Below are 57,671 nucleotides of genomic sequence, written 5' to 3'. Positions count from 1 at the left end.
TTAATGTCTCCACCCCGCCACTCGGTACATAAAACGTAAATAGAACTTTCATGCACAAGCCTCCTGACTTTTGCGGAGTAATACCGACTTGTTGAGATATGGCTTACTGTTTATAAGATACGCCGATCTGCACTCGCGGGTGACGGTCAAAGCGGCATAGTTCCAAATCCTTTCAGGATAGCTTGTTCTTCAGAAGGTCATCCTAACGATCGTACACTGCACACATACAACATTAGAGATGGAGGATGAATTCATGTTGCGATCCAAGATCAGTATGTCAGTCTCAGCTGCATTGCTTCTCGGCTTGGTGAGTATTACGGGGTGTGGAACCAATACGGCAGAAAAATCGAATGTGCAAACCAATAGTGTCCGGGGAGTAAATGATGGGCGTATTGGTGTGAATTCCGTACGCGGTGGCACGCATAACATCACTAAGATGGAAGTTAGTCAGGAGCTTGCAGACCGGATTGCTGCAATGCCTGAAGTCCGCTCAGCGAATGTAATGCTTGCAGGAAAAAGCGCGTATGTAGCAGTAACTTTAAATGATGCAACTGCTGGCCTGCGTGCCAAAGGGACTCCATCGTATCGGGCAAAATCCTCAACCACTCCTCACAATTATGGACCGACTGGCGTAATGTCTGGTACAGGAAGAGTGAAAATTGGCCGTGATGGAATGAATGATACTGGAGCCGTAACCAATGGTATGAACGGAGCCTTAAAAGGTACTGTAAATACAATTCCTGGTACAACAAGTACTGGACCGGCAACCAAAAATGGAATCAATGGCATGGGTAATTTGGGAGCGGGTATGTTGGGAACAGGAACAGGAACAGGTACAGGTACTATGGGAACAGGTACGACAAGAAACCATACTTATAATAATGGTCCTCTGCTGAACAGCAATGGCTCGAAACATGATGTAGATATGGGGATGGGAAAAGGTATGGGAACTGGAATGGGAATGGGCATGCGCAGTACCACTCCTAGTACCCATGATGCGAATTACAGAAGTAATTCGACGCATATGTACAACACCAATAGCACGAATAACACCATAAATACAAGAGAAACAGAAACAGTTACCAAAGCAATTAAAGATAAAATTGCTGCGGAAGTTAAAAAACATGATGCGAGAATTAAGGATGTATACGTATCAGCAAATCCTGACTTCGTGGAACGCGCCAATGTTTATGCTGAAGAGGCTCGTGCCGGTCATCCGATAAAAGGATTTGTGGATGAATTCCGTACCATGGTTGAACGAATTTTCCCAACTCGTAATTATTAATGATTTTGTGATCTAAATAAAAAGGCAACAATCTCACCATCTGGAGAGAATTGTTGCTTTTTTGTTTGGAGCTAATTTTATTAAGTGGTGATTGGACGTCCGCCGATCCATACGCCGCGAATATTAAATTCAGCATCAAGGCGTAGGATATCGCCGCGTTTTCCAGCCTCCAAGGAGCCAATGCTTCGTTCCATTCCAATGGACGCCGCTGGCGTAAGGCTTGCAGCGCGGGAGGCTTCTTCCAAGGTGAGTCCTACCTCTTGGATCAGATAACGGAAGCCGCGAATCATCGTTAGTGTGCTTCCAGCTAGAGCAGCAGGATTATCTTTAAGGGTGGCGATGCCATCTTGAACGAGTACAGGTAAATCACCGATTGTATATTCACCATCACTAAGTCCAGTTGCAGACATGGCGTCAGTAATCAGTAATAAATTGTTCTCTTTCTTGAGACGGGTCAATATAGAAATGGCTGCGGGATGAACATGAATCCCGTCGGCTATAATCTCTGCGCGAATGCGTTTATCGAACAAAATAGCTCCAGCCGCTCCAGGTTTACGGTGATGTAGGGGTGTCATCGCATTGAACATATGCACAGCTTGGTTAAGTCCAGCATCTGCTGCGGCAATAACCTCTTCAAAGGAGGCATCCGTATGCCCGAGCGCTGCAGTTATACCGTGCTTGCGCAGCCAGAGAATAGCTTCGAGGGTACCTTCACGTTCCGGAGCAAGCGTGACTTGCCGGATCATTCCTGGATAATCGTTCTCCCATTGTGCTAGCCACTCAATATTGGCAGGAACAATATGCTCTGGATTTTGTGCGCCGGACCATTTCGGGCTGATGAAAGGTCCTTCCAAATGCATGCCTGCGATTTGTGTGTAAGGCATTTCAGCAGCGCGATAAGCGCTGACTTCGGAGAATACTTGGTCAATAGCAGACTTGGAAGCGGTCATGGTTGTAGCCAGCATTGTTGTTGTTCCTTGGGAACTATGGAACTTAGTGATGGCATTCAGCGATTCAGTATCACTGTACATAAAGTCGTGGCCAGCTCCACCATGAACATGTACATCTACAAATCCGGGGATCAGGAGATCCGTTGCTTGACCACTGGCAGGCCAATGCGCGTAACGCTCTGGAAGCCAAGCCGCATCGCCAGCATAGTGGATCTGCTCTCCAGATACGGCAATCACACCGTGCTCAATTAAACCTTGGGGAGTCAGTACCTTACCGAACAGCAACTGTTCTAGTTCTTTATTTATTTCAGCCATTTGCCTGCTCCTTCATCTACGAGAACGATTACATTTGGATGACTCTGCAGCAAGGATGCAGGGCATTGGGTTGTAATCGGGCCTTCCACAGCATTGCGGATAGCTTCAGCTTTGCCGGCACCACGAACCAATAAGAGGATTTGGCGTGCTTTTAGGATGCCTCCAATGCCCATTGTGATCGCTTGCCGAGGGACCTCATCCAAACTGTCAAAGAATCTAGCATTTGCTTCCCGGGTATCTTCAAGCAGGTCGACGACATGGGTTTTGCTGCTGAGGTTAGCATCGGGTTCGTTGAATCCAATGTGGCCGTTGCTGCCAATACCGAGAATCTGCAAGTCAACGGGTCCGTTTTCTTCCAGCATTTTATCGTATGCAAGGCATTCTGCTTCCATATCCGCTGCGTTTCCGTTAGGGATATGTGTCTGTCCTGGATCAATATCTATATGGTTAAATAATTGCTCGTTCATGAAACTGCGATAGCTTTGTGGATGGTCGACAGGCAAGCCGATATACTCATCCAGATTAAAGGAAGTTGCTTTAGAGAAACTCACAAGTCCTTTTTGGTGCATTTCAACCAATTTGGCATAAACCCCAACTGGGGAGCTTCCGGTCGCAAGACCGAGCACGGCTTTAGGATTGCTTTGCAGCAGGCTGGCAATAAGATTCGCACCCGTTTGTACGAAATCTTCATCACTATGGAACTTTAGAATATTCATTAGGATTGTCCTCCTCGTTTGTTTCGGTATTGTTGGACATTGAGATAAGATTGCTCCAGTCTAGGAATAAAATCCCCAAAACGGGTGCTGACCATTCCAGTGAACAAAATATCAATGATGTGAAGCTGAGCTATGCGTGAGGCCATGTCTCCCCGTCGCATGCCTTTCTCCAAAGATGAGGAGAATAGGGGGATATCCGCCAGAGTAGCCAAGGTGCTGCTGCCATAAGAGGTTAGTGCGATAGTGCTTGCTCCGCTAGCCTTCGCACACATCAAGGCATCAATGGTCTCGGGAGTCTCTCCCGAATAGGATACTGCGAACACGACATCACCTTCGGAGAGTGATGAAGCAGAGGTAATCTGCATATGGGAATCAGCAAAAGCAGTACAATTTACGCCTATGCGGATCAGCTTCTGATAGAAATCCTGAGCGACAATGGAAGAGGTCGCCATCCCGTACAGATCAACGCGGCGTGCTTGGCACAATAAATGAACTGCTGCCTGCAATCGCTCCAGATCTAACAGTGAGGTAGTATCCCGGATGGAGGTCAGATGGTTCGTCTGCATCGCTTCCACAATCACGGAGAGTGGGTTGCCGGCTACAATATCTTGATAAGAAGAGCCACCATCCTGCGGCGAGGCATCACTATGAGCAATTTCTGCTGCCAGCTTCACCTTGAAATCCGGAAAGCCTTTAAAATGAAGCACCTTACAGAAACGTGTGATCGTTGCCGGGCTTATTCCGCATTGTTCTGCTAATTCTGTAATGCCCATATGAACGATTTCGCCTGGTGAGGAGAGAATTCGTTCAGCCAGCTTTCGTTCCATTTGAGAGAGCTTGGCCTTCTCATGCTCGAGTGCATGCAGTATTGGGGACATCCATTCATCCACCTCGTTTCAATGGGGTATTGAAATTATTTTTATGATTATTAACTAAATGCAGAAAATTATTTTCATATTTAGGATAAAACAAATTCCATTCGGAAGCAAGGGATAAAAATGAATACTAAAGGGGAATATGCAAAAATAAAAAACGGTCTACTCGCAGAAGGCTGCAAAGTGGACCGTTAAAATGATGTAATTACTGAGATATAAGATGAAAAGGATACTATACTGTATTGCGTTCTATAATACGGTACTCAAGCTTGCGATGAACGGGTTGTCCATCATTTCGCTGGATCTGATCATAGATAATCCGAAAAGCGGATATGCCCATTTCAGTTAACTGATTATCTACAGTGGTCAGACCTAACGTTCGGCCGATAGGCTGATCATCAAATCCAATGACGGCCAAATCTTCAGGAATGCGGATACCCTTTTTCCAAGCTTCGATGATTAAACCAGCCGCTATATGATCGCCTGCTGAAATAATCAGGGCATCAGGACGATTCTTCATCTGCAGCAGTTGGTGAAGTACGCGGGCACCGTCCTCTTCGGTCAGACAGTTATAGATCATCCATTCATCATTGTAAGGCTGATCTGTAGCTTCTAGAAAGTCTCTAAAGGCAATTTGGCGGATAGAGCTGCTGCTGCCGTGTGGTCTTCCTTCACAGTAGCCAATATGGCGGTAACCTTTATCATTCAAATATTGAAGGCCACTGCGAAAAGCAGAATAATGCTCAATATATACAGAAGAAAATTGGCGTTCTCCCCTATCCTGACATACCACAATAGGACCATAAGCTGTATATTCTTCAATAGCTTCTGAGCTCATTGTTGAAGAGACCATAACTACACCGTCAATTTCTTTGTTCCGCAGCATCTCAAGCACCTTAATTTCTTCTTCCGTACGATAATCGGTTTGGCAGAGAACGAGCCGGTATTGAGCCAGCAGTGCTTCTTGAGCCAAGCCTGCAATAATGACTGAGAAATAAAATAAGTTGGTATACGGAATAATAACAGCTATAGCTTGAGTCCGCCCAGTGATCAGATGCACGGCGTTCATATTACGCGTGTAGTTTAATTTTTCAATAGTATTTAGGACTGCGGTTCGTTTGACTTCACTTACATAAGGGTGATTATTGAGCACCCGCGAGACTGTTGTCACAGAAACACCAGCCATACGGGCAATTTCTTTAATATTAGCCATTAGAGTACAACAGCCTCCCTTTTGTGCTTGTGTATAGTCATTTTATTTTATCATATTGTCCGCAAATTACCTCCCAAATAAAAAGCTTGCTATGGAATCCATTTCATAAATTAGACTGTAAATGCAAGAGATTACCGGACTAAACCGGCGTAACCACAAGGGCGTGACGGACCGGTATATCTATTGTATTAATAAAACTAAGCTGTTCGTGAAGCCTTTGGCGATCTGTTCCGAAACAGCTCCCACACAATAAACAGCAGGACAAGCAGCTGTGGAAGCAAGGTTTCCCAAGTGGGATACATGCCAAGCCAGTTAATTGAAGGCAAGCCCTCTTGTACATGTGCAGGAAGTTTGCCGGCGACCTGAAGCGAGTGAATGCTCTCCCCAAGAAAGCGGAATACTAGGTAATAAATCAGAATTGTAGCTGTACGGAAGAAGGCGGCAATCGGCAATTTTGCACTCAAGGCAATAATTGCATAACCTACAATACCAAGAATAATCAGAGCACATCCAATCCCAAGCAGTAATTGAGACAGCTTGATGGATGGAGCCATGCCCACATAAAAGATTGTAGTCTCTGCACCTTCACGTAAAATCGCAAGCGCTGCAACGGAGGACAGCGACCAAAGATTTCCTTTGGCCAGCGCGCCATCAACTTGCCTACCCACGTAGTTGTTCCAATTTGCAGTGTTTGATTTGCTATGCAACCAGCGTCCGATTGTGAGCATCATAACTACCGCGACAAGACCAGTAATCCCTTCAATCATCTCCCGTGCTCCCCCGGAAGCTGCCCGAGAAATGGTATAAGTGAGCACAACAGCCAATCCGATACTTGCGATGAGGCCGACAGCTGCACCGGACCAGATCCATTTTTGCGCTTTGGCGTTGCCATCACGTTTCAGGTAAGCAAGAAGAGCTGACAAGACGAGAATAGCCTCAAGTCCTTCGCGCAACAGAATCAAAGCGGCATCCCAAGCATTATAAGTGGTTTCACCAGCCAAAGGCGTTAGTTCGCTAAGCATATTGTCCATGATGGTTAAAGCTTGATCCAGTTTAGGCGGATTTGAGAGCAGGTAACCTGTGACAGCCGCACTCTCATTTTCGATATTGTTGTAGACTGTTGGTGAGGCGATCTGGACTTGCCCTTCGGCAGAAGGCCAGGCTACGATGAATTGCTCCATGATGTTAGCGGCCTCTGTGCTGTTATTGTCTTTGGCAGCGGAGGATGCTTTGTTCAGGTAGCTGATTAATCCCTCTATAGAAGCTGGTTCACTGGAAGTATCCCCAGCGTCAATGGTTTTGCCTTCACTGTAATCAGCCAGCAGTTGATACAGAGCTTCTGCTTCCGATTTCGCCGATGCCTCGCGAAGCGGTTCAGCCTGCAGCGCAATCCGCAGCAGGCTTATTCGCGTCTCCAGCAGGCTGTAGACGGCGGAATCGTCCGCCCGGATGTTGCGCTCCGCCGGCTTCCATCCGCTGACGATGTCGCGGTACGCTGCCGCTGCCGCGCTCCAGTCGGCGCTGCGCGCCGCATCCCGCGTGCGTTCCGCCGCGGGCAAAAGCTTCGCCGCCGTCTCGCGTCCGGCGGCTCCAGTGTCACCGCCGACCGTGCCGGAGGCGGCGGTGACGTACGCGTCCACGCTTCTCGCGAGCGTGGACAGTGCGGTTTTGGCGGGCTCGCCGCCGCCCGCCGCAAGGGCTTTCGCCGCGTCTGCAAGCGCGGCGTCAACGGCAGCAGCCGGACCGGTGAGTGCCGGGTCCGGCGTGCCTGTGTTCGCGGTGCGCCACAGCGCAGCGAACACTTCTACATCGGCCGCGGCCGCGTCCCAGCGGCTCTGGCCGGCTTCGACGAGCGCGCTGCCGACCGGCGGCAGGAGCTCGTCGACCGTGCCATCGCCCTCCGCCCCCGCGGGGCTGGAGAGCAAAAGCATACACAAAAAGCCAAACAGAATCAGCAAGGCAACCTTTGGCATTTGCCGTTTAGGATGCGTAAGAGATAACATCGGGATAATCCCCCTTCAATAATGGACAGCCATAAATTTAGCTTAGTAGTGATTCCCCGATAAAGCCGCCACTGCGGACACCGGGGAAGCAGGCAAATACCGCGCTGCCGGTGTGAGTCATATATTCGTTCAGGAGATCAGTCTTAGAGAGGCGCTGCTGAATGGCAACGAATTGTTTCATTAAATCACGTTGAAAGCTAATGAATAACAAACCTGCATCAAGCTGTCCCGTGGTGACGTCCAAACCGCTGGAAAAAGAGTAGGAGCGGCGCAGCATTTTGACTGTACCGTCACCATGCGCCAATGCGGAATGTGAATTCGCCGGAATGACAGGTTTCCCGGAAGCGTCCGCTGCTGAAAGATCCAGATCATCAAATTCATCCTTAGCTCCGAGTGGAGCTCCGGTGTGACGATAACGCCCGAAGGTAGCCTCCTGATCACTTAGCGAAGACCGATCCCAGACTTCAATACGCAGACGCACCCGGCGTACCGCCATATAAGTGCCACCGCTCATCCAAGAAGGACCGTCACTGCTGCTGTTCCAGACCACTTTGTTCATTTCAGAGTTATCAGTTGTATCGGGATTGCCCGTGCCGTCTTTGAAACCCAAAAGATTGCGTGGCGTAGCCCCCTTGGGATCCGCTGCTCCAGTGCGTTGAAAACCTTCCTGTGTCCAGCGCAGTACAGCAGTCCCCCGGGCGATACGCGCCAGATTGCGGATCGCATGGAATGCGACCTGCAGATCATCCGCACAGGCTTGCACACAAATATCCCCGCCACACCATTTCGGATCAAGATTGTCACCCGCAAATGCCGGAAGATCGGTCAATAGGGCTGGGCGTTTCGAAGCTAAGCCGAATCTTTCATCAAAAAAGGAAGGACCAACACCAAAGGTCAGCGTACACCGTGCAGGGTTTAGCCCGTCCGCTTCCCCGGTGTCTGAGGGTGGAAGATTGGGGTTGTCATTTACGTCACCAATAAGCTCGCCAGTAGTAAGAGCGGCAGCGGCAGTGGTCCATGCTTGCATTATTTTTTTCACATCGGCCAGTTTGGTTGTGGTGAAATCAAAGGCAGCAAAATAAATAAAGTTCTGTGCAGGTGTCAAAATCCCCGCCTGATGGCTCCCATAAAAAGGAATGGAACTGGAATCACCTTCTGCGGATTTCGTTGGCTCAGCTACAGCATTACGCGCAGCCATAATTCCACCGACACCTCCGCCCCCTAACAAAAGACCAAGGCCAGTGGCGCCAGTAAGCCGCAGCATATCGCGGCGGCTTAATTTTTTACCAAATATAGGCTCATTCTTCGATTGATCATTAAGAGGGGGACTTTCAGGATTACCTGGTACTCCAGTGAACTTGTTATGTTTATTCATGAGGGTCACACTCCTAGAATAGTTCCCATATTGGACAATGGCTCAGCCAAGGCGTCCAAATTCTGACTCAGTTTACGTACTTCATCTTCTTTCAGCTCTTCATAGGAAACATATCCATCTCCGGATTTGAAAGGGGCAAGCTCAGCTTGCAAGGCAGCGAATCGTTCACCAATGGTTTTTTCAAGATCGGCATCTTTTTTAGCTAGTTCTGGTTTTAACAGCTCGTATATCTTTTGCGCACCCTCAACGTTTGCGACGAAATCATACAGGTCTGTGTGCGAGTAACGTTCTTCCTCTCCGGTTACTTTTGAGGAGGAGACCTCATTTAAAAGCTCAACAGCACCAGTTACGAGCAGATTCGCGTTGATCTCAACGGTCTCAACTTTCGCACGCAGCAGCTGTGCATCCTTCAGCAATTGGTCAGCAACTTCTGTCATGTCTTTAGTTGTATTGTCCTGCCAGAGTGCTTTCTCAAGCTTGTGGAAACCGCGCCATTCTGCCGCATCTACATCATTTTCCCGGGCATCGATATTTGGGTCCAAGTCACCAAGTGCTTCTGCAATAGGCTCAATCCGTTCGTAGTACATGCGGGCAGGAGCGTAGAGCGCCTTAGCCTCATCAATCTTGTCCTCTTTTACAGCGTTGGTGAAACTCTCTGTTTGCTTCACAAATTCATCACATTGCTGGATGACGTATGTGCGATATTGATCTATAGCTGACGTGAAGTCAGCGGTGGCAGTCTCCGGTGTGTTGGTAGCCGCATCAGTCGTCGGTGCGTTGGTGGCTGTAGTGCTGTTGGCAACAGTATTTGTAGAATGGTTGTTATTGGCACATCCAGTGAACAGTATGGAGGCCGCAAGTAGACTTGCAGGCACAGCATAAGCAAATTTCATTAAAAAAACACCCCTTTTTTTATATCTAAATGATAATCGTTATCAATTATGCTGGACTTATCATAAGTCCGTATACAATTACTGTCAATATAAAAATGTGATGTATCTCATTGTAATAATTGCACGACAAAAAACTCCCAGGGTTGGGAGTATAGTTTGTAGCAATGTATCCGATTACAATTGAAAAAGCAGAATAGTAACCGACCCGGCGAACTTTTGTGCATACGTAGTAACTAAAGGACCCAGATGACACTAAATGCAGCATTATTTGATATTTGAGTCGCTATCGGACCGCATAGTCGCTATTGGCTTAGAAAGTACCCTATATGAGCCTGTTTCTAAGGAATAGCGTCACTGGAGTCCGAAACTTCGCTCAAAAGGCGATAAATTTGTTAATAACGCCATCTGGGTCCGAAAGCCTCAGTAGGGGCGGTGAATACACTATTGAAGCGGGTAGCCGACCTGGCGAACCATTGCGTGCACGCAGTAGTAACCGCCCCAGCAAACTTTTGCGCATACGCAGTAACTAAAGGACTCAGATGACACTACATGCAGCATTATTTGATATTTGAGTCGCTATCGGACCGCATAGTCGCTATTGGCTTGAAAAGTACCCTATATGAGCCTGTTTCTAAGGAATAGCGTCACTGGAGTCCGAAACTTCGCTCAAAAGGCGATAAATTTGTTAATAACGCCATCTGGGTCCGAAAGCCTCAGTAGGGGCTGATGAATACACTATTGGAGCGGGCAGCCGAACCGGCGAACCATTACGCGCACGCAGCAGTAACCTACCTAGCGAACCAGTGTGTTTATGCAGCAGTAAAGCCCCAGCGAACCAGTGTGTGTATGCAGCAGTAAAGCCCCAGCGAATCTTTGCGCGTACGCAGTAGTAACGGCCCCAGCGAACTTTTGCGCATAAGCAGTAACTAAAGGACCCAGATGACACTAAATGCAGTATTATGCGATATTTGAGTCGCTATCGGACCGCATAGTCGCTGTTGGTTTGAAAAGTACCCTATATGAGCCTGTTTCTAAGGAATAGCGTCACTGGAGTCCGAAACTTCGCTCAAAAGGCGATAAATTTGTTAATAACGCCATCTGGGTCCGAAAGCCTCAGTTGGGGCTGGTGAATACACTATTGGAGCGGGCAGCCAACAGCCTACAACATAAAGCAGCGATTCCCATTAATGGCGAATCGCTGCTCTAAGTCGTTTACGATGTTTAAATGAAGGGAACCGTCTCATTTATAGTTAATTAAGCTGTTAATGTGACAGTTCCATTCTTTGAAGGTTTGATCTGCTTAAGAATAAGATCAAGGCGTCATCCGCTTTTTATCGTTCATTATGGGATTCATGATCTGCAGAGGGTTGGTTTTCGAACACTTCTGCAGCTTCCTCTGCAGAAAATTCAGGTTCGAATTTACCTACGAGTGGTAATTTGTTTAATTTCGTTGTTTGTACTTCTGCTTTGGTAGGTTGATTGTTTTTTGAATGGCTCATACATACACCTCCTTTAATAAGAAACAACAAACCGTAGTTTGCCCTGAAAAAAGATGTTCTTATTCATGAAAATTTCAGGATTTTGCATTTGAATGAACTAAGCCCATTTTATAATTGTGACAGCACCATTAACATCAACACTACATAATATGTTTTGACTGTATCCCTTTACCTTGTTATACCAAACAAACCCAGGGCAAGGAGGGGTGACACCATTGAAGGGGAACGAACACCACAGCAAATTTCTGTTGACTCATCGTGAGCGCGAAGTTTTTGAGCTTCTCGTGCAGGACAAAACGACTCGTGATATCGCTGGCTTATTATTTATCAGCGAAAAAACAGTTCGAAACCACATTTCCAATGTAATGCAAAAACTAAACGTTAAAGGCCGTTCACAAGCGGTTGTCGAGCTGATCAAGCTTGGGGAGCTGAAAATATAGCTGGCCATGTCTTCGGAAGTGACGCGTTTAAGCCTTCTTTTGCCCTTCGGGGCAAAGGGAGGTTTTTTGTTTACTCACCAAAACAACTGAAGAGTGAGTTAGATCACCGTATGATTTTTATGGCATGATAAATTAGAGCTATTAAGGTAGTTCAGGAGGATCTGTTATGACCAGATATGAACAACAAAGAAATTTTCTGAAATCCAATTTTCATGAATTCAAACATATCAAAACAGATAAGATCAAGGGAATTGCACAACCGCCAATTGTTAAGCCATTTGTTTCAGATTCACTAATTATTGATTTGCCCAAGGTCAGCAAAGACGTTGTGAGTAAAGAAAATATTTTTGATTGTATAGATCAAAGAAGAAGTACACGGTTCTATTCTGAGGATACTGTGAGTCTGGAGGAGTTATCCTATTTATTATGGGCTACCCAAGGGATTAGCGGTATGAATAAGAACGGACTTACGCTGCGGACTGTACCCTGCAGTGGGGCGACGCACACCTTTGAAACCTATTTAATGATTATGCGTGTAGAGGGCATTGGGCAAGGGATCTACAGATATCTGCCTGTGGAACATAAGCTCTTATTTATGTTTGAATTAGATCAACTTGAACAAAAGATTGATGCTATTACTTTGGATCAGCCCTTTGTCCCTAACTTTGCCAAAAAGGCTTCTGTATTGTTTGCCTGGAGTACCACACCCTACCGCTCCGAATGGAAGTATGATATTTCTGCTCACAAAAAAATCCTCATCGATGTTGGACATGTCTGCCAGAACCTTTATTTAGCCAGCGAATCCATCGGTGCAGGTGCTTGCGCAATTGGAATCTATGATCAAAAGTTGATAGATGAGATTTTAGAATTAGACGGTGATGAAGAGTTTGTTATCTATCTTGGGGCAGTTGGGAAGAAACGAGAGTAGCTATGAAGGCTAGATACGGCTTCGGAAGTGAGACATATAAGCCTTTTTCACCCTTCGGGGTGGGAAAGGTTTTTTTGATTATAATCCAGTGTATTTGCCCAACTGCTCAGTCTGAACGAAGAGGAAATCGTAATGTTTAATTGATAATCATTCTCATTGCATATATAATTAACCCAAAGTAAGAGGAAGCAGGGATGAGCATGGAGCGAAGCAATGGACTGAAAGAAGCAGAAACGATTGATGCCCATAAGACGCTTACATGTGAAGGGGTAGATTATAATTATCGTTTTGATGGGGCTCATTTTGAGATTAAACCTCCAGTCGAAATAGGGGAAGGCAGTTGCCGCAGCCTGCTTAGCCATGGGTATATCCAGATGACAGATTTTAATCTCTGTTTTAATCGGGATATCGAAGCGAAGGGCAATTTTAGCACTCCGCGTACAGAGCTGGCATTCTGCATGGGGCATGGCATTGAGTGGGGGACCTCGCTGAAATCGGACTATTTTGTTATAGATACAGGAGAAATCGCGCTGTTTCATGGCGGAGTAAGAAGTGAAAACTGCACATACCTGAGTGGAGCGGGGTACCGATTCATCAGCATAGATATGAGCCCTGCACAATTTGAGCGGATGACCAGTGGTCTGACTGAGGATACACGGCTTCGCATCGGAGCTGGTGCGGGTTTGTTTTTTGGAAAAAATAACATCACACCATCCATCCGCTTCATTCTATCGCAGATTGCGGATTGTTCCTATAGCCATGGCATGCGTGAACTTTATCTGGAGGGCAAAATGCTGGAGCTTATGGCGGTCTATCTCAATGAATCTTTATATGAAGCAGACCGGATTCCACGCTCGGTCAAGCTGTCCAGAGAGGATATGGAGAGCCTGCGGCTCGCTAAGGAGATTTTACAGCGTGATTATTTGCACCCGCCGACGCTTGCAGGCCTTTCTCGCATTATATGCCTCAATGAGTTCAAGCTGAAAAAGGGCTTTAAGGAAATGTTTGGTTATACCGTGCATGCCTTCGTTATCGAACAACGGATGCAGAGAGCGCAGCAGCTGCTGGAACAAGGGAGTATGACTGTAAGTGAAGCAGCTTCCAGGGTTGGATACGGTAATGTGAGTCATTTCTCGGCAGCCTTCCGCAAAAAGTTCGGTGTGCGTCCAGGAGAATATCTGATCAGCGGCAGGCAGCGTCTCTTCGGTATTAAGTTGTAAGTCCGTATCCTGCACAGATGCTCCTGATTTGGTTAATTATAATCCCTTAAACGGTAGCAATGGTGAACAACGTTCCTATACACTAGTGCACAGAGAATCATTCTCAGTGCACTTTTTTTGCGCGTAATTACCAAGAGTGGGGGAACAGCTGTGAGTAAAACCAAAACCGGCATGCCAAGGCTGCTGGAGATCGCCGGAGAGAAGCGAGGTTTGCTGCTCTTGTCCGGAATATTGTCATCTGTCAGCGCCGTATTAATGCTGATTCCGTTTTTGTCTGTTTATTTCATTTTGGCAGAGCTGCTGCGCCATGCTTCATTGCCCGGACAGGTAGACGGTGCGTATATGATCCGCTGGGGGTGGATTGCACTTGGAGGGTTAATCGGAGGGCTGGTGACTTCGTATTGTGGTATTATGTGCTCGCATATTGCGGCTTTTCGAATTCAATATAATTTGCGTGTGCGAATGACCGAGCATTTGGGCAGATTGCCGCTCGGATTCCTGAACGGGACTTCAACAGGCGTGGTCAAGAAGACGCTAGAGCAGAATGTCGACAAGGTGGAAAATTTCGTAGCGCATCAGCTTCCCGATTTAGTCAGCGTGCTGGCTTCTACGGTGCTGATGATCGTGGCGATGTTTTGGCTTAGTCCGCCGTTAGCGGTAGCTTGCCTGCTGCCGATAATTATAGGATTAGGTGTGCAGTCAGCGCTTATGATGAGCAGCAGAGGCAAGGCCAGTGTGAAGCAGTATCATGATTCGTTGGAGCAGATCAATACTTCGGCGGTGCAGTATGTACGGGGGATGCCCGCGGTTAAGGTGTTCGGGCAGACGGTGCATTCTTTCAGAAAGTTCTACAGTGATATGACCAGCTACCGCGATTATTGTCTGGAGTATACGGACCGTTATCAAACAGGTTATATCTTATTCAAAACATTGCTTGCGTCACCGTTTACCTTTATTTTGCCGGTGGGCGTCTTCATGCTAAGCGGTCGGCCGGATTCCATGTCCTTTGCGCTTGTGCTGTTGTTCTTTCTGATTATGGCACCCGGCGTTTCATCTCCGCTCTACAAGCTACTTCTGCTGGCTTCAAGCACTCGGGATATTGGCGAAGGCGTGGAGCGGATGGACCGTCTCTTGGCACAGCAGCCTGTACCGGAAATAGCAGAACCGCTATCCCCGCATACTTTTGATGTTGAATTTGTGGATGTAACTTTCTCCTACAGTGAAGATGCAGGGACTGCAGCGGCGCTCAGCGAAGTCTCATTCCGTGCGGAACAAGGGAAGGTTACAGCACTGGTAGGCCCGTCAGGTTCGGGAAAATCGACGGTGGCCAGCTTGGTGCCGCGGTTCTGGGACCCGCAAGTGGGTGCGATCCGTATCGGTGGAGTCGATATTCGCCATATGGCGATCCATGAATTAATGAATACTGTTGCTTTTGTATTTCAAGAAACCTTCCTGTTCTATGACACTTTGTATGAGAATATTGCTGTCGGCAAACCGGGAGCGACTTTGGAGGAAGTCCAGGCTGCAGCCAGAGCGGCACAATGCGACGAGTTCATTACTCGGCTGCCGCAGGGATACGATACGTTAATTGGTGAAGGCGGTGTCTATCTCTCGGGTGGTGAGGAGCAGCGCATTGCGGTAGCTCGGGCTATTCTCAAAAATGCACCAGTGCTCGTGCTCGACGAAGCGACCGCTTTTGCCGACCCGGAAAATGAGTTTCATATGCAGTTAGCACTTACGGAGCTTATGCGCGGCAAGACGGTTATTGTCATTGCTCACCGACTCTCCTCTATACGTGAAGCTGCACAAATTCTGGTGCTACGGGATGGAGAAATCGTGGAACGTGGAGAGCACGCAGGTTTGATTGAGGCGGACGGGCTTTACACAAAAATGTGGCATGCCTACACTGACGCCGGAGATTGGCATATGGAAAAAGGAGGGGATCAGCTATGAAGGTATTGCATAATATTACTGCCGGTAAACCGCAGCAGTTGCTGAAGCCTGTGCTTTTTTCCTTGTTGGCTAATCTAGTTAGTGTGCTGCCGTTCGCGCTTGTAATTGAGGCGGTGCGGTTGATTTTTGCTCCTTATATTACTGTAGGCGCAGAACTTCAGACAGAACGCCTTTGGTGGATCTGCGCAGGGCTTGTCGCCGTCATGGTGCTGATGTTCCTGAGTGAGATTCCCGCCTATCGCACCGCTTACCGCGGGGCATACAATGTTGCTGCACAGGGACGTGCGGAATTAGCAGAACATCTGCGGAAGCTTCCGCTGGGTTACCTGACTCGCCGGGACCCAGGGGATTTAGCCAATATGATGATGGGCGATTTCACGCTCGTTGAGACGGGCATATCACATCTGCTGCCACAGCTTGCGGGAGCTTTTGTACTGCCGATATTTGCACTTGCTGGTTTACTGTTTCTGGACTGGCGGATGGCGCTTTCTATGTTCGTAGCGCTGCCGGTTGCTCTCCTGATCATGTATATATCGGGCAAGCTGCGGCGGAGACTCGGAGCGGATCATATGAAGGCCAAGCTGAACGCTGCGAACCGCTTGCAAGAATACTTGAACGGTATACGGGTGATGAAGGCCTATAACCTGACGGGAGAACGATTTGTCCGTCTGGATAACTCTTTTAAAACTTTGATGAAGGAAAGTGTGAAGCTGGAAGGGATGTTCGGTCCGGTTATTCTAACCGCTATGGCTCTTCTTCGTGCGGGACTGACCTTAATGGTATACGTAGGTGTTCATCTATTATTAGGGGGGGAGCTCGGTATTTTGCAGTTGGCAGTATTCCTTATTGTCGGCACACGTATCTATGATCCATTGACCACAGCGCTAGCCAATTATGCCGAATTCCGCTATAACGAACAAGCGGGTGAACGTATAGTAGACCTGCTACGCCAGCCGGTAATGACAGGTAATACGAGTCCTCTTCCTAAAAGCAGCACCATTCGGTTTGACAATGTAACCTTCAGCTATGGAGGAGAGCCTGTTCTCAAAAATTTAAGTCTGGAAATGCCGCAAGGTTCACTAACTGCAATTGTGGGCCCGTCAGGCAGCGGCAAGAGTACAGTGCTGCGCCTGATCTCACGTTTCTATGATCCTGAAGAAGGGAGCGTTCTGCTAGGTGGGCGCAACATCAAGGATATTGATCCAGAACATCTGCTAGGATCCGTATCGGTGGTGTTTCAGGATGTGTACCTGTTCCAAGATACCATCGGGAACAACATTGCTTTTGGGCGGCCGGGGGCGTCGCGTCGGGATATTCAGCAGGCAGCGCAAATGGCTCACTGCCATGATTTCATCATGAAATTACCGCTTGGTTATGATACGCCGGTAGGCGAAGGCGGCAGTACGCTCTCCGGAGGGGAGAAGCAGCGAATTTCCATTGCCCGTGCGATTCTCAAGAATGCTCCAATTGTGCTGTTGGATGAAGCTACTGCATCGCTTGACCCGCAGAATGAGGCCGAAATCCAGAAAGGAATTGATGCGTTGATTACGGGCAGAACCGTCATTGTTATCGCCCACCGGCTGAAAACCATACGCGGTGCGGACAACATTATCGTACTGGAAGACGGTCGGCTGGTCGAGCAGGGACGACATGAAGCCTTACTGTTGCGCGGCGGACTGTACGACCGGCTCTGGAAGCTGCAACAGCAATCCGTTGGATTCCGCATCACATCTTAGGCAATGCTCGGCACATTTTAGGAGGGAAACGTATGGCTATAACAAAGGATGAATCCGCTTGGCCGATCATAAGCCTTAGTTTGGGGGAGGCGTTTGATCAGGAGACAGTAGAAGAATATATCGCTTATTGGGAAGAACTGCTCGCGCGCCGATCTGCCTTCGGCCTGCTGATGGTGCATTCTGCTGAGAAAAACACACGTCCAGAGCGTGCGGTCACACAGCTGTATATGAACTGGTGCAAGATGAACAAGCGGGAAATCGCCCAATATTGTTCAGGCATCGCGGTCGTAATGCAGAATGCAAAGTTGCTTGCTGTCTACAAGCCAGTTACAGCGTTGTCCACTAAAAGAACCTACGGCTGCCGGAGGCGCTTTCTCCGGAGAGGCTGAGGCGATAAGGTGGCTGGAGGAGCAGTTGACTAAGGCACCCTCGGGTACGAAAACCTAATATAGCTGCCCATAATTTGGGGATACACATTTAAGCTTTCTTCACCCTTTTGGGTGGGGAAGGTTTTTTTGTCTAGAAAGATAAGAATCCGCCAACCCCTTACAACCAACGTGTCAGAGTAAGCTTTTTGAAATATAAATGGGGTGTGTTAGATGAAGATAAATAATAATTATTTGAAAGAAGAATTAAACCAAGAAGTTTGTAGAGGAATTAGGTTTTCAAACATTAGAGGATGATCTCTAGCCAATGGTTATTTCAAGTGGTCGAAGAGATGATGGACTTCTTTATTATTGACTTGCTGAAGTTACCTGATGACCTACCAATCCTAATAGATTTAGGAATAATGCCTGAATTTATATTACCGTTTATCCCGGAAGAGAGAATGATATGTTTTTATACATCCGATGCGGAGATTGAGAAACACAGTAATAAATCCATGATTAAGTTCTCCAATGAAATAAAGAACGCTTGCACTAAGCTGGGCATCAAAACCATAGAAAGAACACCAAACATGAGCGTAGAAGAACAATTTAGGTTAGTTCGTGAACATTTTAAAATGTAGGGATGACCGAAAGGTATACCTACTCAAAGAAACCATTCCTTTGTCAGGGATGGTTTCTTCATAACTAGAAAAGTACACAGGTGTGCCCGTATAATAAATAGGAGCAAGTAATTGGCAGTAGACTGATGATGAGGGGAGAGAAGACATGTTTTTCTTTAAGAAAAATAAAGGCATCACAAAAGAGGAACTGCAGGCCCTGGTTGAAGGCTTGGAGCAGGCTTATATGGATAAGGATGAAGAAGGTTTGAGCAAAAGATTTCATCCAGATAAGAGGGGAATGTCCTTTTTAAATCATTTTCAATTAATGATGACATTTCAAATCTATAATATAAAATCTGAAATTCTCGAATTTGAATTGCTGTCAATGGATGCCACTAAAGCAGTCTTTACATACACTCGGAAGCACATTCATACCTGTATCAACCCCGCCGATGAACGTGAGGAAAAAAGAAATCAAATTATCAGTTATTACGTTGAGGCTGTGAAGGAAAATGGTTCAATTTGGATTACGAGGTACAGCCCGTATAGCACGATTTATGTAGATAAGAAGGGTGATTTCCTTAGTGGTGTGGATGCGGTCATTCCTCCTGGAGAAGAGATCAATTCAGGCATTGCGCGATTCATCCCGTATTTTCAACTTGATAGCTATGTACCTGCAACCTTCCATGTCTACAGTAACAGTCAATTTATCGGATATTATCCGCTGGGAGAATACCATCGGTACGAACCTTCGCATACGTTCACGATTAATTATTTTGATAAGATAGAGGCATCTTCTGTAGAGAAGCATACAGCGGATTATATCTCCCAAGAGACCTTGTTGACCGCTCAAGTACTGCATCAGACTGATAATAGCTCTATAGTGGAGACGCAGTTGATGAACAATAATGTATTAGAGCATGAACTTGTTACCAGCCTGCTTACGAAGGATGGGTTCTATATGATTAGATTTCTGTATGACAAAGGGGAGCCGATCCCGCCAGAGGAGCGAGAAAAGTGGAAGCGTGAGATGGTCACTTTAATAGAAAAAGAGCACAGCAGTTAACACAGAAACTTGCCGTTACAGACAACACGCGAACCGTATCCTAAGTAACGATAAGTTTTTTTGGTAATAATGAGAGAAAAGGAGAGATGGAAATGTCCTATATCGTTGATTTTAAAAATGTGTCTACGGTTGGATTAGAATCTTCACCTGTAGTAGATGCACTTGCTGGTCTGCGTGCTAATGAGGCCCGTTACTTTATGAACAAATACAAACATGAGTTTACGGTTGTACAAGCCAGCGAAAGTCAGGAGACCCTTGATTATGTGAACCGAATTTTAAAAGAAGAACGTGATATTGAGTTTGCGGCCAAGCCTTTAGAAACGTCGCGTTTTCAAGTGGAAAACATTAAATTTGCTTATGTCTTTTATGAGGATGGTCTTGCAGTCAACGTTATGTATACGGTGGATGACCCTAAGAAGCGGGCTGTTGGTTTTAAGCTTTCTGAGGGGATGGAGATCCCAAAGGAGCTTGAAGAGAAGTTTAAGTTTGCTAGGCAGAAGTCCAAGTTAGCCGGAACAATTCGGGGTTCGTTTTTTGTAATTAAAGGAGAGTATTAAGGTTAGCAAAATTGCAACTTAATCAATGAGAGGGCCATCCTGTAAAAGGATGGCCCTAAATCTTGCCGATATAGATAATTTGCGTAGGTTATCTATGGGAATGGACTCTCATTCAAGAGGCCGAATTTATTATATAGAGCAACGAAAACTGGAGTTGCGAGCGTACTTCATAATTATTTTGCATGAATAGCTGGAACGGTGAAATGTACGGTATAAATCCCGTAGAAAAGAGCTGAGGTGGCTTGGCTATATCGACTTGGTTGGAGACTCTCCGGGGGCATCAGATTTGATCCATTCAAATGTGTTCGACAAGTCACCTATCATTTGACAATGATAATGGTTATCGTTTACGATTTTGGTTTGTATAGGGATTTGCAGCTGCAAAGGGTTAGCATGCTTTTGGACTTGGGAGGTTTAACAGTGAATTGGGAAGAATACATCCAGGTATGGGACGCTTCATGGATTCAACTGGTGGATATTCGCCAACATGTGATACGTAGACAGAGTAAACAGCAACATATACTCCCAGCTAGTTGTTTTATATTTGTCGTGCGGGGGCAAGGTGCTATCTGGTTGGATGGTAATAGGCATTCCTTAGAACGATTCTTTGTTTTACATGCGGGAAAAGGAAGTAACATCAAGTTCGAGGTTGGACATGAGGATGTCACATACTATTACATTTTATATAGAGGTAGTATTTCTACTAAAGCTAGTAAAACAATATTGAAATCCTATTATATAAATAACCCTTTTCATCTGCAATATGCATGTAAACCAAATTCTCCGGTTGTTTTATACCGTCATGCGGAATCGATGTATGAGGAATGGAATCGCAGACCGGCTATGGAACGGTTCCAGGCGAAAATCCAGTTTTATCAGTTTGTATATACACTTGTCCAGCAGTTACAGCTTCAAGGAGTTGCCCCCAAAGAAATAGATTTAGTGGAACAGATCATTCAATACATTCACAAACATTATTATGAACCTATTTCACTTGAATCTATGGCAGAAGTATGGAATTATAGCATTCAATACTTATCGAGGCAGTTCAAACGCCGTACAGGGAGAAGTCCCATTGAATATGTAATTCAGACCAGGATGGCTAAAGCGAAGGAGTTACTGATTCAAACCGATGCCACCGTACAGGAGATTGCTGTAAGCGTAGGTTATAGTGATGTCTTTTATTTTACCCGTCTGTTTAAGAAGCAGGTTGGGACAACGCCAGTTCAATACAAAAATAAGGTGAAGTCAGGTTTGATCGTTTCAGATAGTCCATGGCAAGAGTTCTTATCCTCCATGGGCAAATATTCTTCTGCTTGTTATATTGATGATGATAATCATTATCAATTAAAACTTGAAGGGGATAAACAGATGTTAAAGGGGATCGAAACGAAAAAAGGATTAATGCTAATGCTTGTGCTCACACTGTTACTTACAGCTTGCGGAAATGGGAACACTAGCCGTAATAGCAATGCGGGAGCAGAACCAACACAAAGTAAACCTTCCAATCAGGCCATTGAAAATACGGGTTTACGGAAAATAACAACGGTCATGGGGGATGTTAATGTTCCAGCCAATCCCCAACGTGTTGTAGTTGACTGGGATTTGGGACCAGTCTTAGCAGTTGGGGTAGTACCGGTTGGCGCATCAAATACCCAACTGGAGTATTCTCAGTTTCTCAAACCTTTCTTAGATGAGACGGTACAAGATATAGGGGCAGAAGGAAGTATTTCTTTTGAAAAAGTATTAGAGCTAGCGCCAGACGTCATCATAACCTGGAATAAAGATGCTTATAGTAACTATTCTAAGATCGCACCGACCGTATTATTTGATACAAGTAAATACGCAACGATTCAAGAAGAGATTACAGCTATGGGAGAAATTCTGGATCGAGAAGAAGAGGCTAAACAGTTTGTGGCAGATTTCGAAAAACGTAAAATAGCTGCCCGCGAAAAAATTAATAATGTACTTGCAAAAGATGCAACTATTTCTATCGTAGATTATATCACCGTAGAGAAATTTTTAATGGTCATTGGTAATCAGGGTGAGAGAGGCGGCAGAGCTACTTACGATATTTTGGGTCTGAATCCCGCTCCAAAAGTTCAAAGTGAAATCATTGATAAGGAAATGAGCCGGGTTGAAGTTTCTTGGGAAACGGTAAATGATTATGTAGGTGACTACGTTATTGTCCTTACCGTAAAGGACAAAGAACCGCCTAAGTTGCCAGCAACATGGAAGATGTTGGATGCAGTCAAAAACAATCGAATGATTGAGATTGATATGGAAAAATATTTTGCAGCAGATTCATACTCCTCCTTATTACAAGCCGAAGATATTGCCGACAAATTATCGAAGCTGGCTTCATCAAAATAACCTTATTGGATTGAACCTACCTGAAGCCATCTAAATATAAAGACGAAGCCTATTATGGCTTCGTCTTTTGTAGTTTTGCATACCCTTTTACAAATGAACTATTGGACCGAAAGTACAGTCTCCAGCTCAGGGATATATTCCTTGACCATATTGTTGTCTTCCCAGAGTCCTTTAGTCCCAGCTAGGGCTTGACCTTCGGAAATGACTAAGTACGGTTTGATGGTTACGGTATTCGGTATAGTCTTGAAGGGTTCAAAACGAACATTATAAGATTCGCTTAAGGGGTGAGCACCGATGGGCTTCAGTTGAACGCCACGTTCATCGACAATGTCAAATTGAAGAGCGATGACGCCCCCGTTAGCACCCTTATATTTCGAAGGGATAGAAGCGAGCATTTCTTCTACGCTCTGGCCCGGTTTGGTTTTGTACTCAATGGATACCTGCGTTGTGATTGGGGTGATTTCTACCTTACTGATCTGCAAGTTAATGTTATCGTGATGCTTGGTCTCCTCTGAAGTTAGTGCGGTAACAGGCGTTGATTTGGTAACAGGCAGAACGAATTCGAACGGGACATCGTAACCCTTTAACGTTACATTTACAGTCAAGTCAAACTGATCAGGGAACTGGACAGTCTGTGTTGTTGTGCTCGGATCATAATAAGTATTCAAAACCTGAACCATTATGCTGGAAGCAGTCTCACCATCCATGTGTTCGTAACTCCAGAGCAGAGGTTGACCTTTATAGAGAACCTCAAACTTATCCACCGCCCCTTTATTGGCATCTGAAGGCGGCGAATTGGGCTCCGAAGCCAGACGGTTTCCAGGAGTGGTTAGGTTCATAAGAATTCGGGTTCCGTCAAATAACAACGTTGGGATATTCATGGTCACATCGCTATGGGTCACGCTTTGGTTTACGTTTGTGATGAAATCCCCGGCTTGTTGAACACCGGGATCTAAGTTTTTTTCGCCCCATAATGAATAGATTTGTCCCAAAACCGGAATTTGCTTGAGTGCACCAGCCATTGCGGGCGATACAAAGCCGGAAGCGAGGACTGTAACTCCAAGAATTGCAGCGGCTGCAGTGGAAATCAACCACTTATTAAAAGTTCTTGATGCATCCATCTTTCTCTGAATGGGGGAAATGGAATTATCGGTCTCCCTGATGATTTGGTAAGTCTCATTCAGTTTGGAGCGGGCAATATCCGATAACTGAGCGGGAAGTAGGCTTTGGCAGTTCTTTAATTGTTCTTCTAACTTAGTGTTTACCATGTCGCAACTCCATTTCTTGATTGAATTGAGATGAATACTTTAGCTTTTTGCGGGCGCGATGCAGCCGGGTCTTCACAGCAACCGTAGAAATTTCGAGAATGTCGGAAATTTGACGGATCGGCATGTCCTGTAGGTAATGAAGGTGAATGACAATCCGGAGGTTCTCCTCAAGATGTTGAACGGCATCCCATAATTCGATTTTCTCATAATCCTTGGAAGTGGAAGGAACTTCGGGAAGCTCTCCATAAGGGAGGGCTCTTGAGTTGTTTTTGAGCATTTTATTGCATTCATTAATCAGAATCCGGAAGATCCACGTTTTGAAAAAAGCGGGCTCTCTGAGTGTATGGATGTTCTTAAAGGCTTTAAGCATCGTCTCCTGCAGGGCATCTGCACAATCTTCTTCTTTGTTGACGATGGACCTTGCAGTTCTGTATAAAGGTAACTCTATCTCCTGCATCAACTGCACGAATGCTTCAGGGTCCCCAGCTTTGGCTTTGACGACAATAGGATCTATATGCAAAGATTTACCTGCTTTCTTGACTAGAAGTCTTAGGATGTTCGTAACGTTACTTAAATATTAGATCGGGTAGGTAGCTAGAAGGTTACCACAAACATGATTCCATTCTCCGCATCTCGCAATGCTAGCAAGGGGAGAAATTGGTTTTTTTCACAAAAAAATCGCCGTTCAAATTCCCTGTCAGGAATCGGACGACGATTTTTCATAAGCTAGTCAGTTAGTCAATCAATCAATCAATCAATCAATCAATCAATCAATGATATAAATGACCCATTCCCCTTGATCGTTTGGCCGAATAGCGTATAGCATTTTTACATTTTCAACTGTCTTTGCGGCCATATCCAAGCGTTGTCCGGTCACCGTTATATTCACCTGATGTTCGTTGGGTAACATGGAATCGATGCTTTCGATGTCTGTGAATTTGTACTGATATTGTTCGTCATAATAAGGTTCCATAGCATCTGCTAGTTTTTTGTTTACGAACCCGGATTGATAAAGTGTGTGGTCATGCTCAACCAAAGCAGTTAGGTTTTTTTCCAGCACTTCAAGTGCGGGGAGATCATACTCTGTCAATTGATCTGAATATGATTTCAGATTTATCGACAATTCTGCTTTAAAGCTAGTTTCATTTGGCTGCTTGGGTTCTGTGTTTTGCGGCTTCTGCGTATTCATCGCTGGACTTTGGGTTGGCGTATTTGCTCCTGTGCTCGGCTCCTCGATGGGTTTAACATCCCCTGCACATGCTGCCAGAAAGATTAAAGACATCAACATGAGCATTCTTGCAATAGTTTTTAACATCTAACCCCACCTTTTTAAGGATATGTTAGTTAGTCGCGAGAAAATATGGAGAAGTTTCAAGGGCTGAATGAAGCCCGAAAAAGCGAATTAAATCGCTAGTTTTTGTGGATCATCTACAGAGTAACGTCCGCTTACCGCAAGCATGATTGTAGAAATAATGACGAGTATGAAACAGAGCACAAATGAATACCGGTACCCAACAACACTAGCTAATAACCCGCCAACAAGACTGCCAATCAGTCTGCCGATCGTGGATGAATTAGAGTAGAGCGTGGATGCATACCCAGGCATGTTTGGAAGCAGATCCTGAATGTAGCTAATGCCAATCGCTGAAATAACGGCAACAAAAAAGGCAAGCAAAATTTGGGCTGCAAGCATTTGCCACATCGCGCCTGAAGTAATGACAACGAGATAATAAGCTCCTCCGAAAATGGCTCCGCACATCATCAGGATGCGGTTACTGTATTTCGCACTAAGTAGTCCCAGCATGATCATAAAAGGAATTTCCAGCGCAGCACAAATACTGCTGACTAAACCGACATCGCTTGTTGTTCCCCCTAGATTGTTAGTAATAAAGAGGGCAGTATTGATGCTACTCGTCCAGTGGGCTACATACATGAGTATCATAATCAGAAAAGGAAGCAGAACATTACGGTTCTGACCCAACCGGAAACTTTTTACTTTTACTTCTGCAGTACTGCTTTTCACTTCTGTATTTGATTTCAGGAATAGCGAAATAAGTAAGGCAACCAGCAGGAATACTCCGATGGTGCCCGAGAAGATCCCCTTAAACCCAACAGCTGCAATTAGCAGAGTACCGATTAAAGGACCTGTAATAAAGCCGAGAGAGAAAGCAGAACGCAAGGTAGAATTTGCAAACGCAGTATCCGTAAAATCGCTCTTATTCACTGCTTCTCTAGCTATGGCGAACAATTGAGGCATCCCTGGTGCACCGAGGGCGGTGAACACAATCATGTAGATGAATAAGATCGTAAAATCCCCAATGAGCAAGTATCCGCTATAAGCCAGAGCATTACAGAGCGTGGAGACAAGGTAAATGTTTCTTCGATTTAAGCCGAGGTCAGAGCGTCTTCCGATTAGTGTACTGATCCATATCCCGGCAATTAACGTGGTGGCCAGAAAAACACCAAACAGCCCGACAGATACTCCAAGCTGTTCCGTGAAATAAATGGATAAAAAGGGTGCGCTGAGTGAAATCCCCATCCCCTGCAGTAACATACATAAAAAGAGTAAGCCATAAGAGGGAATCGAAAATAGTGCAGTTAGTCGTTTGAACATGTTGTGAAAGTACTCCTCTATATTTGTTTAGATATTTCATAAAAAAAAGCCGTTGAAATTGATTCCAACGGCTTTTTGTATGCTTGTTTTTTTCAAGACCTTATTCAACATCATAATTGATCAGAAAGAATAAGTCTATACTTTCGGCTGGATTTTATTTACTATTGTGAAGCCGGCAAAACCTAATAAATGGAGTGTTGTTAATGGACGCTGCTTGTCATCTCGATAAGGCTGACTTACAGGATTATATTAGTAGGGTTTTTGGCAGCAGTTATTTCGTTGCTCGTGTTTCGCGCATGCATGGCGGCGCACAAAAGGTGGTCTACAAGATTGAGTGCCGTAATGGATTTTCCTGCGTTTTGTATGTGTGGGATCTTTCTATGAATTATTTTAAAGAAGAAAAAGCAAATGAAGATATAAATGAACAATCCTATGGAAGTCATTTATTCGAATTAAATAACAGGTACTTAACACAACATGGAATTCAGACCCCTGCTCTTTATGATCTGAATAAGGAAAGAGATCGTTACTCTTTCGATTATGCTCTGGTTGAATATATAGATGGAAGAATGGCAGAAACCTATTTTCATCATCCCGAGCTACGTGTTCAAGATAAAGTTTTTCAGCGTGTGGGGGAAATGCTTACTGCTATGCATACCCACGAGAGGCATGTTTTTGGGAAAGCAAATGCTAACGAGAGCAGCATGGGACAATGTCATTTATTACAAATGGAAAATGCGAAAGTACAGCTAGCCTATGCCTCCCAACATATTGAGAAGATCAGGTCTAATCAAAGCAAACTGCTCGATAAGTTGTACGAGCTTGAATCAAAAATTGAACCCAGACAGCAATATGGGTTTATTCACGGGGAACTGGGTCCTGACCATGTTATGGTTAATGATAAACTGGAACCTTTCTTGATCGATATCGAAGGAGCAATGTTTTATGATATTGAGCATGAGCATAGTTTTTTGCAGATGAGATTTGGGGATTTCTATCGGTACTTAAAGAACGATGCTCTGGATCATGATAGGTTGTTATTTTATCAATTCCACCATCATGTCTCCTTAACTTCAGGTGGATTAAAGCTGCTGCATAGAGGATTTCCTGATCAACAATTCGCACAAGGCCTAGCTGATTATCAATCGGAACGCGCGCTGAGGTTTATCGAAGGATGAACTAAACAAGGTGTTTGGATTGATAACCTACTGCATGTCCTCGAAAGTAACCTATTAGCCTTCTTCACCCTTTAGGGTGGAGGAGGTTTTTTCGTTATACAACTACAAGGCATAATAAAAGACCGCATCCACTGAAATTACTTCCAGAACTGGCGGTCTGATATCTTCGTTATGAATCAATCTTTATCTGAAAGGGTTAATTAATGAAATTTAACGGTCTTGATGCGAGCCTCTTCTTCATAGCTAAGTGGTTTCGGAGATTGCGGAGTGTGCAGATGGCGCTCCACGGAGTACTCCATTTTCCGGTAGTCCTCATTACCTGTATTCAATGTTGGATTCCAGTTTTCTGTCACCCAATTTTTAAGTTCCTTAAGTCCTGCTAGCATTTCCTCCAGCCTCCTTTGGCGAAGAAACAAAATAGATTTTGTTGTTCTTTGTTTACGCTTTCATTATAATCCTAAACTCCATTTTTTAAAAGGTGTGTCCGTCTGAAAAACACAGATTATTCAGTGAACATTGTGTGTTATTTAGGTTTTGTGCTTCATCTGGAGAGAAGTGTCTCCCTGTAGGAGACACTTTTAGTGAAGCTGAAAGGATACTCATTAGTACCACTTTTTTAAATTATTTTACATCCGTATATCCAACAAATACTGCCCTGAAGAAATAAATTTAGGGTGGAGAATTTACAGGATTATTTTCTAATGAATATGGAAAAATAAATGATTATTAGCTGCGAGTTGCACTGAAAACCATTATTTTGCTAATCATAAATAAGATTGGTGGAAATAAATTTTATTTTTCTAAAAATAGAGAAAATAATTTACAAAAGCAAAATATAATGATATTTTGTTTATGTAGAAAAGAAACCGCTCACAACTTAAGGGGGATTAACAATGACACTCACAAAGTTCCACGGAATTATACCTGCCTTTTATGCCTGCTATGACGATCAAGGAAATATTTCGGAATCCCGGACGCATGCTTTATGTGATTACTTATTTGAAAAAGGAGTTCAAGGTGTATATGTGGGAGGCAGCTCAGGAGAATGTATTTACCAGAGTCTCGACGAACGCAAAGCGGTACTAAGCTACGTAGCTAGTAACCTGAAAGGTAAAATGACACTGATTGCCCACGTGGGTGCCCCTTCCACTAGAGATAGTATTGAGTTAGCGAAACATGCTGCAACCTTAGGATACGATGCATTATCCGCAATCCCGCCTATATATTTCAAGTTACCTGATAGTGCAGTCTATAAATATTGGAGCGAGATTATGGAGGCAACCCCTCTAAGCTTCATCATCTACAACATTCCTCAGACTACTGGATATACACTGACTCCGTCCCTATTTGAGAAGCTGCTTGCGAACAAAAAGGTGATTGGTGTGAAGAACTCCTCTATGCCGACTATGGATATTGAAAGATTCAAAAGAGTGGGTGGAAAAGATGTAGTGGTATTTAATGGACCGGATGAACAATATGTTGCGGGAAGAATCATGGGAGCGGATGCGGGAATCGGTGGAACCTATGCGGTTATGCCTGAGCTGTTCCTGCAAGCAAATGAATTTGTTAAGGCTGGTAAGTTCGAAGAAGCTGGACAAATTCAAAGCGATATCAACGATATTATCATCGCCCTTTGTTCGCTCAAAGGTGCCATGTATGCCGGAATAAAAGAGATTCTAAAATTAAGAGGCGTAAACATTGGTAGCGTAAGAGCACCGCTTGAGGCAGTAGCCGCTGAAGATGCTGGTCCGATCGCAGACATTATGAAATTGATTGATCAAGCTATTGAAAGATATTGCGGTTAAGACAAATGAAGAAATCCATCGTATGCTTTGGCGATTCTAATACTTGGGGCTACGACGCAGAGACAGACCGCAGATTTAAGGATGATATTCGTTGGACGGGAATTCTTCATACAGAATTGGGTGACGCCTACCGTATGATCGAAGAAGGGCTTCCCGGCAGAACAAGTGTCAGTGAGGACCCTCTATTTGAAGGACTTTCTGGAATTTCCTATATCTATCCCTGCCTGATGTCACATTCGCCATTAGACTTGGTTGTGATCATGCTTGGGACCAATGATACCAAAGAAAGGTTTGGATTAACTTCTTATAACATCGCACAAGGTATTGTTAGACTGGCTCTTAAAGCTAAAGGTAGCGGTGCAGGACCTGAGGGGAAGGCTCCAGAGGTTCTAGTAATCGCGCCCCCTCCGATTGGAGCAGAGTATATTCATACCCCTATTGGCAAACCAATGGGTAGCGGATGTAGTGAGAAGTCTATGGAGCTCGCTGAGCATCTTGCAGCTTTGCTAACGGGAACTGGTATCCACTTTGTAGATTCCAGAGACCATGTATCGATGAATGAAATTGATTATATGCATCTTGATCCGCAAGGACATCGCAACATGGCCGATTTAGTGCAATACCATGCTAAACGGATTTTAAATTAAAGGTTCTATGCTTTCGAAGCGAGTTTTGTACGAAGAGATTCAGAGAAGATAATGCTCACAAAACTTTAAGCGTATGCTTTCGATGCGAGTTTTGTACGTAGCGATTCAGAGAAGGTAATGCTCACAAAACTTTTAGGGAGGTTTATAAATGAAGAAAAAACGTTTACTCTCGACAATGGTTGCGCTAATGGTGATTATTTCTTTAATTTCAGGTTGCTCAGGTAACAATGCTGCGAGTTCTAATACATCCGATAATTCTTCTGCATCTGGGAAGGAAAAAGTGGCGATCAGAGTATGGCTGACTCCACAGTGGAAGGGTGTTGTGGATGCCACGGAGGCAGGCGCGGACTATGATAGCTTCCTAAAGCACGCCGCTGAGAAATTCAAAGCACAATATGATAAATACGATGCAGATATTCAAATAGAGGTCATTGCTGGAGATCAGCGCGATCAATTGCTTAACGTTAACTTAAGCGGAGGAACACCTCCAGATGTGTTCTTTGAGAGTGTATTCCCGATGGGCGATTACGTTCACCGGGGAGCATTGGTTCCTTTGACCGACATCATTGATGAAGACGCGAAAAGCGATATTGCTCAAAACTACTGGGACGCTGTAACGTTCGGAGAAGATATTTATTTCTATCCATTCCAGCACAACCCAGGCACCTTGGTTTACAACGCGGACATGTTTAAAGCAGCAGGCTTAGAAAAGTTTGTGGGTGAAGAATCCGAAATCAAAACTTGGAACTTGGATGAATATCAACAAATTCTTGAGGGTCTGAAAAACAATCTGCCGAAGGATAAGTATTCCAATGCATATCCAATGGCATTATTCGCTGTAAATAATCAGGGCGATACATGGAACCTTGCCTATATGAGAATGTTCGGCAATAAGTTCTTTGATGATCAAGGCAACATTGTCCTGAATGATGAGAACGGAGTTAAAGCTGCAACTTGGCTGAAAAACCTATATGACGGCGGATATACAAATCCAGGTGCAGAATCTGTTTCTTCTAATGATGCCAATGCTATGTTCCAAAATCAGCAATTAGCAATCAGTTTCACTAACCCGATTCTGTTTAATGGTGCGAAAGCAAATATGGCGGACGGTACGGCAGCGAAATTCGATATGAGACTTGCTAATATTCCGTCGGAAAGCGGAGATCCTCTATCCTTTACTTATGTAGTAGGCGCTAGTGTATTCAAGTCCAAAGATGCTAAGAAGACTGAAGTAGCTAAGGATTTCGTGAAGTTCTTCTCAAGCGATCCTGAGTTAGTTAAATCCTCTAAGAATGGTATTCCTGTAAGAAGTTCTGTAGCCGAAGCACTTAAAGCAGAAAATCCACTGTTTGCAGCTTACGATGCCAACTCTAAATATTTGTTCAACTTCACAGGCAACGTTCCAGGATACAGCCAATTAAGAGAGGTCTTATATCCAGAGCTACAAGCACTTTACATGGGAGCTAAGACACCGGAACAGTTTGTGCAAGATTATCAGGCAAGTGGCAACAAGGTGATTGAGACCAATAAAGCTGGCTCTGTAATTTTCCAATAATCTAAGACCAGATAAACAATACACGATTGACAGCCTTTAGGGTCTGAAGAGACTCTAGGGCTGTTAATTAGAAAGGTAAACGATATGAAACTACGTAGTAATTACCTAAAAGAGAATATTACAGGTTATCTGTTTATTTTACCTCAGATGATAGTATTCTTAGCCTTTCTTGTCTATCCGATCTTAGAAGGGATGCGGCTGAGTCTATACCAGATTAATTATGACAGCGAGAAGTTTGTGGGTTTTGCCAATTACACCACATTGTTTAATGATCCGGTATTTTTTAAGGCTACTATCAACACCGTTGTGTTCGTAATATTTATCGTTCTACTTACAGTGGGGTTTGCATTGTTCGTAGCCTCTGCGGTATTTGATAAGAATGCTAAGTACGTTTCCTTTATTAGAGGAAGTTATTATATCCCGGTAATGGTGTCCATGGTGGTTATGAGTATGGTCTGGAGCTTTTTGCTGAATCCGGCTAACGGACTTATCTCTTATCTATATAAAGACATGGGACTAGGGACGATTAATCTGCTGGGAAATCCAAAGACGGTTCTGCCAGTCGTGATATTTGTAACCTTCGCAACTAACGTGGGCCAGGCAATTATTCTGTATATAGCTGCGATGATTGGTGTCTCGAAAGAGCTTTTTGAAGCAGCAGAAATCGATGGTGCTAGCAGATGGCAAGTGATTACAAAGATCCTGATTCCTTCGGTAGGACCTACAACAACTTATATTACGATTATCAATATTATTGCCGTATTAAAAATCTTTGTAGTTATTCAGTTATTGACCGGTGGCGGACCGAACAATTCCTCCGTAACGCTGATGTACTACCTTTATAATAATGCCTTTAAATATAACCAACTCGGTGTAGCTTCTGCGGTAGGGGTTATCATGTTCGTGATTACATTGATACTGTCTGTGCCACAGCTACGAAGCATTATTAAGGTGAAGTGAGGGGGAATACAACATGTCGAAGATTAAAAACAAGAAAAAGAGAGAGAAGTTTGATGTGATATCGAATGTGATCATTATCCTCTTCGCACTCCTTAATCTTTTTCCACTATATTGGTTATTCACAAGTTCACTCAAGAACAGCTCGGATGTTGTGAAGATGCCTCCAGACTGGTGGCCCAAATCGATTACATTCTCCAACTATGTGGATGTATTTCAGAACCAGCCGGCTTTAAGATGGACGTTTAATAGTATTTATGTATCAGGTATTTCTACTATTTTGGTTATCGTTGTAGGCTCTATGGCCGCCTATGCGTTCTCAAAGATTAATTTTAAAGGTAAAAATATAATCTTCATTATCTTTATATCTAGTTTGATGATTCCTAAAGAAATTATGATTGTGCCCTTATTCCGGATCACCCAACAATTTGGAATGGTAAATAGTTATAACGGTATGATTTGGCCGAACGTGGCGGGTGCATTTGGAGTGTTCCTATTAAAGGGATTCTTCGATTTAACCCCTAATGCCTTAAGAGAAGCCGGGAGAATAGATGGTGCAAATGAATGGAGAATCTTCACGCGCATCATGTTGCCTATTGTCAAACCTGGTATTGGAGCCTTATTTATTCTGAATTTCGTGCAAGTCTGGAATGATTATTTGTGGCAGCTGGTTATAGGCCAAGAGAACAAAATGAAAACATTAATGGTTGGTACTGCGACCTTAATGCAGGATTTGAATCCTAATTTCGCTTATAAAATGGCCGGAGCTACCATCGCTGCAATTCCGATGTTGCTAGTGTTCATGTTATTCCAACGGTTCTTCACCAATGGGATTACGGCAGGAGCAGTTAAAGAATAAATAAAAATGTGGAGTGGGTTACTGATGAATACTGAAAATAATGTACTTAAAAAAATAAAACATAAACTAGTCGTCTCCAGTCAAGCCTTACCAGAAGAACCGCTGCATAGCCCGTTTATTATGGGGAGAATGGCTTATGCTGCTTATTTAGGCGGGGCTTCTGGAATTCGGGCAAACAGCGTAGCGGATATTCAAGAAATCAAAAAGCAAGTGAATCTGCCGATCATTGGGATAATCAAAAAGGTGTATGAAGGCTCTGAAGTCTTTATTACACCCACTCAAAAGGAAGTCGATGAGCTGTACCGCGAAGGGGTAGATATCATTGCTATGGATGCTACAGACCGGATTCGCCCGGACGGATCTACTATTTCTGAACTTTTTCCACTTTTAAAAGAGACCTATAAAGATCAACTGTTTATGGCGGATTGTTCTACATTTGCGGAAGCTGCGAAGGCTGTTGAGCTGGGATTTGATCTGATAGGAACTACCTTGAGCGGTTATACCGAGGCTACTAAAGGCCGCAACTTGCCAGATTTTGAATTGGTTCAACAAATCGTCAACAACTTCTCTGTTCCCGTTATAGCTGAAGGTGGGGTTTCCACTCCTGAAGAATTAAAGACCATGTTTGATTTAGGTGTGTATTCAGCAGTGGTTGGCTCTGCGATCACGAGACCGATGGAGATTACGAAGCGGTTTGTGAACGCTATTCAGTAGAACGCCAGAGAGGGTAGATGGGAATGAGAATTGTAGCCGTAGATATTGGCGGTACCAATACCAAGATGTGTATATGCGATAAACAGGGGAGTGTACATGACTTCAAGGAGTATGCAACAGAAAGCTACTTGGGGGGACCCCATGTAATCTCGAGAATGCTGGAAAAGATTGCAGAATACGATCATTTTGATGCCATTGCCATAAGCACCGCGGGCCAAGTTAATGCAGAAGAAGGATTTATTGTCTATGCTAACGAAAATATACCTAGATATACTGGAATGAAAATTAAGGATATTGTCACCCATCATTTTTATAAACCTGTTATGGTAGAGAACGATGTGAATTCAGCAGCATTAGGCGAAGCTTATTATGGAGCTGCTCAGAGCTTTAACAATTTCTTATGTCTAACCTTTGGCACAGGCATTGGCGGTGCGATCGTCATTAATCGCCAAATCTATAAAGGGGCTAATGGGGTAGCGGCTGAATTTGGCCATATCTTTACTCACCCATTGTCGGCCCCATCCGGAGTAGAAGGACTGCCGTATTATGAGAAATACGCTTCAACTACAGCTTTAGTGAAGATGGCTCAGCTGGCAGATCCCGAATGCACGGACGGAAAAGCTTTATTTGATAAAATACAGAGCGGAAATGAGCAGCTTGAACGTATTTTAGATCTATGGATTACTGAAGTGGCTGTGGGTTTAGCCTCTATCACACATATCTTCAATCCATCCGCGATTATTATTGGTGGCGGTGTAATGGAACAAGAAGATTTGGTTCGAAGGGTAGAAGAACGCACGAAGTCTTTGATTATGGAAAGCTTTGCGGGAGTGAGAATTGTTAAAGCCTCATTAGGGAATAAGGCAGGTCTGCTGGGAGCTTCCTCCTTATTCGTACATTAATTTATTGAAAAGGAGGGGCTTTTTTGCGGACAATCAGTATTTTTTCTTCAATTCATTCTAAATACAATAATTTGACGAATACGGAGAAGAAGGTAGCGGACTACGTACTGGAGAATACGAGAAGTGTAGTCTACATGTCGATTACTGATCTTGCAGATGCATGTGATGTTGGGGAATCAAGTATATTTCGATTTTGCAAATCTTTAAGTTATAAAGGGTATCAAGAGTTCAAGATCGCATTGGCACATAGCATCACTGTGGAGAATGAGATCCCGCAGCTTACCGATCAAATTCTGATGGATGATACGATTGAAGCTGTTGCTTCTAAAGTGCTGACCACGAATGTAAGTGCACTCAACGAGACCTATAATTTAATTGATATACAGAAGATCAGTGAGGCCATTGAGTATTTGATTAATGCAGAACGTGTATTGTTTTTCGGTGTGGGCTCTTCTCTAGTCACAGCTATGGAAGCCAAGATTAAATTTATGCGCATTACGAACAAAACGGAATGTTTAATGGATTCACATCTGCAGATGATGTCGGCAGCGTTGATGTCTAACCGGGATGTCGCTGTTGTGATTTCTTATTCCGGCTCGACCAAGGATAGCATTGAGGTTGCGAGAAAAGCAAAGGAACGAGGAGCCAAAGTAATATCCATTACTAGGTTTGAAAAGTCACCGTTAACCTCGTACTCCGATCTGACCCTGCTATGTGGTGCTAATGAAGGACCGCTGCAAGGGGGTTCATTATCTGCAAAGATATCGCAGCTCTATCTGCTTGATATTTTATATGTAGAATATTTCAAGAAGACTAGTGAGCAATCCATAATCAATAAAGAAACTACAGCTTCAGCAGTCAGTGAGAAACTGGTTTAGCACATTAAGATGTGAGGGGAATGGGAAGTTATGATCTTAGGTTCTTTGTCATCTTGGGAAGAGCATATCAAGTATGAGAATCCTGTCATTGTTGAGGCTATTGAGGAATTGAAAGTAATCTTACAACATGATCCTGATCTTGGGCGAATCGAAATCCGCGGGAACGAAATGTATGCTTCGATTATGGCTCTGGAGGCAAAATCGCTGGAGGAACAAGCCGCAGAGAAGCATGAGACTTATATTGATGTGCATTATCTGATCGAAGGTGAAGAAACGATTGGCTGGGCACCCCTGCAAGAAGGGATCGAGCCCATTAAGCCTTACGATGCCGAAGGAGAATATGCGCTTTATCCCCCATCAGCAGATGAAATATTGTTATCTTTGAAGCCTGGAATGTTCGCGGTCTTTTTCCCTCATGATGTTCACAGACCGGGTATGGGTCAACCGGGGCAGCAGATTAAAAAAGCTGTCATTAAAATCCATACAAATCTACTAACTCCATAACATAGAGATTGAGGCTGGTAGCGGAACCATTCCGCTGTCAGCTTTTTTTGCGTCGCTTCTATTTACTTATATCTAAATTTATAAATATACAAAATATAAAGATTGGTGGTAAACTTAACATGCCTAAAGCTTTTTTGGTAGAGCTTAAGGATTTTTTTGCATGCACATTTATGAGTGAGCAAAGAATATTACAGAGAATTACACTATAGAAAGAATAATGGAGGCAGGAGAGTTAAATGAAGAATAAAGGTCTAAAGAGAATGTTGTTGTTATCTATGATGGTTGTTGTCATCGCTGCACTTGCAGTCGGTTGTGGTTCGAAAAATAATACAAATACAGAATCGTCAGAGGGAGCTGCTCCAGAGGCTGCAAAAGAAGTTACCTCCTTGTCGCTCGGTTTATTACCCTCGATTGATGCTATTCCTTTTATCATCGCACATGAACAAGGTTTCGATAAAAACCACGGTGTGGATCTGGACATCCAGACGTTTAAAAGCGCCAAAGATCGGGATGTAGCTTTTCAAGCAGGCAAGCTGGATGGTCTAAGTGCTGACCTGGTTGCGATCTCCATTTACAATGAGGCTGGACTGGATGTGAAGATCACCAGTACAACTTTTGGGGAATTTGATTTGCTGACTGGAAATGAATCGATACAGGATGTGAAGGGTTTGAAGGGGAAAACCGTGATTTTGTCCAAGAATACCTCCACACAATATACAGTGGCCATGATGCTGAAACAAGCAGGTCTGACCGAAGATGATATTACAGTGACAGAGGTTCCACAGATTCCGACCCGGTTAGAATTGCTTAAGAATAATAAGGCGGATGCGGCTATTTTGCCAGAACCTTTTGTAACGATGGGCAAAACCTCAGGCCTGCGTGTACTGAGCTCAACGATAACTGCGGGAGTAAATCCGTTCGTATTAGCTTTCCCGCAAACTGCAATTGATGCCAAAGCAGAAGCTATCCGCAGTATGTATGCTGCTTATGATGAAGCAGTAGCTTATATGAAATCCCATGAACAATCTGAATATATCGATCTTGTAATCAAAGAAGTAGGATATCCAGAAACATTAAAAGATGAGATCAAGGTACCAGATTATGTACCAGCTTATCAAGTGGATGTGAAGGAAGTAGAGGCTGCATTTGCTTGGGGACGGGAAAAAGGTTTGCTTAGCAAAAATATCTCGGCTGAAGATGTGATTTCTGATGTCCAATTCAAGAAATAAAGGACTCGCCATAAAGGATCTGAAAGTAGAATATAAGAGCGGACAATTAGCCTTAGGTCAGGTGGATTTATCTTTGCCGGAACATGGGATCTACACCATTATCGGACCCTCTGGCAGCGGAAAATCAACCTTATTACGGGCGATTGCGGGCTTGCTGCCTAGCTATCAGGGACAAATTCTTTTTAATGAGAAATCTGTACATGAGAAAGAAACGTTAATCGGGCTGGTGCCGCAGAACTACGGGCTTCTTCCTTGGAAGACTGTACATGATAATATTCAGATAGCGATGAAGATTACGCATACGGCAAGTTCATCCAAGCAAGAACGGGAGACGCAGATTAAGCAGTGGCTTTCGTCGATGGGGATCTCTGATTTAGCAGAACGTTATCCCTTATCCCTCAGTGGAGGCCAGCAGCAAAGAGTAGCGATTGCCAGAGCTTTTGCCATTTTGCCTACTATTCTGTTGCTGGACGAGCCATTCTCTGCACTCGATGCGATAACAAGGGAAACGCTGCAGGTCCTCTTTTTAGAGAACTGGCTGGCTAACCCAACGACTACGTTATTTGTCACTCATGATGTGGAAGAAGCGATTCTGCTGGGGCAAAAGATTATCGTCATGCCGTCCAACAAAGAAACTACGCCTGAAATTATTGATAATCATTTGGTGTTTCATATGAGGCATGAGGATAAGCGGGACAGTGTGGATTACTTTGAGCAGACTAAGCGGATTAGAAAGGTAATGCAGGAGATATGGTAAACAAACGTCGACTTCATCATCTAGTAAGGCTTCTATTTGTATTTGTCTGTATGAATGTAGTCTGGTATATCGCATTTTTACTTATGAACCATTCGATTCTGCCAAGTCCCTTTGCTGTATATAAGGCGATGTTTCAGTTAGGGGCGCAGGATATTGCTATAAATGTAGGGTATAGCTTGTTCAGAATTTTTGCAGGTGTGGTACTGGCGTTAATTATTGGACTGCTTATAGGTCTTCTAATGGGACGTTCATTGACCTGGAACAAACTGCTGGACCCTGTGGTTTACTTGACCTATCCTGTTCCCAAAATTGCCCTGCTTCCAGTAGTGATGCTGTTCTTCGGGCTTGGGGAGACGTCCAAAATCCTAATGATCATGCTGATTTTATTGTTTCAGATCATCATTTCGGTAAGGGATGGGGTTAAGGCTATTCCGGACAATACCTATGATGTCTTAACTAGTATAGGTGCCAGCGCTGTGCAGAAGTTCTGGCATGTGACACTGCCGGGTGCATTGTCAGTAATTCTGAGTACGATTCGTATTTCGCTTGGAACGGCGATATCTGTACTGTTTTTTACGGAGATCTATGGAACAGAGCATGGTATGGGCTTTTTCATCATGGATGCGTGGTTAAGATTAGATTATCCGGAGATGTATGCGGGAATTATGTTGTTCAGCTTGGTCGGTTTTATTCTCTTCTTGCTTGTTGATTTTCTTGATTACAAGTTTATGAAGTGGCGGAACTAAATTTAGTTGGAGATTGAACTATAGCTTTCCTTTGCCTGAGTTTAGGCAAGGGGGAGCTTTTTTTATATGATTTTTTGGGGGCAATACAATTAATTTTAGTTTCATTATTATTTGAATGGAAAAATAAAACAGTAAAATAAATGAAGAAAAAAATGAAAATTAAACTTACTTAGGGCTGTAAACCCCCGTTTATTTTAGAAAAATATAAAGATGGTGAGATGAAAAGAGGGAATTTGTTTTAAAAAAACTAATAAATCTCTTAATTTCTTGCAAAACTATTGGAAATTATATTCATAAAAGTATAAAAAGGTTTAGTTTAATTTATTTACAACCAGATTTTAGTATGGTATTTTATCAATGGAAACGGATTCATTTAGGTTTTGTGAAATGATTTTAAGTTATTACGAATGGAAGGATCTGTTCACTTCATAAAAATGAAAACGCTAATAAAAAGTTGGAGGGAATTATCTTTGAATAAATATGGACGGAAGCTATGGCTTACGGTGCTGATTTTCGTGATTGTGATTGGCGGGCTGACGTATTATTGGGCTTCTAAGGGCGAAAACCCAGCAACACTGTCTCAGGAGTCTGCCAAAGAAGCAACGGGTGAAGCGGGAAAGGAAACTCTTCCAACGGCGACAGCAGCTAACACAAGTAGTGGAACCGCATATACGTTGACTGTGGATACGGGGAATCCGGGAGCTAAGATCAGCCCGATGTTGTACGGAGCCTTTTTCGAAGAGATTAATCATGCGGGAGATGGAGGGCTATATGCAGAGCTGATTTCCAATCGTTCCTTTGAGGATAGTTCGGTCACACTGTTCAATTGGTGGATTGATGAAAAAGGAGGGAGTAAAGGGAAGCTTGCTCTGACCAGCAGTAAGCTTTTGAACGATGCTCAGACCCAGGCAATGGCTTTAACAGTATCATCAGCTGCCGAGGGTGGTTCGGTATCTGCTGTGAATAATGGTTACTGGGGGATTGCTTTGATGAAGGAGGCCAGTTACAAGTTGTCTTTCTATGCGCGGCCAGAGCCAGGGGACAATATGCCACTGCGTATAACGTTAGAGAGCCCAGATGGCAAAGAGCTATATGCAGAACAGACCGTTGATAAGTTAAAAGAAGGATGGCATCCATATACATACACACTGACTTCTACAGGTACTGTAGCAAACGCACGAATTGTAATCTCTGCTGCCAATGTAGGGACTGTTTATCTCGATATGGTGTCTTTGTTTCCTGAGACTTGGAACAACAGGGAGAATGGGCTTCGCATCGATTTGGCTGAAAAGGTAGCTGCGATGAAACCCGCATTCGTTCGTTTTCCGGGGGGATGTTTTGTGGAAGGGAAAACGCCAACTGATGCTTATCAATGGAAGAACACCATTGGTCCGATTGAAACGCGTCCCGGTCATAAGGGATATTGGGATTACCGCTCCTCAGATGGGCTGGGCTTTCACGAATATCTGCAATGGGCCGAAGATCTGAAAGCGGAACCATTATATGTAGCTTATATCGGGATTTCACATAACGGAGATCCTATAGCCAAGCAGAATACCGTTCCAGTCAGTGAAATTCAGCCATGGATACAAGATGCGCTGGACGCCATTGAATATGCAAACGGACCGGTTACTAGCAAATGGGGGGCACAAAGAGCCGCCAATGGTCATCCGGAGCCTTTTAATATGAAATATGTAGAGATTGGTAACGAAAACAATTTCCAGATGAGTGAATATATTAAGCGTTATGGCTTGTTTTATAAAGCAATTAAAGAGAAGTATCCAGAGATTCATCTCATTGCCAATGCGGCAGTTGAAGGTGAGCCTATCGAGATGGTTGATGAGCATTACTATGAAACCACTGAATGGTTCCTCAGCAACTCGAACAGATACGATACTTATGACCGGAGTGGTCCTGAGATTTATGTTGGTGAGTATGCGGTAACCAAGGGTGCCGGAGAAGGCAATCTGAACGCTGCAATCGGCGAGGCCGCTTTTATGATGGGCATGGAACGGAATTCTGATATCGTAAAAATGTCCTCTTATGCCCCGTTGTTTGTGAATACGAAGGATCGTACTTGGAACCCGGACGCTATTGTGTTTGATTCATCGACTAGCTACGGAACACCTTCTTATCATGTGCAGCAGATGTTCGGAAGCGATAAGGGGGATGTAGTTCTTCCAACCTCACTTGTGGCTCTAGGTCAAGAAGAAACCTCCGGTAAGCAATCCATTCAAGGTGGAATTGGTTTGGGGACTTGGGCCACCCAGGTAGAGTACAGCGATGTACGAGTAGCGAAAGGTGATGACGTTCTTTTTGAAGATCATTTCAAGAAGGATTCCGGAGCCTGGACTCTAAACAATGGGGACTGGGAACAATCCAAGGGTACTTTTAAGCAGACTTCTAATGATATTGATATTCGCGCAGTTGCCGGTGAGGCTTCCTGGAGTGATTATACACTTTCTCTTAAGGCGAAAAAGACTGGCGGAGCAGAAGGTATGCTCATTATGTTCGGCTCTAAAGATGAAGGCAACTTCTATTGGTGGAATCTTGGCGGCTGGGGAAATACGCAGAGCGCGATTGAAAAATCAGTAGGTGGAACAAGAGCAGTCATCGGAAGAACGGTTCCTGTAAGGATTGAGACTGGGAAATTGTACGATATCCGCATTGAATTATCAGGTGCTAATATCCGGCTCTATCTCGACGACGAGCTTATACAAGAGGTGAACGATGAAAGTCCAGCAGGGCCGCTGTTCCAAACTGCGAGCCGTGATCTTGCCACAGGTGAGCTGATCGTTAAAGTCGTTAATGCGGGTGACACTGCTCAGCGCACGGATGTTTCTTTTACCGGACTTGCCACATCAAGCCTGGAAGGAACAGCTACCGTACTTCAGTCGGACGATTTAAATGCTGAGAATAGCTTCGCTGAACCTGACAAGGTGGCACCTGTAACTCAAAAGGTAAGTGTAGACAAAGGTAGTCTGGAGTTTGAATTCCCGAAATATTCCGTGACCGTGTTAAGACTAAAGGAAGGGGGGAAATAGCCGGTCACGGAGGGAGGTTCACTCCTTCACTATAAACAAGCATTTATTTGTTCAATTTAAGAGGGAGGTTAGGTTATGAGTTCGAAAAGAAAAACGAGCAGTTTAGTCGTATGTATGGTAATGGTTTTTGTGCTTATTCTGTCAGCCTGTAGCAGCGCTGGAAGCTCAACGACGAATCAAAATGCAGCTAACAACGGTAAAACGAACACTGAAAAAACTAATAATGCTAGTGAACCAACCAATGCAACAGCTACTGAGGGCACGGAAGCAGTAGATCCTGCCAACGACCTGCCAAGCAAAGATATTCAAGGTGAGGTTACCGTTTGGGCCTTTAATGAAAAAGTGTTCGAGGAAGTCGGCGCTGCATTTATGGCTGAATATCCTGGAATCAAGTTGAAGACGGTAGTTATGCCCTTTGGCGACCTGCATGACAAGCTGCAAACGACAATCGCCGCAGGTAGCGGGGCACCGGACGTAGCAGAAGTAGAAATGTACCAGTTGAATCGCTATATGGCGGGCAATGTGCTGGAGAATCTTTTGGAAGAGCCTTATAACGCTGGAAAATATAAAGATCTGGTTGTTCCATATAACTGGGAGCGTTGGATGACACCAGACAGCTCACAGCTGCTTGGTATGCCTTGGGATATGACACCGGGGGTTTATTACTACCGTGCAGACATTTTTGAAGAGCTTGGATTGCCAAGTGATCCTGCTGAGCTTGGCGAATACATGCAAGATGAAGAGAATCTCTTGAACCTGGCTCAAATTTTGAAAGCTAACGGTAAATATTTCATGGAGTGGAGCGATGGCCCGATCGTATGGGCAGGAGATGAAGTCGGCTACTTTGATAAGGATATGAACTGGACACGTAATACGGACAAAATGGTGAAGGTTCTTGATATTACAAAACGTGGACAACAGCTGGGCTGGGCACCTCATATCGGTTATGGCTCAGACGAAGGTAAACAGCTAGTTCTAAAAGGTGATTTGGTTGGTGTCGTATCGGGTTCATTCGGAGCACGCGGACTTCAAGAAACATTCCCTGAGCTTGCCGGAAAATGGAAGGTAACCCGGTTGCCAATAGGAATTAACGTGGGAATGGGCGGATCAAGCTTTGTTATCCCTTCGCAAAGCAAAAATAAAGAAGCGGCATGGGCTTACATTCAGTGGAGCATGAGAAGTGAAAATGCTTGGAAAATTTGGACAAAACATTCCATTCAGCCGGGTTACAAGGATATTTCCAGTCTTGATTGGTACGCAAACACTAAAAATGAATATCTGGGTGGGCAAGAGGAATTTAAACTATATGAGCAATTAAGCAACGATATTCCAGTCAAACACCTTACACCAGTAGATAACAAGGGCTGGGAAATCTTTATAGCCGCGATCGGTGATGCACTGGCTAAGAACACAGATTCCAAGACGGCTATTCAAAAAATTGGTGATGATGTCTTGAAGCAAGCTTCCAAAGAAATTGCTGCCTTTAAAAAGGCAATGGGAATGCAGCCGTAAGGAAATCTAATAACAGGAGGGGCAGCCTGCAATTGCCAGAGCTGCCCTGCTTGTATTCACTTAAGTCCGAGAGGCCCGTAAAGATGGGAGGAGACCGATGCGTGTTACGCATACTGCGAAAATATAAGATTAGTTTGTTGTTACTGGTACTTTTAGGAGTCTCCCTAGTGTGGTGGAATCAATCACGAGGGTTTGATAATTCAGCGATGGATGGCATCCCCGTTTATGCGGATGTTGATGAAAGCTCTATTTTAGAAAGCGATAGTGTGAATTCAAAACTCGAAGCCTCTTACTTAAGCTATTACGAGGAAAAACAACAGGATGGTGCAAAGGACTCATCGGATTTTACGCTTGCTATTCCTTCGGCGGATTATAAGGCCATTAGTTCTGAAGGTACAGAGGTAATGACGGATCTTGGTGGAAAACCCGGCAAGGTACTAGCGCTTAAAGCAGAGGATAGCTGGGTGGAATATACATTTACGGTTCCGGCAGATGGGTTGTATCAGATGGGGATGGAGTATTATGCCCTTCCTGGTAAACGATCCTCGATCATTCGAAGCGTAAAGATTGATGGGGAGTATTTATTCTCTCAAGTAAAAAAAATGGAATTCCAGCGGATGTGGAAGGAAAGTGCAGAGCCATGGCTGGACAATCAAGGGAATGAATTTAATCCCAAGCGGGAAGAGGTAACAGGCTGGCAATATCGGGAGTTTCGAGATGCCGAGGCCAGAACTGCGGATCCCTTTCGCTTTTATCTGACCAAAGGGGAGCATACGGTGAAGCTGGAAGCCATCCGAGAGCCGGCCGCACTTAGTGAACTGAGAATATTTTCTCCAGAACCGCTCCCGACTTATGCGGAAGTGAAGCAGGAGTATGAGAATAAGGGTTACAAGCCTGTTCAGAATCAAGTGATCAAAATTCAGGCAGAAGAATCCTCCCTTCGTTCAGATCCAACGCTGAAGCGGATCGAGGACCGGGAGCCACTCACCGAACCTTTTAACAAAGATGCTATTGTGCTTAATAGTTTTGGGGGTGTCGGGTGGCGTACGGGTGGACAATGGGCGGAATGGGATTTCGAGATTCCTGAGTCAGGGCTCTACAATATCGCAATTCGTTACGGCCAGTGGTTCCTAAACGGGATACCGGTGGAACGCCGGATTATGATTGATGGCGAGGTACCGTTCCAAGAGCTGAATGCCTTGAAATTCCCTTACAAAGCGGAATGGCAAGTAAACAAGCTGGGAAATGAGGACGGAGAATACTTCTTTTATCTCGAACAAGGCAAGCATACGTTGCGGATGGAAGTTCAAGTATCGGGTGTAGGCGGAATGATTGAAGCTGTGCTGAACACTACACATAAAATGTCTCTTTTGGGACGTGAAATCACGCAGGTAACGGGAACGAACCCTGATCCAAACGGGGATTGGCAGCTGGAGCAGAACATTCCTAATCTTGTGCCACGTTTACATTTGATGGCGCGGACGTTGGATGATGCTGTGCAGGATATGTATGCTTTTGGCGTTGCTGATGGAAGCTCTGAGCTGAGTACGCTTTATGAAGCACGTGATCGGTTCCTGGAAATGGCGAAGGATACCTCAAGTATTCCAGGTCGTCTTCAGCAATTTACGGATCTGCAGTCATCGCTTGGCTTATGGGTCAACGGATTAATGAAGCAGAGTATTGTAATGGACTATATTGAAGTGAAGTCGGAAGATCAGCCATGGCCTAAAGACGCGGCTCCTTGGTATACCCGTGTAGGGACGATGACGTATGACTTCTTTAGTTCTTTTACAAAGGATTACAGCGGCATAGGGAATACGTACAAAAATGAAAAGGTGCTGGATGTCTGGATCTCTCGTGGACGTGATTGGGCGGAGATCATTAAGCAAATGGTGGATGAGGACTTTACACCAAACACGGGCATCAAGGTGAACGTCAATATTATTCCTACGCTTGCAGCGGATCAGAAGCAGATTCTGTTATTAGCCAATACTGCCGGACTTGCTCCCGATGTGGCACTGGGGGTTGAGGGTGAAGTGCCGATTGACTTCGCGGTGCGGAATTCACTCGTGAATCTGAATGAATTCTCAGATTATCAAGAGGTTGCTGAACGTTTCAGAGCGGGTGCACTGATTCCTTATAAGTATGATAACGGAGACTTCGCATTGCCGGAGAATCAGAACTTCACGATGCTCTTTTACCGGAAAGATATTATGGCACAGCTGGGCATTAGCGAGAAGGATATTCCGAATACGTGGCAAGAGGTTATGGAACTGATTCCTGTGCTGCAACAAAACGGGATGGACTTCTATTATCCACATGCCCCGAACAATCCGAGTCTAGCCATTAATGAGTTTGCGCCGTTCTTATTCCAGTATGGCGGGGATTTCTATAAGAATAATGGGATGTTGTCTGATCTGGATTCACCAGAAGCACTGACAGCTATGAAAATGTGGACGGGACTCTTTACGAACTACAAGCTGCAGAAACAAGCGGATTTCTATAACCGTTTCCGTTCTGGAGAGATGCCAATCGGCGTTGCTGATTATTCCACATACATTCTGTTATCTACTGCCGCACCTGAATTGACAGGCTGGTGGGGCATGAAACCAATGCCGGGTATTGAACAAGCAGATGGACAGATTAACCGTTCTACAGGCGGGCTTGCACAGACAGGAATTATTTTTAAGGATACGGATATGAAAGAAGAGTCTTGGGAGTTCTTGAAATGGTGGACCAGTGCGGATGCACAGGAGAACTTCGGCTCAGAGCTTGAGTCTTTGCTGGGTGTTGAAGCTCGTTGGAATACAGCCAATGTTGAAGCACTCAAACGTCTGCCGTGGCAGCAAGATGATATCGACGCCATTATGGAACAGTGGGAGTGGTTTAAAGAGCGCGAAGTGGTGCTTGGAGGATATTACACGACCCGGCATATCGCCAACATCTGGAATGAAATTGTGCTCAACGGTAAATTCCCGCGGGAGGCGATGGAGCAAGGTGTGCGTGAAATCAATAAAGAGCTCAGTAAGAAACGCGAAGAGTTCGGAATTGAAACTTCCCAGACTTCAAGCGCCAAAGAGGAAGGAGGTCAGAAATGAGTAGTGAAATAATTACACCGGCACAGAACGAAGCCGTACAGATGCAGCCGACGAAAACTCCCGGGAAATGGACTCAGCTTTGGTTAGATATCAAGAAAAATAAAGTTTCCTATTATTTCTTGGCCCCTTTCCTGATTCTATTCACCGTTTTTACTATTGTTCCTATTATCATGTCCGTCGTTCTAAGCTTCAGCTATTACAACATTATTGAGACACCGAGATTCATTGGCTTCTCTAACTATAAGCTGTTGTTTGTAGACGATGATATCTTTCTTAAAGCTGTTGGGATTACGCTGAAATTTGCCATTATTACAGGTCCGATAGGTTATATTATGGCCTTCTTGCTGGCCTGGCTGATTAGCCAGATTCCGCAGAAGTTCCGCTTTTTCTATACCCTATGCTACTATGTGCCATCGATTACAAGTGCAGTAGCAATGTCCGTGGTTTGGTTGTATTTGTTCGCCGGAGACCGCAAGGGGTTGCTCAATCACTGGCTCATTCAGCTGGGGATTATCAATGAACCTTATTTATTTCTACAAAATGTAGATTCGATCGTACCGGTGATCATCATAGTTTCCTTATGGATGAGTATGGGGGTAGGTTTCCTTGCTTTTCTGGCCGGACTTCAAAATGTACCGACAGATTTATATGAAGCTGGCTCAATTGATGGGGTCAAGTACCGCTGGCAGGAGCTATGGTACATTACGATTCCATGCGTCAAACCACAGCTGTTATTCGGTGCGGTGATGCAGGTGGTCGGTTCGCTTACCGTATTTGACGTCAGTATGCGGCTTGTTGGATTTCCGAGTCCCCTTTATGCAGGCCATACGATTATGGCGCATCTGTTCGACTACGCATTTATCCGCTTTGAGATGGGATATGCGTCAGCGATTGCTGTATTACTGTTCGCTTTGATGCTTGGGCTCAACCGTCTCATCTTCAAAGTGCTGGGGAGGGATTAGGATGCACAAAATAAATTTACGGCGTATTGACTATGGCAGCATCTTTTTATATCTGTTCTTAACGGTGTTTGGCCTAATTATGCTGCTGCCACTTGTCTATATGGCAGTGACTGCTTTAAAACCAACAAGCGAACTATTCCTGTTCCCACCGCGGTTTTTCGTAGTGAATCCGACGTTGGTGAACTTTCGTGATTTGCTGTTAATTACCGGAACTTCGGCGGTGCCGTTCTCACGGTTTATTTTCAATAGCGTGGTCGTTACATCGGGGATTGTGGTCGGGGGTGTCTTAATTTCAGCAATGGCGGCTTATCCGCTTGCCAAGCACAATATGCCATTTAAAAGCGCTATCTTTAGTATGATTGTGGCGGCGCTGATGTTCTCACCTTTAGTATTGCAAATTCCGCAATATCTGCTGATTAGCCGCAGCGGATTAATGAATTCGTATTTTGCAATGATCTTACCTTATCTGGCTGCACCGATGGGAATGTTTCTTATGACCCAGTTCCTGCGGCAGCTTCCAGATGCTTTATTAGAGGCGGCCCGCATAGACGGGGCTTCAGAATGGAAGGTATTCTGGGTGGTTGTGATGCCAATGCTTAAGCCGGCGATTTCGACTTTTGCTTTATTTAGCTTTATTTCTGCTTGGAATGATCCGTATCCTTCAATGGTGTATACGACTGTTCAGGAAATGAAGACATTGCCGCTTGCCATCCAAACCATCAGTGGTGGAGCCGGAGTCGTTGCTAGGGTAGGTACTTTGGCAGCAGCAAGCTTCTTGATGATTCTCCCGACTATTCTTGTCTTTATATTAACGCAGCGGATGGTGCTTCAGACAATGGCCCATTCGGGGCTGAAGGAATAGGGGGAGTAATGATGATAGGACGCAATATGAAAAAAATGCTGCTAACAGGGCTACTGGTGACGCTGACACTGCCAGTGCTGCTGCTTCCAGGGCAGGCACTAGCTGGCGAAGCCCCGTATGAGGGGTATACGTGGAATCAGTCCGGCAATGAGGTCCGCTCGATTAATGGTTATCTCTACGATTCTTCTATCGATCCAACAGGAACAGATACGGGGTCCTTCAAAAATCCGGAATCTCTCTTTATTAGTGATGACGATTCACTCTACGTAGTAGACACGGGCAATAGCCGTATTGTTCATATGGATAAGGACGGTCGTCTGCTAAATCTGATCGGTGATGCGGAGGGCAGCGGCAAGCTGCAGGAGCCGAAGGGTGTATTCGTGAAAGAGGATGGAACGTTATATGTAGCAGATACAAAAAACGCGCGTATTGCTATTTTTGATAAAAATGGAAAGTTCGTAAAAGAGTTTCTAAAACCGGATAGCCCATTACTGGGTGCTAATTTCTCTTATTCTCCTTCTAAATTAGTTGTAGATAAGCGTGATTATATGTATGTGGTGAGCGATGGTAACACGCAGGGGTTGCTGCAAATTGACTCGGGCGGTAAGTTCAAGGGGTTCTATGGAGCGAACCATGTAGGCTTCTCCTGGACACGACTCTTAATTAAGCTGGTGGCCACCAAAGAGCAGCAGAACCAGCTGGCGACCGTTAAACCTTCTGAGTTCTCAAACGTGGATCTGGATGAAGAAGGATTTATCTACAGCACAACCCTGGGCGAAGAGTATAACCAGATCAAACGGTTATCTCCGGTAGGCGTAGATACGCTAAACATTGGTAAACGCTGGTACGGCGATTATTACTCCGAGGGTCCATTCAGTATGGCTTCCTTTATGGGGATCAGTATTGATAAGAACGGATTTATAACCGCGCTGGATTTGCAGTCCAGTAAAGTCTTTCAATATGACAAGCTGGGGAATTTGTTATTCAGCTTCGGCGGGATTGGGGATCAGAATGGACTCTTCGTGACTCCTTCCGCCGTAGATCAAACCGCTGATGGTCTGATCTATGTAGTGGATAAAGGACGGGGCAGAATCGATCGCTTCCGGACCACGCCGTTTGCGGATTTGGTTCATCAGGCATCTTTGCTATATGTAGATGGCAGCTATGACGAAGCGCAATCCTTATGGCAAGAGGTGCTGCGATTGAACGCCAATTATGATATGGCTTATCAGGCTATCGGCAAAGCACTTTATAAAGCAGAGCAATATAAGGAATCTATGAGCTATTTCAAGCTTTCAAATTCCAAAGCTGACTATTCATCCGCTTTCCGCGAATATCGTAAATTGTATATCCGGGAGCACTTTACTTATTTCTTCGCCGGCGGAATTGGACTGTTCTTAGTACTGTTCTGGAGTGCGCCGAGATTATACCGGAGATTCCATACCTGGCTGTATAGAGGAAACAAGGCAGTATTGGACCCGGCAAAGGGGGAGATTGGATGAACACTTTGCGAATGATTCATCAGGTTGTAGTTCATCCTTATCAGTTCTATAACGATATTCAAGGAAAGCAGCGTATCCGCTGGATACAGGGGATTGCCATCGTTCTACTGACCTTTGTGGCACGAATGATCTCGATTCTGATTACAGGGTATGCTTTTCAAACTAGAGAGCCGCATGAAATCTCTATGTTTCATGAGTTTATTTGGCTTATCGTTCCTTGGTTGACCTGGTGTGTCTCGAACTGGGGTGTCAGTACGATTATGGATGGTGAGGGAAAATTTAAAGAGATTTTTGTGGGCAGTGCCTTTGCGCTTGTTCCATACATGCTCTTTATCATCCCAGTCACACTGCTAACGTTGGTCCTTTCGCTGGATGAGGCTTCAACCTTCAATCTGCTGCACAAGTTTGTGATTCTTTGGGTGGCTTGGTTGATTTTAATGAAGGTGAAGATCCTGCATGATTTTGAGATTCGCAAGGTTATTTTTATCACCATAATCAGTGTAATAGGGATCGCCATTATCTGGTTTGTAGGCATTTTGCTATTTGGTATTTCCAATCAATTTGTTTCATTTATTGTCGATCTGCTCAAAGAATTGAGATTGCGCGCGTAAGGAGGGAAAGGTAACACGATGAGAAAAAAAGTTAAAGTGCGGGGCATTCTCTGTATTGTTGTGATGATGCTGTTCGCAGTGATAAATGTTCAACCCCTACACAGTTCCGCCGATCCGTCCACCGCTGCGCAGTCTGTTCAGACTGAAGAAAGCAAAGAGGTTGGGCAAGAGCAAACATCGGTGGTGACTGAACCAGCTGAAGGGCAGGCCACTTCTGTACAAGAAAAGGAGACCACGGTTCCCGTAGAAGAGCAGGCTCCAGCCGCTGTAGCAGCACCTGTACAGAAGGTTGAGCTGCAGCCGGTCACGCCTGGAACAAAAGCATTGGAGAACGAACGCTATATTTTATATGTAGATGAGAAATCGGGAAATCTTCGCATCACAGACAAAATCACAAACAAGGAGTGGCTTGGATCTCCACAGCTGGAGCGAACAGCCATGCCAAATATTAAGAAATACACGACCGCGCCGATTTATGCCAGATACACACAGGGGGCTGATATTACACAGGTCTACCCACTTAAAGATGAAGACTCCACGGTTACCGTAACGATTGAGCAAGATGTCGTCCGCGCGGAGTTTGCTTTTATTAGCCTGAAGCTTTCTTTTGCTCTGGAGTACAGACTGACTGCTAATGGATTTGAGGCTTCCATTCCACAGGAGTACTTGAAGGAAGAGGGGAATGCGAAATTCACGAGTCTGGAGGTTCTGCCATTTTTTCATGCGGCTAGAGAAGATGCAGAGGGGGCAATGATGCTTCCAGATGGTTCAGGGGCATTGCTGGAGTTTCGGAAAGATCATCCCGCTTATTTGAAAGGTTATTCTGAATACATTTACGGCGGGGACGAAACCTTTGTGAAACAAAATCATGAAATTACGGATAACTCTTGGCAAAAGGCGGCACCTCTTAAAAAAGCTATCGCTTTGCCAGTGTTTGGGATCTATCAGGGAGACACCGGATATTTAGCAATTGTCACTAAGGGAGATACCGATGCTAAAATCAACGGTGTTCCATCAGGCATTCGCGCTATTTCGCTTTATAGAGCATCAAGTGAATTCACTCTGCGCAAGGATGATGTTATTTTTGTCGGCAATTCCGGCCAAATTCCTTATTATCAGGGTGAGATGATCAAAACCGATCGTAGCGTACGTTATGTTCTGCTCCAAGGCGAGGAAGCCAACTACGTTGGGATGGCGAAGGAATACCGTAATTACTTAATGGAAGAGAAAAAGGTCAAGGAAGTAGTTCTTGAGAACACGCCATTGTATCTTCAAGTGCTCGGCGGGATTTCACGTGATGAAGTCATCGGTTCAACTTTTATAGAAGCAGCTACGTTTAAACAAATCAAGAACATGATTGATCAATATCAGGCAGAGGGTGTTACTCAGCTAGAGATTACGATCGAGGGATGGTCCAAAAATGGTTTATACGGAAACCAGCCAGAACAATTCCCTGTTGAGAAGAAGCTGGGAGGCAAAAAGGGACTTAAAGAGCTTCAGGAATATGCCGCAGGCAAGGGCGTAAATCTTTATTTGAAAGCTAACTACGTGAAACCTTACCAAGATAGCAACGGCGTGAAGGCAAGCAGAGATGCTGTCCGCGGTATTAATCGTGAAGTCTTGAAGCAGTACGTCTACTATCTCTCTACCCGGTGGAATACGGATGATTATTTCTATTTAATGAAACCTAGTGTTATCGCAAAACGCAGTAATGCTGAGTTAAGCAAGTTTCAGGATCTGGGTGTGAAGGGTGTACAGTTTGAACACTTTGGAAGCTTGCTATACTCCGATGAGGATAATAAATCCAATACGGACCGCCAGCTTACAGAAGATACTTATGTTAATGCATTGGATAACTTCCGTAAAGGTGAGCTTAACACGGCAGTAGATTATGGTTTTGCCTATACATTAGGACATGTGAACCGGATTGATCAAGTGCCGCTCGACTCCAGTCAATTTGTCTATACAGATCGGGCGATTCCTTTCTATCAACTGGTGTTACACGGCTTAGTGCCTTATACAGCAAGCCCGGTTAATCTGTACGATGATTCCCGTAACCAAACCTTACGGGCGCTGGAATATGGAGCCCTTCCAAGTTATGAATTAACCTATGCTCCGACTAGCGATCTTCAGAGAACCATGGCAGACCGGCTGTTCAGCTCTAGTCTTGAGAACTGGCTGGCACCTTCTGTGCAGAATTATCTCGCATTGAAAGAGGTCTATGACAGCATTAGCAACCAGCAAATGACGAATCATGAGCAGCTGCAAAGTAAGGTCTTTCGGACGACTTATGCAAACGGTGTGAGCATTATAGTCAACTATAATGAGCAGTCCGTTGACGTGTCTGGTCAGACCGTCGAGGCATTCAGCTATGCGGTAACAGGAGGATGATGAAGTGAAAAAATCAAAGCTATCGATGCGAGCGCGTTATTTCGTTGAAGGATATTCCTTCATCGGCCTGTGGCTGGTCGGATTTCTGGTGTTTATGGCTGTTCCGCTGGGCCGTTCCTTGTATTATTCCTTTCAGGATCTCCAAGTGAGCAAAGGCGGCTTACTGGCCACTTTTGTTGGGATGGAGCATTATCGCGCCGCTTTTACTACAGATGTTAATTTCTTGCCTCTGCTCAAATCGACGATGGTGTCGACGGTGACTCAGGTTCCGTTAATTCTTATCTTTTCGCTCTTTTGTGCGATTCTGCTAAATCGCGGACTCGTAGGAAAAACCTTTTTTCGTGGCGTGTTCTTTTTGCCGGTCATCATTGCTTCAGGGGCGATTCTGGGCAAATTGATGGATCAGGGTGCCGCAAATTTACCAATTTTTTATAATCAGGATTTATATGATAAGCTCCATAACTTTATCCCCGGCGACATTTTGAAGTCGTTGCTGAAATATGCAGAATCTTTAACGCTGGTGATGTGGGATTCTGGCGTGCAAATTCTGATTTTTCTAGCGGGGTTACAGACGATTTCTGTTTCACTGTATGAAGCGGCCAAATGTGATGGAGCAACCGCGTGGGAAAGCTTTTGGAAAATCACCTTCCCGATGATTATGCCGATGATGCTTGTAAACACGTTGTTTAGTATCGTCAGCTCATTCACGAAGGCAGATAATCAAATCATGAGTCATATTTTGAATGTCGTCTTTAAGAATAATGATTTTGGATATGGCTCAGCGATGGGTTGGATTTATTTTGTGTTTATTTTCTTGGTTCTGGGTTTGGTCTTCCTGTTATTCAGCAAGTCGCTCGGTGCCACCGAAGGGAGGAAGTAGAAGATGTTGAAGGAATCCGTAAAGCAGGTTCGGACAACGAACATGGAACATCTGACAACTCGTCTAAAAGCAAGCGGCAAGCTGGACAGGGTCGTGAAACGTTCGCTTCAGGTGCTGAATATCGCTTTTTATTACTTGGTTATTCTCAGCTTAACGTTCGTATTCCTATATCCCTTGTTATACATGGTATCCAAATCCATGATGCAAGTAACAGACGTAGCTGATGCCACAGTGCAATGGCTTCCGAAAAAGATAAGTTTTGGCAACTATTTTCTGGCATGGGATTCGCTTAAATTCTGGGCCGGGTTCGCAAATAGTGCGATTATTTCTTTCGGGAGTGCGGTTCTGCAAATCTTAAGCTGTTCCTTAATCGGTTATGGTTTTGCCAGATACCGTTTCCCAGGCTACGCAGTATGTTTCGTTCTGCTGCTGTTTACTTTTCTAGTTCCACCGCAGACGATTGTTGTGCCACTGTATTTGTTCTTTAGTGACTTGGGGTGGATTAATACACATTTGCCGTTTGTGGTTCCTTCTATGTTTGGGCACGGGTTGAAGGGGGCATTATTCGTACTGATCTTTATTCAGTTCTATCGCGGAATGCCTAAAGTGTTGGAGGAAGCAGCACGTATCGATGGTGCAGGCGCATTCAGAACGTACTGGAAAATCATGTTTCCTATCGCCAAGCCGGCAATGCTGATCGTATTCTTGTTCTCTGTGGTATGGCACTGGAATGACAGCTTTGAACCGAATACGTATTTAACAACACCGGATTTCTATAATCTGTCGCAGCGATTAGCGATGTTTTATGGTTCCAATAATCAGGCAGCGGAGACGATGTCGCAAATGACTTCGGGTTCTATTGGGATGGCCCCAACTGGACTGAATCAGGTTATGGCGGCGTGTATTCTAACCATTCTGCCAATTCTGATTCTGTATTTGTTCGTACAGCGTCATTTTGTAGAAAGTGTGGAACGCTCCGGTATTGCCGGGGAATAACTTTATTTACTAAAAACCAGCAAGCTCTCTGTGTGGAGGCTTGCTGGTTTTATTTTTAGGTAAAGGGTCTTCAAATTAGTATATCAATTCGGTTAAGATGGATAAGTATCCGATAAACTGTATTAGAAATACACATCCAAACCAAGGGAGTCAGACGATGAATAAACGCAAATCGGGATTTGAGCACAGTACAGTATCCATTGCTGAGAAGAAAGTTACTTGGCTGGAGCTATTTTATGATCTGCTTTTTGTAGCAGCAGTTTCAAAAGCGAGCCATGTCCTATTGCATGTAGAGGCGGGTACAATTCCACTTGAATACTTATCCAAATTTATCTTAATATTTATTCCGATCTGGTGGGCTTGGGTAGGGCAATCGCTTTTTGTGAATCGGTTTGGGCAAGATATCTTTTCACATCGGATATTCTTGATTCTACAATTATTTTTTGTATTAATAATGACGGCGAGCCTATCGGTTAACTTTGATCAATATTATATGCCATTCTTAATAGGTTATGTTGGTTTAAGAGCTATGACAGCCATTCAATATCTTACGATAAATAAGAATGAAGCGGCTGATAGAAAGGGCACTGCCCGGTATTTGGGAAGCAGATTTTGGATTGGATTAGTGATCTCTTCTTTATCACTTTTCTTTGACTCTTGGATGCGTTATGTAGTTTTGTATGCGGGAATTACTGTAGACATTCTGCTTCCATTAGTAGGCCGGAAATACTTGGTGAAAAGTCCGATCAATACTCATCATTTATTGGAACGCTTTTCGTTGTTTACGCTTATTCTGCTTGGGGAATCAGTGGTCAGTATCCTTGCGGTTTTACAGTCTAGCCACTGGACATGGCAATCTATTGTATTTGCATTATTAACTTTTCTATTAATTATAGCTATGTGGTGGCAATATTTTGATAATGTTGAAAAGAAAGTGGATAAGACTATAGAGACTGCCGGGCAAACCATAATTTACGGGCATTTATTTATTTATGTATCCTTGAGTATGATTGCAGCTTCGATCCAACTGCTATTTTTAGATCAATTAAATTATATATTTATGGTGTGTTTTATTTTTGGATCGGTCCTGCTCTACTTCTTCTCTACCTCACTGGTCTTCCATAAATATAGACGTATACAGCAACGGTTAGGGATATTCCATTTGACGTTATTATTAGGTTTACTTGGTGTTTTTTTCGTAGTAGATTTGTTGTTCCTTATACCTAATTACCTGATCATTGGTGAAATGATGTTATTTTTTGTGGTATATGCAAAATTAACGACGTAAGCTTGTTGTGCCGAAGCTGAATACGAAAATAAGAAGGAAGCTGATCCGTGTGATCGGCTTCCTTCTTGTTTTAGATCCCATGAAATATAATCTATCTAGTTACGATCGAACGGGGAGGCTTATTTCATAATATGTATAAGATTGTATTTTTTGATGTGGACGGTACTCTAGTGAGTGAAATTGATAGAAGTATCCCACTTAGCACGCTAGAAGCAATTGAGAAGTTGATAGAGAGAGGAATTAAAGTCGTAGTTGCAACAGGGAGACCGCATAACTTATGTGAAGAGTTCAAGTCTATGGGCATTGATACCTTTATTTCTGCTAACGGTGCGCTTATCAAATGTAAGGATAACGTTATCTATAAATCAACGCTTTCAACAGAAACCGTGCGGGAACTCTTGGCTTTTGCTGAGTTGAACGGACATGGCATGTCCTATTTCACCGAACTTTTAATCATGAACGGAATGGGTTCCGAGGATGAGCGCGTTATGAAGGCATTAAAGGAGACTTTGAGTCTTACACAATATCCCGAAAAAATGAGCGCTCTGCCAGAGGAGGTTTACTGTATATGCTTGTATGCGGACGAAAATGAAGCGCAAAAATTCCAAGATAGATTTCCTGAATTATGGTTCGAACGTTTTCACGGATACGTTATGAATGTGCTTGAAGAAACAAAAGTTTCTAAATCAACGGCGATTAAACAGGTGCTGGATTATCTGAATATTTGCAAGTCAGAGGCTATCGCGTTTGGTGACGGTGGGAATGATATCGACATGTTGGAGTATGTGGGATTGGGCATTGCGATGGGAAACGGTGCGGAACAGTTAAAACAAAAAGCCGATTTTGTTACAAAAAAAGCAAGTGAAGGCGGGATAGCCTACGCATTAAAGAAATTTGGTGTCATTTAAGCTTGCAGCAAACGAGTTGAAGAAAAATTAATTGCGATCATTTGTACAAATCTAACAGCGACAGCCCAAGACTTTATCAGTCTATGGCTGCGGCTGCTTTATGGATTGTGTGGTATCCACACATAGAACTGCATGTGATTCCTGGTTCTTACTGCCCTAGAAGAGCCGGCACAATAAATCGGCCGAAAACATTTGCAGGAGAGCCTTTTTTGTACTTATCCGCGGTGATAACGGCAACCAGCTCGTAAGCAGGAACTACAATGATATGCTGCCCTTTAAAGCCGAGTGCAAAATAATAAGGGATCTCGTTCGGCTGTTGCTCTGAACCTGCATTGAATTGGGATACCCACCAATGCCAGCCGTAGAATCCTTTTTGCGGATGATTGGCTTCAACGTAAGGGAGAGTAGATTGCTGAATTGTATCTGGAAAAAGGATCTGCTGATCCTTCCAGCGTCCCTCTTGCAAATAAAGTAAGCCGAATTTCAGCATATCCTCCGGCTTCAGATGAAGTCCGAACCCACCGGTATGTATGCCTTGCGGATCGCTCTCCCAGTGATAGCTTTGAATGCCAAGTGGTTGAAACAGCTGGTCTTCGGCAAATTCTGCAACCGCCTGTCC

51 protein-coding genes (2 of these 51 only partly in view) are annotated in these 57,671 nt (G+C 44.3%); 36 read left to right on the top strand and 15 right to left on the bottom strand.

The annotated features are described in order from the left end of the window. Positions 1–52, bottom strand: the beginning of a protein-coding gene (locus NSQ55_RS24960) for a glycosyltransferase family 4 protein (RefSeq protein ID WP_076130424.1). The gene continues 1,016 nt to the left of window position 1, outside the view; only the first 52 of its 1,068 coding nucleotides appear in the window; it begins with the start codon at positions 50–52; the stop codon falls past the left edge of the window. A gap of 201 nt (positions 53–253) precedes the next feature. On the opposite strand from NSQ55_RS24960, the gene NSQ55_RS24955 reads away from it, so the two are divergent. Further along, positions 254–1,285, top strand: a complete 1,032-nt coding sequence (locus NSQ55_RS24955) for a YhcN/YlaJ family sporulation lipoprotein (protein ID WP_339169613.1) — start codon at positions 254–256, stop codon at positions 1,283–1,285. Positions 1,286–1,365: 80 nt separating this feature from the next. On the opposite strand, the gene nagA is transcribed toward NSQ55_RS24955, so the two are convergent. The 8 genes from nagA to NSQ55_RS24915 all read right to left on the bottom strand — a co-directional run bounded on the left by nagA (position 1,366) and on the right by NSQ55_RS24915 (position 11,124). Next, the gene (gene nagA / locus NSQ55_RS24950) at positions 1,366–2,550 is read right to left on the bottom strand and encodes an N-acetylglucosamine-6-phosphate deacetylase (protein ID WP_339169612.1); all 1,185 of its coding nucleotides are present in this window, start codon (positions 2,548–2,550) and stop codon (positions 1,366–1,368) included. Beyond that, positions 2,538–3,266 carry a glucosamine-6-phosphate deaminase gene (gene nagB / locus NSQ55_RS24945; protein ID WP_076130421.1) on the bottom strand — a complete coding sequence of 243 codons (729 nt, stop codon included), beginning with the start codon at positions 3,264–3,266 and terminating at the stop codon, positions 2,538–2,540. The genes nagA and nagB overlap by 13 nt, the downstream gene beginning before the upstream one ends. Further along, the gene (locus NSQ55_RS24940) at positions 3,266–4,144 is read right to left on the bottom strand and encodes a MurR/RpiR family transcriptional regulator (RefSeq protein WP_339169610.1); all 879 of its coding nucleotides are present in this window, start codon (positions 4,142–4,144) and stop codon (positions 3,266–3,268) included. The genes nagB and NSQ55_RS24940 overlap by 1 nt, the downstream gene beginning before the upstream one ends. A 229-nt stretch (positions 4,145–4,373) precedes the next feature. After that, positions 4,374–5,354: a LacI family DNA-binding transcriptional regulator gene (locus NSQ55_RS24935; RefSeq protein ID WP_076130419.1), complete on the bottom strand. Its 981-nt coding sequence runs from the start codon at positions 5,352–5,354 to the stop codon at positions 4,374–4,376. A gap of 197 nt (positions 5,355–5,551) precedes the next feature. Beyond that, entirely contained in the window at positions 5,552–6,994 is a 1,443-nt protein-coding gene (locus NSQ55_RS24930; RefSeq protein ID WP_256715864.1) for an FTR1 family protein, read from the bottom strand. A gap of 400 nt (positions 6,995–7,394) precedes the next feature. Then, positions 7,395–8,732 carry an iron uptake transporter deferrochelatase/peroxidase subunit gene (efeB, locus tag NSQ55_RS24925; protein WP_339169608.1) on the bottom strand — a complete coding sequence of 446 codons (1,338 nt, stop codon included), beginning with the start codon at positions 8,730–8,732 and terminating at the stop codon, positions 7,395–7,397. Positions 8,733–8,737: 5 nt separating this feature from the next. Next, positions 8,738–9,625 (bottom strand): iron uptake system protein EfeO, encoded by an 888-nt coding sequence (efeO, locus tag NSQ55_RS24920; protein ID WP_339169607.1) that lies wholly within the window; start codon positions 9,623–9,625, stop codon positions 8,738–8,740. 1,331 nt (positions 9,626–10,956) lie between these two features. Further along, positions 10,957–11,124 carry a hypothetical protein gene (locus tag NSQ55_RS24915; protein WP_169744806.1) on the bottom strand — a complete coding sequence of 56 codons (168 nt, stop codon included), beginning with the start codon at positions 11,122–11,124 and terminating at the stop codon, positions 10,957–10,959. Between the two features lie 215 nt (positions 11,125–11,339). Between NSQ55_RS24915 and NSQ55_RS24910 the strand changes: the two genes are divergently transcribed. The 10 genes from NSQ55_RS24910 to NSQ55_RS24865 all read left to right on the top strand — a co-directional run bounded on the left by NSQ55_RS24910 (position 11,340) and on the right by NSQ55_RS24865 (position 22,385). Further along, the gene (locus tag NSQ55_RS24910) at positions 11,340–11,564 is read left to right on the top strand and encodes a LuxR C-terminal-related transcriptional regulator (RefSeq protein WP_019908812.1); all 225 of its coding nucleotides are present in this window, start codon (positions 11,340–11,342) and stop codon (positions 11,562–11,564) included. Positions 11,565–11,730: 166 nt separating this feature from the next. Next, a complete protein-coding gene (locus tag NSQ55_RS24905; protein ID WP_076186419.1) occupies positions 11,731–12,492 on the top strand; it encodes a SagB/ThcOx family dehydrogenase in 762 nt (253 codons plus the stop codon). 194 nt (positions 12,493–12,686) lie between these two features. Further along, the gene (locus NSQ55_RS24900; protein WP_339169600.1) at positions 12,687–13,712 is read left to right on the top strand and encodes an AraC family transcriptional regulator; all 1,026 of its coding nucleotides are present in this window, start codon (positions 12,687–12,689) and stop codon (positions 13,710–13,712) included. A gap of 171 nt (positions 13,713–13,883) precedes the next feature. Further along, entirely contained in the window at positions 13,884–15,665 is a 1,782-nt protein-coding gene (locus tag NSQ55_RS24895; protein ID WP_339174601.1) for an ABC transporter ATP-binding protein, read from the top strand. Further along, positions 15,662–17,401 (top strand): ABC transporter ATP-binding protein, encoded by a 1,740-nt coding sequence (locus NSQ55_RS24890; protein WP_339169599.1) that lies wholly within the window; start codon positions 15,662–15,664, stop codon positions 17,399–17,401. The genes NSQ55_RS24895 and NSQ55_RS24890 overlap by 4 nt, the downstream gene beginning before the upstream one ends. A 32-nt stretch (positions 17,402–17,433) precedes the next feature. Next, positions 17,434–17,790 (top strand): hypothetical protein, encoded by a 357-nt coding sequence (locus NSQ55_RS24885; protein WP_339169598.1) that lies wholly within the window; start codon positions 17,434–17,436, stop codon positions 17,788–17,790. A 290-nt stretch (positions 17,791–18,080) separates the two neighbouring features. Further along, entirely contained in the window at positions 18,081–18,410 is a 330-nt protein-coding gene (locus tag NSQ55_RS24880; RefSeq protein WP_339169597.1) for a hypothetical protein, read from the top strand. 145 nt (positions 18,411–18,555) lie between these two features. Continuing rightward, positions 18,556–19,455, top strand: coding sequence for a hypothetical protein (locus NSQ55_RS24875; RefSeq protein ID WP_076186413.1), 900 nt, complete (start codon positions 18,556–18,558; stop codon positions 19,453–19,455). A gap of 92 nt (positions 19,456–19,547) precedes the next feature. Beyond that, positions 19,548–20,012: a phage tail protein gene (locus NSQ55_RS24870; protein ID WP_076186411.1), complete on the top strand. Its 465-nt coding sequence runs from the start codon at positions 19,548–19,550 to the stop codon at positions 20,010–20,012. A gap of 420 nt (positions 20,013–20,432) precedes the next feature. Beyond that, positions 20,433–22,385 (top strand): AraC family transcriptional regulator, encoded by a 1,953-nt coding sequence (locus NSQ55_RS24865; RefSeq protein WP_076303269.1) that lies wholly within the window; start codon positions 20,433–20,435, stop codon positions 22,383–22,385. A 98-nt stretch (positions 22,386–22,483) separates the two neighbouring features. On the opposite strand, the gene NSQ55_RS24860 is transcribed toward NSQ55_RS24865, so the two are convergent. The 4 genes from NSQ55_RS24860 to NSQ55_RS24845 all read right to left on the bottom strand — a co-directional run bounded on the left by NSQ55_RS24860 (position 22,484) and on the right by NSQ55_RS24845 (position 26,267). Beyond that, positions 22,484–23,653: a DUF4179 domain-containing protein gene (locus NSQ55_RS24860; protein ID WP_339169596.1), complete on the bottom strand. Its 1,170-nt coding sequence runs from the start codon at positions 23,651–23,653 to the stop codon at positions 22,484–22,486. Then, positions 23,640–24,173 carry a sigma-70 family RNA polymerase sigma factor gene (locus NSQ55_RS24855; RefSeq protein WP_076303271.1) on the bottom strand — a complete coding sequence of 178 codons (534 nt, stop codon included), beginning with the start codon at positions 24,171–24,173 and terminating at the stop codon, positions 23,640–23,642. Before NSQ55_RS24855 ends, NSQ55_RS24860 begins: the two co-directional genes overlap by 14 nt. A 246-nt stretch (positions 24,174–24,419) precedes the next feature. After that, positions 24,420–24,968 (bottom strand): hypothetical protein, encoded by a 549-nt coding sequence (locus NSQ55_RS24850; protein ID WP_339169594.1) that lies wholly within the window; start codon positions 24,966–24,968, stop codon positions 24,420–24,422. Positions 24,969–25,055: 87 nt separating this feature from the next. Continuing rightward, the gene (locus NSQ55_RS24845) at positions 25,056–26,267 is read right to left on the bottom strand and encodes a sugar efflux transporter (protein ID WP_052097297.1); all 1,212 of its coding nucleotides are present in this window, start codon (positions 26,265–26,267) and stop codon (positions 25,056–25,058) included. Between the two features lie 248 nt (positions 26,268–26,515). On the opposite strand from NSQ55_RS24845, the gene NSQ55_RS24840 reads away from it, so the two are divergent. Beyond that, a complete protein-coding gene (locus NSQ55_RS24840; protein WP_339174599.1) occupies positions 26,516–27,445 on the top strand; it encodes a phosphotransferase in 930 nt (309 codons plus the stop codon). Between the two features lie 200 nt (positions 27,446–27,645). On the opposite strand, the gene NSQ55_RS24835 is transcribed toward NSQ55_RS24840, so the two are convergent. Further along, the gene (locus NSQ55_RS24835; protein WP_036679656.1) at positions 27,646–27,831 is read right to left on the bottom strand and encodes a hypothetical protein; all 186 of its coding nucleotides are present in this window, start codon (positions 27,829–27,831) and stop codon (positions 27,646–27,648) included. Between the two features lie 507 nt (positions 27,832–28,338). Here NSQ55_RS24835 and NSQ55_RS24830 point away from each other — a divergent pair. The 24 genes from NSQ55_RS24830 (at position 28,339) to NSQ55_RS24715 (ending at position 57,052) form a co-directional block, all read left to right on the top strand. Next, entirely contained in the window at positions 28,339–29,250 is a 912-nt protein-coding gene (locus NSQ55_RS24830; protein WP_038573110.1) for a dihydrodipicolinate synthase family protein, read from the top strand. A 5-nt stretch (positions 29,251–29,255) separates the two neighbouring features. Beyond that, the gene (locus tag NSQ55_RS24825; protein WP_076186401.1) at positions 29,256–29,897 is read left to right on the top strand and encodes an SGNH/GDSL hydrolase family protein; all 642 of its coding nucleotides are present in this window, start codon (positions 29,256–29,258) and stop codon (positions 29,895–29,897) included. A 148-nt stretch (positions 29,898–30,045) separates the two neighbouring features. Further along, positions 30,046–31,452 carry an extracellular solute-binding protein gene (locus NSQ55_RS24820; RefSeq protein ID WP_339169591.1) on the top strand — a complete coding sequence of 469 codons (1,407 nt, stop codon included), beginning with the start codon at positions 30,046–30,048 and terminating at the stop codon, positions 31,450–31,452. An 84-nt stretch (positions 31,453–31,536) separates the two neighbouring features. Next, positions 31,537–32,412, top strand: a complete 876-nt coding sequence (locus tag NSQ55_RS24815) for a sugar ABC transporter permease (RefSeq protein WP_339169590.1) — start codon at positions 31,537–31,539, stop codon at positions 32,410–32,412. A 13-nt stretch (positions 32,413–32,425) separates the two neighbouring features. Then, a complete protein-coding gene (locus NSQ55_RS24810) occupies positions 32,426–33,268 on the top strand; it encodes a carbohydrate ABC transporter permease (protein ID WP_081382492.1) in 843 nt (280 codons plus the stop codon). A gap of 24 nt (positions 33,269–33,292) precedes the next feature. Next, positions 33,293–33,982, top strand: coding sequence for an N-acetylmannosamine-6-phosphate 2-epimerase (locus NSQ55_RS24805; protein WP_036679646.1), 690 nt, complete (start codon positions 33,293–33,295; stop codon positions 33,980–33,982). A 23-nt stretch (positions 33,983–34,005) separates the two neighbouring features. After that, positions 34,006–34,884 carry an ROK family protein gene (locus NSQ55_RS24800; protein WP_339169587.1) on the top strand — a complete coding sequence of 293 codons (879 nt, stop codon included), beginning with the start codon at positions 34,006–34,008 and terminating at the stop codon, positions 34,882–34,884. Positions 34,885–34,907: 23 nt separating this feature from the next. Continuing rightward, positions 34,908–35,762 carry a MurR/RpiR family transcriptional regulator gene (locus NSQ55_RS24795; protein WP_051491079.1) on the top strand — a complete coding sequence of 285 codons (855 nt, stop codon included), beginning with the start codon at positions 34,908–34,910 and terminating at the stop codon, positions 35,760–35,762. A gap of 30 nt (positions 35,763–35,792) precedes the next feature. Further along, positions 35,793–36,266 carry a YhcH/YjgK/YiaL family protein gene (locus NSQ55_RS24790; protein WP_076281915.1) on the top strand — a complete coding sequence of 158 codons (474 nt, stop codon included), beginning with the start codon at positions 35,793–35,795 and terminating at the stop codon, positions 36,264–36,266. Positions 36,267–36,502: 236 nt separating this feature from the next. Continuing rightward, positions 36,503–37,495: an ABC transporter substrate-binding protein gene (locus tag NSQ55_RS24785; protein ID WP_339169584.1), complete on the top strand. Its 993-nt coding sequence runs from the start codon at positions 36,503–36,505 to the stop codon at positions 37,493–37,495. Continuing rightward, on the top strand, positions 37,476–38,252 hold the full coding sequence (locus NSQ55_RS24780; RefSeq protein WP_339169582.1) for an ABC transporter ATP-binding protein: 777 nt from the start codon (positions 37,476–37,478) through the stop codon (positions 38,250–38,252). Before NSQ55_RS24785 ends, NSQ55_RS24780 begins: the two co-directional genes overlap by 20 nt. Further along, positions 38,246–38,998, top strand: a complete 753-nt coding sequence (locus NSQ55_RS24775) for an ABC transporter permease (protein ID WP_081383954.1) — start codon at positions 38,246–38,248, stop codon at positions 38,996–38,998. Before NSQ55_RS24780 ends, NSQ55_RS24775 begins: the two co-directional genes overlap by 7 nt. Before the next feature lie 470 nt (positions 38,999–39,468). Beyond that, on the top strand, positions 39,469–42,042 hold the full coding sequence (locus NSQ55_RS24770) for an alpha-L-arabinofuranosidase C-terminal domain-containing protein (RefSeq protein WP_339169579.1): 2,574 nt from the start codon (positions 39,469–39,471) through the stop codon (positions 42,040–42,042). A gap of 75 nt (positions 42,043–42,117) precedes the next feature. Further along, the gene (locus NSQ55_RS24765; protein ID WP_339169578.1) at positions 42,118–43,554 is read left to right on the top strand and encodes an extracellular solute-binding protein; all 1,437 of its coding nucleotides are present in this window, start codon (positions 42,118–42,120) and stop codon (positions 43,552–43,554) included. Positions 43,555–43,721: 167 nt separating this feature from the next. Then, the gene (locus NSQ55_RS24760; RefSeq protein ID WP_280753685.1) at positions 43,722–46,652 is read left to right on the top strand and encodes an extracellular solute-binding protein; all 2,931 of its coding nucleotides are present in this window, start codon (positions 43,722–43,724) and stop codon (positions 46,650–46,652) included. Next, entirely contained in the window at positions 46,649–47,614 is a 966-nt protein-coding gene (locus NSQ55_RS24755) for a sugar ABC transporter permease (protein WP_052097291.1), read from the top strand. The genes NSQ55_RS24760 and NSQ55_RS24755 overlap by 4 nt, the downstream gene beginning before the upstream one ends. 1 nt (position 47,615) lies before the next feature. Then, positions 47,616–48,476, top strand: a complete 861-nt coding sequence (locus NSQ55_RS24750) for a carbohydrate ABC transporter permease (protein WP_339169575.1) — start codon at positions 47,616–47,618, stop codon at positions 48,474–48,476. Positions 48,477–48,484: 8 nt separating this feature from the next. Beyond that, positions 48,485–49,978 (top strand): hypothetical protein, encoded by a 1,494-nt coding sequence (locus NSQ55_RS24745; protein WP_339169573.1) that lies wholly within the window; start codon positions 48,485–48,487, stop codon positions 49,976–49,978. Further along, positions 49,975–50,589, top strand: coding sequence for a YIP1 family protein (locus NSQ55_RS24740; RefSeq protein ID WP_076129177.1), 615 nt, complete (start codon positions 49,975–49,977; stop codon positions 50,587–50,589). Before NSQ55_RS24745 ends, NSQ55_RS24740 begins: the two co-directional genes overlap by 4 nt. Positions 50,590–50,607: 18 nt before the next feature. Beyond that, positions 50,608–52,980 (top strand): DUF5696 domain-containing protein, encoded by a 2,373-nt coding sequence (locus tag NSQ55_RS24735; protein WP_339169572.1) that lies wholly within the window; start codon positions 50,608–50,610, stop codon positions 52,978–52,980. 4 nt (positions 52,981–52,984) lie between these two features. Then, positions 52,985–53,860 (top strand): sugar ABC transporter permease, encoded by an 876-nt coding sequence (locus NSQ55_RS24730; protein ID WP_081382489.1) that lies wholly within the window; start codon positions 52,985–52,987, stop codon positions 53,858–53,860. Positions 53,861–53,863: 3 nt separating this feature from the next. Continuing rightward, on the top strand, positions 53,864–54,856 hold the full coding sequence (locus NSQ55_RS24725) for a carbohydrate ABC transporter permease (protein WP_051491074.1): 993 nt from the start codon (positions 53,864–53,866) through the stop codon (positions 54,854–54,856). A 199-nt stretch (positions 54,857–55,055) separates the two neighbouring features. Next, entirely contained in the window at positions 55,056–56,144 is a 1,089-nt protein-coding gene (locus NSQ55_RS24720) for a low temperature requirement protein A (RefSeq protein ID WP_339174597.1), read from the top strand. Between the two features lie 131 nt (positions 56,145–56,275). Continuing rightward, the gene (locus NSQ55_RS24715) at positions 56,276–57,052 is read left to right on the top strand and encodes a Cof-type HAD-IIB family hydrolase (protein ID WP_339169569.1); all 777 of its coding nucleotides are present in this window, start codon (positions 56,276–56,278) and stop codon (positions 57,050–57,052) included. A gap of 148 nt (positions 57,053–57,200) precedes the next feature. On the opposite strand, the gene NSQ55_RS24710 is transcribed toward NSQ55_RS24715, so the two are convergent. Next, a protein-coding gene (locus NSQ55_RS24710; protein ID WP_339169568.1) for a serine hydrolase crosses the window boundary here: on the bottom strand, positions 57,201–57,671 show its 3' portion. 525 nt of this gene lie beyond the right edge of the window; only the last 471 of its 996 coding nucleotides appear in the window; its start codon lies beyond the right edge, outside the window; the stop codon is at positions 57,201–57,203.

The organism is Paenibacillus sp. FSL H7-0943, from assembly GCF_037963265.1.
Classification (GTDB): domain Bacteria; phylum Bacillota; class Bacilli; order Paenibacillales; family Paenibacillaceae; genus Paenibacillus_AQ; species Paenibacillus_AQ odorifer.
The sequence above is the reverse complement of the archived record's forward strand: the minus strand, read 5'-3'. Positions and strand labels throughout refer to the sequence as shown.

Excerpts from the sequence above, each read along its gene's own strand:
- NSQ55_RS24845 (WP_052097297.1), bottom strand. The coding sequence starts at position 26,267 with ATGTTCAAACGACTAACTGCACTATTTTCGATTCCCTCTTATGGCTTA.
- NSQ55_RS24825 (WP_076186401.1), top strand. The coding sequence starts at position 29,256 with ATGAAGAAATCCATCGTATGCTTTGGCGATTCTAATACTTGGGGCTAC.
- NSQ55_RS24940 (WP_339169610.1), bottom strand. The coding sequence starts at position 4,144 with ATGTCCCCAATACTGCATGCACTCGAGCATGAGAAGGCCAAGCTCTCT.
- NSQ55_RS24885 (WP_339169598.1), top strand. The coding sequence starts at position 17,434 with ATGGCTATAACAAAGGATGAATCCGCTTGGCCGATCATAAGCCTTAGT.
- NSQ55_RS24740 (WP_076129177.1), top strand. The coding sequence starts at position 49,975 with ATGAACACTTTGCGAATGATTCATCAGGTTGTAGTTCATCCTTATCAG.
- NSQ55_RS24715 (WP_339169569.1), top strand. The coding sequence starts at position 56,276 with ATGTATAAGATTGTATTTTTTGATGTGGACGGTACTCTAGTGAGTGAA.
- NSQ55_RS24870 (WP_076186411.1), top strand. The coding sequence starts at position 19,548 with ATGTCCTATATCGTTGATTTTAAAAATGTGTCTACGGTTGGATTAGAA.
- NSQ55_RS24725 (WP_051491074.1), top strand. The coding sequence starts at position 53,864 with ATGTTGAAGGAATCCGTAAAGCAGGTTCGGACAACGAACATGGAACAT.
- NSQ55_RS24890 (WP_339169599.1), top strand. The coding sequence starts at position 15,662 with ATGAAGGTATTGCATAATATTACTGCCGGTAAACCGCAGCAGTTGCTG.
- NSQ55_RS24860 (WP_339169596.1), bottom strand. The coding sequence starts at position 23,653 with ATGGTAAACACTAAGTTAGAAGAACAATTAAAGAACTGCCAAAGCCTA.
- NSQ55_RS24745 (WP_339169573.1), top strand. The coding sequence starts at position 48,485 with ATGATGATAGGACGCAATATGAAAAAAATGCTGCTAACAGGGCTACTG.
- NSQ55_RS24875 (WP_076186413.1), top strand. The coding sequence starts at position 18,556 with ATGTTTTTCTTTAAGAAAAATAAAGGCATCACAAAAGAGGAACTGCAG.
- NSQ55_RS24895 (WP_339174601.1), top strand. The coding sequence starts at position 13,884 with ATGCCAAGGCTGCTGGAGATCGCCGGAGAGAAGCGAGGTTTGCTGCTC.
- NSQ55_RS24835 (WP_036679656.1), bottom strand. The coding sequence starts at position 27,831 with ATGCTAGCAGGACTTAAGGAACTTAAAAATTGGGTGACAGAAAACTGG.
- NSQ55_RS24785 (WP_339169584.1), top strand. The coding sequence starts at position 36,503 with ATGAAGAATAAAGGTCTAAAGAGAATGTTGTTGTTATCTATGATGGTT.
- NSQ55_RS24820 (WP_339169591.1), top strand. The coding sequence starts at position 30,046 with ATGAAGAAAAAACGTTTACTCTCGACAATGGTTGCGCTAATGGTGATT.
- NSQ55_RS24780 (WP_339169582.1), top strand. The coding sequence starts at position 37,476 with ATGTCCAATTCAAGAAATAAAGGACTCGCCATAAAGGATCTGAAAGTA.
- NSQ55_RS24900 (WP_339169600.1), top strand. The coding sequence starts at position 12,687 with ATGAGCATGGAGCGAAGCAATGGACTGAAAGAAGCAGAAACGATTGAT.
- NSQ55_RS24755 (WP_052097291.1), top strand. The coding sequence starts at position 46,649 with ATGAGTAGTGAAATAATTACACCGGCACAGAACGAAGCCGTACAGATG.
- efeB (WP_339169608.1), bottom strand. The coding sequence starts at position 8,732 with ATGAATAAACATAACAAGTTCACTGGAGTACCAGGTAATCCTGAAAGT.
- NSQ55_RS24800 (WP_339169587.1), top strand. The coding sequence starts at position 34,006 with ATGAGAATTGTAGCCGTAGATATTGGCGGTACCAATACCAAGATGTGT.
- NSQ55_RS24830 (WP_038573110.1), top strand. The coding sequence starts at position 28,339 with ATGACACTCACAAAGTTCCACGGAATTATACCTGCCTTTTATGCCTGC.
- nagA (WP_339169612.1), bottom strand. The coding sequence starts at position 2,550 with ATGGCTGAAATAAATAAAGAACTAGAACAGTTGCTGTTCGGTAAGGTA.
- NSQ55_RS24735 (WP_339169572.1), top strand. The coding sequence starts at position 50,608 with ATGAGAAAAAAAGTTAAAGTGCGGGGCATTCTCTGTATTGTTGTGATG.
- NSQ55_RS24775 (WP_081383954.1), top strand. The coding sequence starts at position 38,246 with ATGGTAAACAAACGTCGACTTCATCATCTAGTAAGGCTTCTATTTGTA.
- NSQ55_RS24765 (WP_339169578.1), top strand. The coding sequence starts at position 42,118 with ATGAGTTCGAAAAGAAAAACGAGCAGTTTAGTCGTATGTATGGTAATG.
- NSQ55_RS24935 (WP_076130419.1), bottom strand. The coding sequence starts at position 5,354 with ATGGCTAATATTAAAGAAATTGCCCGTATGGCTGGTGTTTCTGTGACA.
- NSQ55_RS24805 (WP_036679646.1), top strand. The coding sequence starts at position 33,293 with ATGAATACTGAAAATAATGTACTTAAAAAAATAAAACATAAACTAGTC.
- NSQ55_RS24810 (WP_081382492.1), top strand. The coding sequence starts at position 32,426 with ATGTCGAAGATTAAAAACAAGAAAAAGAGAGAGAAGTTTGATGTGATA.
- NSQ55_RS24955 (WP_339169613.1), top strand. The coding sequence starts at position 254 with ATGTTGCGATCCAAGATCAGTATGTCAGTCTCAGCTGCATTGCTTCTC.
- NSQ55_RS24750 (WP_339169575.1), top strand. The coding sequence starts at position 47,616 with ATGCACAAAATAAATTTACGGCGTATTGACTATGGCAGCATCTTTTTA.
- NSQ55_RS24880 (WP_339169597.1), top strand. The coding sequence starts at position 18,081 with ATGATCTCTAGCCAATGGTTATTTCAAGTGGTCGAAGAGATGATGGAC.
- NSQ55_RS24850 (WP_339169594.1), bottom strand. The coding sequence starts at position 24,968 with ATGTTAAAAACTATTGCAAGAATGCTCATGTTGATGTCTTTAATCTTT.
- nagB (WP_076130421.1), bottom strand. The coding sequence starts at position 3,266 with ATGAATATTCTAAAGTTCCATAGTGATGAAGATTTCGTACAAACGGGT.
- NSQ55_RS24815 (WP_339169590.1), top strand. The coding sequence starts at position 31,537 with ATGAAACTACGTAGTAATTACCTAAAAGAGAATATTACAGGTTATCTG.
- NSQ55_RS24790 (WP_076281915.1), top strand. The coding sequence starts at position 35,793 with ATGATCTTAGGTTCTTTGTCATCTTGGGAAGAGCATATCAAGTATGAG.
- NSQ55_RS24905 (WP_076186419.1), top strand. The coding sequence starts at position 11,731 with ATGACCAGATATGAACAACAAAGAAATTTTCTGAAATCCAATTTTCAT.
- NSQ55_RS24915 (WP_169744806.1), bottom strand. The coding sequence starts at position 11,124 with ATGAGCCATTCAAAAAACAATCAACCTACCAAAGCAGAAGTACAAACA.
- efeO (WP_339169607.1), bottom strand. The coding sequence starts at position 9,625 with ATGAAATTTGCTTATGCTGTGCCTGCAAGTCTACTTGCGGCCTCCATA.